This is a genomic window from Mesorhizobium sp. B2-4-14 (genome assembly GCF_006442155.1).
Classification (GTDB): Bacteria; Pseudomonadota; Alphaproteobacteria; order Rhizobiales; family Rhizobiaceae; genus Mesorhizobium.
Genome location: NZ_VFVA01000009.1, coordinates 1 through 56,495 on the forward strand (window position 1 = coordinate 1; position 56,495 = coordinate 56,495).

General features: G+C 62.4%; 50 protein-coding genes, 1 tRNA gene and 4 pseudogenes (1 of these 55 running past the window's edge). 32 read left to right on the forward strand and 23 right to left on the reverse strand.

Annotated elements, in window-relative coordinates; genetic code table 11:
- Together FJ938_RS10370 and FJ938_RS29870 are read left to right on the forward strand one after the other, a co-directional pair.
- Positions 1-1,253, forward strand: a pseudogene (locus FJ938_RS10370) (peptidase C14 caspase catalytic subunit p20); the annotation flags it as partial.
- A 364-nt stretch (positions 1,254-1,617) separates the two neighbouring features.
- A complete protein-coding gene (locus FJ938_RS29870) occupies positions 1,618-1,764 on the forward strand; it encodes a hypothetical protein (RefSeq protein WP_226890577.1) in 147 nt (48 codons plus the stop codon).
- Positions 1,765-1,921: 157 nt separating this feature from the next.
- Here the strand turns inward: FJ938_RS29870 and tldD are convergent, their stop codons facing one another.
- Entirely contained in the window at positions 1,922-3,334 is a 1,413-nt protein-coding gene (gene tldD, locus FJ938_RS10380; RefSeq protein ID WP_140693383.1) for a metalloprotease TldD, read from the reverse strand.
- Positions 3,335-3,500: 166 nt separating this feature from the next.
- Complete coding sequence (locus FJ938_RS10385) at positions 3,501-4,091, reverse strand: invasion associated locus B family protein (RefSeq protein ID WP_140610082.1); 591 nt, start codon at positions 4,089-4,091, stop codon at positions 3,501-3,503.
- Positions 4,092-4,467: 376 nt separating this feature from the next.
- Here FJ938_RS10385 and coxB point away from each other — a divergent pair, with 376 nt between their 5' ends.
- The 12 genes and pseudogenes from coxB to rnhA all read left to right on the forward strand — a co-directional run bounded on the left by coxB (position 4,468) and on the right by rnhA (position 13,658).
- Positions 4,468-5,334, forward strand: a complete 867-nt coding sequence (gene coxB, locus FJ938_RS10390) for a cytochrome c oxidase subunit II (RefSeq protein WP_140693385.1) — start codon at positions 4,468-4,470, stop codon at positions 5,332-5,334.
- Positions 5,335-5,371: 37 nt separating this feature from the next.
- Positions 5,372-7,024 carry a cytochrome c oxidase subunit I gene (gene ctaD / locus FJ938_RS10395; protein WP_140610080.1) on the forward strand — a complete coding sequence of 551 codons (1,653 nt, stop codon included), beginning with the start codon at positions 5,372-5,374 and terminating at the stop codon, positions 7,022-7,024.
- A gap of 70 nt (positions 7,025-7,094) precedes the next feature.
- On the forward strand, positions 7,095-8,039 hold the full coding sequence (locus tag FJ938_RS10400; RefSeq protein ID WP_140693387.1) for a heme o synthase: 945 nt from the start codon (positions 7,095-7,097) through the stop codon (positions 8,037-8,039).
- A 2-nt stretch (positions 8,040-8,041) separates the two neighbouring features.
- On the forward strand, positions 8,042-8,203 hold the full coding sequence (locus FJ938_RS10405; RefSeq protein ID WP_140610078.1) for a hypothetical protein: 162 nt from the start codon (positions 8,042-8,044) through the stop codon (positions 8,201-8,203).
- Positions 8,203-8,835, forward strand: coding sequence for a cytochrome c oxidase assembly protein (locus FJ938_RS10410; protein WP_140693389.1), 633 nt, complete (start codon positions 8,203-8,205; stop codon positions 8,833-8,835). The genes FJ938_RS10405 and FJ938_RS10410 overlap by 1 nt, the downstream gene beginning before the upstream one ends.
- Position 8,836: 1 nt before the next feature.
- Complete coding sequence (locus FJ938_RS10415) at positions 8,837-9,718, forward strand: cytochrome c oxidase subunit 3 (RefSeq protein ID WP_140693391.1); 882 nt, start codon at positions 8,837-8,839, stop codon at positions 9,716-9,718.
- 74 nt (positions 9,719-9,792) lie between these two features.
- Positions 9,793-9,921 (forward strand): annotated as a pseudogene (locus FJ938_RS29400) (L,D-transpeptidase family protein); the annotation flags it as partial.
- 2 nt (positions 9,922-9,923) lie between these two features.
- The gene (locus FJ938_RS10420; RefSeq protein ID WP_140610075.1) at positions 9,924-10,310 is read left to right on the forward strand and encodes a DUF983 domain-containing protein; all 387 of its coding nucleotides are present in this window, start codon (positions 9,924-9,926) and stop codon (positions 10,308-10,310) included.
- On the forward strand, positions 10,307-11,062 hold the full coding sequence (locus FJ938_RS10425) for an SURF1 family protein (RefSeq protein WP_181169055.1): 756 nt from the start codon (positions 10,307-10,309) through the stop codon (positions 11,060-11,062). Before FJ938_RS10420 ends, FJ938_RS10425 begins: the two co-directional genes overlap by 4 nt.
- An 87-nt stretch (positions 11,063-11,149) precedes the next feature.
- Entirely contained in the window at positions 11,150-12,160 is a 1,011-nt protein-coding gene (gene ispH / locus FJ938_RS10430; protein WP_140693393.1) for a 4-hydroxy-3-methylbut-2-enyl diphosphate reductase, read from the forward strand.
- Positions 12,161-12,165: 5 nt separating this feature from the next.
- Positions 12,166-13,128 carry a homoserine kinase gene (locus FJ938_RS10435; RefSeq protein WP_140693396.1) on the forward strand — a complete coding sequence of 321 codons (963 nt, stop codon included), beginning with the start codon at positions 12,166-12,168 and terminating at the stop codon, positions 13,126-13,128.
- Positions 13,125-13,658, forward strand: a complete 534-nt coding sequence (gene rnhA / locus FJ938_RS10440; protein WP_140693398.1) for a ribonuclease HI — start codon at positions 13,125-13,127, stop codon at positions 13,656-13,658. Before FJ938_RS10435 ends, rnhA begins: the two co-directional genes overlap by 4 nt.
- 197 nt (positions 13,659-13,855) lie before the next feature.
- Here rnhA and FJ938_RS10445 read toward each other — a convergent pair whose 3' ends face one another.
- The 3 genes from FJ938_RS10445 to FJ938_RS10455 form a co-directional block, all read right to left on the reverse strand.
- Positions 13,856-14,332: a DUF2938 domain-containing protein gene (locus FJ938_RS10445; RefSeq protein WP_140693400.1), complete on the reverse strand. Its 477-nt coding sequence runs from the start codon at positions 14,330-14,332 to the stop codon at positions 13,856-13,858.
- Between the two features lie 93 nt (positions 14,333-14,425).
- Positions 14,426-14,908, reverse strand: a complete 483-nt coding sequence (locus tag FJ938_RS10450) for a peroxiredoxin (RefSeq protein ID WP_140693402.1) — start codon at positions 14,906-14,908, stop codon at positions 14,426-14,428.
- 73 nt (positions 14,909-14,981) lie between these two features.
- Positions 14,982-15,788: a protein-disulfide reductase DsbD domain-containing protein gene (locus FJ938_RS10455; protein WP_140693404.1), complete on the reverse strand. Its 807-nt coding sequence runs from the start codon at positions 15,786-15,788 to the stop codon at positions 14,982-14,984.
- A gap of 171 nt (positions 15,789-15,959) precedes the next feature.
- Here FJ938_RS10455 and FJ938_RS10460 point away from each other — a divergent pair, with 171 nt between their 5' ends.
- Positions 15,960-16,568 (forward strand): YqgE/AlgH family protein, encoded by a 609-nt coding sequence (locus tag FJ938_RS10460; RefSeq protein WP_140693406.1) that lies wholly within the window; start codon positions 15,960-15,962, stop codon positions 16,566-16,568.
- An 8-nt stretch (positions 16,569-16,576) separates the two neighbouring features.
- Here the strand turns inward: FJ938_RS10460 and FJ938_RS10465 are convergent, their stop codons facing one another.
- Genes FJ938_RS10465 through thrC form a run of 4 tightly spaced genes read right to left on the reverse strand, consistent with a single transcriptional unit; the run spans position 16,577 to position 22,785 of the window.
- Entirely contained in the window at positions 16,577-19,465 is a 2,889-nt protein-coding gene (locus FJ938_RS10465) for an EAL domain-containing protein (RefSeq protein ID WP_140610067.1), read from the reverse strand.
- A 3-nt stretch (positions 19,466-19,468) separates the two neighbouring features.
- On the reverse strand, positions 19,469-20,065 hold the full coding sequence (locus FJ938_RS10470) for a GNAT family protein (protein WP_140610066.1): 597 nt from the start codon (positions 20,063-20,065) through the stop codon (positions 19,469-19,471).
- A gap of 15 nt (positions 20,066-20,080) precedes the next feature.
- The gene (locus FJ938_RS10475; protein ID WP_140693409.1) at positions 20,081-21,373 is read right to left on the reverse strand and encodes a pitrilysin family protein; all 1,293 of its coding nucleotides are present in this window, start codon (positions 21,371-21,373) and stop codon (positions 20,081-20,083) included.
- A 14-nt stretch (positions 21,374-21,387) separates the two neighbouring features.
- Positions 21,388-22,785 carry a threonine synthase gene (gene thrC / locus FJ938_RS10480; protein WP_140693412.1) on the reverse strand — a complete coding sequence of 466 codons (1,398 nt, stop codon included), beginning with the start codon at positions 22,783-22,785 and terminating at the stop codon, positions 21,388-21,390.
- A gap of 128 nt (positions 22,786-22,913) precedes the next feature.
- Here thrC and FJ938_RS10485 point away from each other — a divergent pair, with 128 nt between their 5' ends.
- Positions 22,914-23,645, forward strand: coding sequence for a hypothetical protein (locus FJ938_RS10485; protein WP_140693415.1), 732 nt, complete (start codon positions 22,914-22,916; stop codon positions 23,643-23,645).
- A 7-nt stretch (positions 23,646-23,652) separates the two neighbouring features.
- On the opposite strand, the gene FJ938_RS10490 is transcribed toward FJ938_RS10485, so the two are convergent.
- Positions 23,653-24,342: an HAD family phosphatase gene (locus FJ938_RS10490; RefSeq protein WP_140693418.1), complete on the reverse strand. Its 690-nt coding sequence runs from the start codon at positions 24,340-24,342 to the stop codon at positions 23,653-23,655.
- Between the two features lie 177 nt (positions 24,343-24,519).
- Between FJ938_RS10490 and FJ938_RS10495 the strand changes: the two genes are divergently transcribed.
- Entirely contained in the window at positions 24,520-25,653 is a 1,134-nt protein-coding gene (locus tag FJ938_RS10495) for a site-specific DNA-methyltransferase (protein WP_140610061.1), read from the forward strand.
- Positions 25,654-25,712: 59 nt separating this feature from the next.
- On the opposite strand, the gene FJ938_RS10500 is transcribed toward FJ938_RS10495, so the two are convergent.
- Together FJ938_RS10500 and mutY are read right to left on the reverse strand one after the other, a co-directional pair.
- The gene (locus FJ938_RS10500) at positions 25,713-26,324 is read right to left on the reverse strand and encodes an HAD family phosphatase (RefSeq protein WP_140610060.1); all 612 of its coding nucleotides are present in this window, start codon (positions 26,322-26,324) and stop codon (positions 25,713-25,715) included.
- Positions 26,317-27,456, reverse strand: a complete 1,140-nt coding sequence (mutY, locus tag FJ938_RS10505; RefSeq protein ID WP_140693421.1) for an A/G-specific adenine glycosylase — start codon at positions 27,454-27,456, stop codon at positions 26,317-26,319. Before mutY ends, FJ938_RS10500 begins: the two co-directional genes overlap by 8 nt.
- A gap of 54 nt (positions 27,457-27,510) precedes the next feature.
- Between mutY and FJ938_RS10510 the strand changes: the two genes are divergently transcribed.
- From FJ938_RS10510 to smc, 3 genes are all read left to right on the forward strand, one after another.
- Complete coding sequence (locus FJ938_RS10510; protein ID WP_140693424.1) at positions 27,511-28,011, forward strand: DUF721 domain-containing protein; 501 nt, start codon at positions 27,511-27,513, stop codon at positions 28,009-28,011.
- A gap of 164 nt (positions 28,012-28,175) precedes the next feature.
- Positions 28,176-28,919: a DsbA family protein gene (locus tag FJ938_RS10515; protein ID WP_140693427.1), complete on the forward strand. Its 744-nt coding sequence runs from the start codon at positions 28,176-28,178 to the stop codon at positions 28,917-28,919.
- Between the two features lie 60 nt (positions 28,920-28,979).
- Positions 28,980-32,438, forward strand: coding sequence for a chromosome segregation protein SMC (smc, locus tag FJ938_RS10520; protein WP_140693430.1), 3,459 nt, complete (start codon positions 28,980-28,982; stop codon positions 32,436-32,438).
- 59 nt (positions 32,439-32,497) lie between these two features.
- Here smc and FJ938_RS10525 read toward each other — a convergent pair whose 3' ends face one another.
- From FJ938_RS10525 to FJ938_RS10535, 3 genes are all read right to left on the reverse strand, one after another.
- Complete coding sequence (locus FJ938_RS10525; RefSeq protein WP_140693433.1) at positions 32,498-34,588, reverse strand: O-antigen ligase family protein; 2,091 nt, start codon at positions 34,586-34,588, stop codon at positions 32,498-32,500.
- A 205-nt stretch (positions 34,589-34,793) separates the two neighbouring features.
- Positions 34,794-34,868 (reverse strand) — tRNA-Gln (locus tag FJ938_RS10530).
- Between the two features lie 130 nt (positions 34,869-34,998).
- A complete protein-coding gene (locus FJ938_RS10535) occupies positions 34,999-35,343 on the reverse strand; it encodes a VOC family protein (RefSeq protein WP_140693436.1) in 345 nt (114 codons plus the stop codon).
- A 223-nt stretch (positions 35,344-35,566) separates the two neighbouring features.
- On the opposite strand from FJ938_RS10535, the gene ppdK reads away from it, so the two are divergent.
- The 3 genes from ppdK to FJ938_RS10550 all read left to right on the forward strand — a co-directional run bounded on the left by ppdK (position 35,567) and on the right by FJ938_RS10550 (position 40,363).
- Positions 35,567-38,245, forward strand: coding sequence for a pyruvate, phosphate dikinase (gene ppdK / locus FJ938_RS10540; protein WP_140693439.1), 2,679 nt, complete (start codon positions 35,567-35,569; stop codon positions 38,243-38,245).
- A gap of 129 nt (positions 38,246-38,374) precedes the next feature.
- Positions 38,375-39,478 carry a glycosyltransferase family 9 protein gene (locus tag FJ938_RS10545; protein ID WP_140610052.1) on the forward strand — a complete coding sequence of 368 codons (1,104 nt, stop codon included), beginning with the start codon at positions 38,375-38,377 and terminating at the stop codon, positions 39,476-39,478.
- 144 nt (positions 39,479-39,622) lie between these two features.
- Positions 39,623-40,363 (forward strand): polysaccharide deacetylase family protein, encoded by a 741-nt coding sequence (locus FJ938_RS10550; protein WP_140693442.1) that lies wholly within the window; start codon positions 39,623-39,625, stop codon positions 40,361-40,363.
- A gap of 48 nt (positions 40,364-40,411) precedes the next feature.
- On the opposite strand, the gene FJ938_RS10555 is transcribed toward FJ938_RS10550, so the two are convergent.
- The gene (locus FJ938_RS10555; RefSeq protein ID WP_140610050.1) at positions 40,412-40,801 is read right to left on the reverse strand and encodes a DUF427 domain-containing protein; all 390 of its coding nucleotides are present in this window, start codon (positions 40,799-40,801) and stop codon (positions 40,412-40,414) included.
- Positions 40,802-40,927: 126 nt separating this feature from the next.
- Positions 40,928-41,284 (reverse strand): hypothetical protein, encoded by a 357-nt coding sequence (locus FJ938_RS10560; RefSeq protein ID WP_140693445.1) that lies wholly within the window; start codon positions 41,282-41,284, stop codon positions 40,928-40,930.
- 320 nt (positions 41,285-41,604) lie between these two features.
- On the opposite strand from FJ938_RS10560, the gene FJ938_RS10565 reads away from it, so the two are divergent.
- Both FJ938_RS10565 and FJ938_RS10570 read left to right on the forward strand, forming a co-directional pair.
- Positions 41,605-43,233, forward strand: a complete 1,629-nt coding sequence (locus tag FJ938_RS10565; protein WP_140693448.1) for a fatty-acid--CoA ligase — start codon at positions 41,605-41,607, stop codon at positions 43,231-43,233.
- Positions 43,234-43,313: 80 nt separating this feature from the next.
- Positions 43,314-44,099, forward strand: a complete 786-nt coding sequence (locus FJ938_RS10570) for a DUF1499 domain-containing protein (protein WP_140693451.1) — start codon at positions 43,314-43,316, stop codon at positions 44,097-44,099.
- A 60-nt stretch (positions 44,100-44,159) separates the two neighbouring features.
- Here the strand turns inward: FJ938_RS10570 and FJ938_RS10575 are convergent, their stop codons facing one another.
- Entirely contained in the window at positions 44,160-45,068 is a 909-nt protein-coding gene (locus FJ938_RS10575) for an MBL fold metallo-hydrolase (protein ID WP_140693454.1), read from the reverse strand.
- A gap of 116 nt (positions 45,069-45,184) precedes the next feature.
- On the opposite strand from FJ938_RS10575, the gene FJ938_RS10580 reads away from it, so the two are divergent.
- The 5 genes from FJ938_RS10580 to rfbD all read left to right on the forward strand — a co-directional run bounded on the left by FJ938_RS10580 (position 45,185) and on the right by rfbD (position 49,627).
- The gene (locus tag FJ938_RS10580) at positions 45,185-45,775 is read left to right on the forward strand and encodes a biotin transporter BioY (protein ID WP_140693457.1); all 591 of its coding nucleotides are present in this window, start codon (positions 45,185-45,187) and stop codon (positions 45,773-45,775) included.
- A 345-nt stretch (positions 45,776-46,120) separates the two neighbouring features.
- Entirely contained in the window at positions 46,121-47,002 is an 882-nt protein-coding gene (gene rfbA, locus FJ938_RS10585) for a glucose-1-phosphate thymidylyltransferase RfbA (RefSeq protein ID WP_140610091.1), read from the forward strand.
- Between the two features lie 3 nt (positions 47,003-47,005).
- Positions 47,006-47,557 (forward strand): dTDP-4-dehydrorhamnose 3,5-epimerase, encoded by a 552-nt coding sequence (gene rfbC / locus FJ938_RS10590; protein ID WP_140693460.1) that lies wholly within the window; start codon positions 47,006-47,008, stop codon positions 47,555-47,557.
- Between the two features lie 70 nt (positions 47,558-47,627).
- Positions 47,628-48,698 (forward strand): dTDP-glucose 4,6-dehydratase, encoded by a 1,071-nt coding sequence (rfbB, locus tag FJ938_RS10595; RefSeq protein ID WP_140693463.1) that lies wholly within the window; start codon positions 47,628-47,630, stop codon positions 48,696-48,698.
- The gene (gene rfbD, locus FJ938_RS10600) at positions 48,695-49,627 is read left to right on the forward strand and encodes a dTDP-4-dehydrorhamnose reductase (RefSeq protein ID WP_140693466.1); all 933 of its coding nucleotides are present in this window, start codon (positions 48,695-48,697) and stop codon (positions 49,625-49,627) included. The genes rfbB and rfbD overlap by 4 nt, the downstream gene beginning before the upstream one ends.
- A 34-nt stretch (positions 49,628-49,661) precedes the next feature.
- On the opposite strand, the pseudogene FJ938_RS10605 reads toward rfbD, so the two are convergent.
- The 3 genes and pseudogenes from FJ938_RS10605 to FJ938_RS10615 all read right to left on the reverse strand — a co-directional run.
- Positions 49,662-49,984, reverse strand: a pseudogene (locus FJ938_RS10605) (glycosyltransferase); the annotation flags it as partial.
- Positions 49,985-50,061: 77 nt separating this feature from the next.
- Positions 50,062-51,477, reverse strand: a complete 1,416-nt coding sequence (locus FJ938_RS10610) for a mannose-1-phosphate guanylyltransferase/mannose-6-phosphate isomerase (RefSeq protein ID WP_140693469.1) — start codon at positions 51,475-51,477, stop codon at positions 50,062-50,064.
- Positions 51,474-52,943: a phosphomannomutase gene (locus FJ938_RS10615; protein WP_246673260.1), complete on the reverse strand. Its 1,470-nt coding sequence runs from the start codon at positions 52,941-52,943 to the stop codon at positions 51,474-51,476. The genes FJ938_RS10610 and FJ938_RS10615 overlap by 4 nt, the downstream gene beginning before the upstream one ends.
- A 725-nt stretch (positions 52,944-53,668) precedes the next feature.
- Between FJ938_RS10615 and FJ938_RS10625 the strand changes: the two genes are divergently transcribed.
- Entirely contained in the window at positions 53,669-54,208 is a 540-nt protein-coding gene (locus FJ938_RS10625; protein ID WP_140610038.1) for a sugar transferase, read from the forward strand.
- Between the two features lie 166 nt (positions 54,209-54,374).
- Here FJ938_RS10625 and FJ938_RS10630 read toward each other — a convergent pair whose 3' ends face one another.
- Both FJ938_RS10630 and FJ938_RS10635 read right to left on the reverse strand, forming a co-directional pair.
- Positions 54,375-55,319 carry an NAD-dependent epimerase/dehydratase family protein gene (locus FJ938_RS10630; protein ID WP_140693472.1) on the reverse strand — a complete coding sequence of 315 codons (945 nt, stop codon included), beginning with the start codon at positions 55,317-55,319 and terminating at the stop codon, positions 54,375-54,377.
- A gap of 161 nt (positions 55,320-55,480) precedes the next feature.
- Positions 55,481-55,678: pseudogene (locus tag FJ938_RS10635) on the reverse strand (O-antigen ligase family protein); the annotation flags it as partial.
- 490 nt (positions 55,679-56,168) lie between these two features.
- On the opposite strand from FJ938_RS10635, the gene cysD reads away from it, so the two are divergent.
- Positions 56,169-56,495: the start of a sulfate adenylyltransferase subunit CysD gene (cysD, locus tag FJ938_RS10640; protein ID WP_140610036.1), read on the forward strand. The gene runs 579 nt beyond the window's last position; only the first 327 of its 906 coding nucleotides appear in the window; the start codon lies at positions 56,169-56,171; the stop codon falls past the right edge of the window.

Below are 56,495 nucleotides of genomic sequence, written 5' to 3' on the forward strand. Positions count from 1 at the left end.
TCGTCGTGCTTCCGCCTCCGCCGCCCCCCATCGGCATCTTCGTCCTGCCGACGCCGGCCTTAGTGACCTTGCAGGCCTGGGTGAACCCACCGAGGGACATCTACCCGCCGCCGAACGACGTCATCTTCAACAACATCCACAACACCACGATCATCAACAACACGACGATCAACGAGAACAACAATCAAGGCGGCGGCCTCACCACCGGCCAGAAGCTGACCGCCGGCGCCGTGGGCTTGGGTGCGGCCGCGCTGGCGACCAAGGTGGCGCTGCCGGCTGTCCTGCAGAAGAAGGAAGCCACGCTCGCCAAGCAGAACCCCGGCGGCCTGCCAGTGAAGCCAGGGCGGGGCAGCCGGCAGCCAGGCGGTTCCACGCCGCTGTCGAAGACATTGCCTGCCGACAGGCTGACAGGTCATGCCTTGCCCGGCGCCGACGGCAAGACGCTCCCGCTCGTCAATGGCAGGCCGGTGCTGAATGGACAGAATCTGCCCAACCCGAACCTGCCAAACAACAAATCCAGGAAGCTCTTGAACAAGCAGGGCACGGCAGGTGGAAACGCCGTGACCGGCAACGCTGTGGTGAATGGACAGAACCTGCCCAACAACCCGAACCTGCCCAACAGCAAGTCCAGGAAGCTCTTGAACAAGCCGGGCACGGCGGGTGGAAACGCCGTAGCCGGCAACCCTGCGGTTAATGGGCAAAACCGGGCCAATGGGCAGGGCCAGAACAGTACTGGCCAGAACGAAACAGGCAAGAATGGCAAGTTCCGCAGGGCCCCGGGTGCCAATGGCACGCCTGTGGCGAATGGGACGAACAACCCCTCGGCACTCAAGGGCCAGAATTCAGGCCAGACCTCGCCCAACGGCAAGTTCAGGAAGCTTCACAATCAGGGCGGTGGCCAGACGAATGGCCAGGCCAATGGGGCCCAGGTCGATGGCAGCGGTCCCAAATTCCACAGGCTGCCCGCCAATGGAAGCGGTGGTGGCGACGTCCAGCAGAAATTCAAGGTTAACAATGGCAATCCGCAGCTGAAGGTGCAGGGTCAGCCCAAGCCGCAGAGGCCGGAGTTCCACGCCCAGCCGAAGCAGCAGATGCAAGAGATGCGCCGGCAGCCGCAAGCGCAGCCAAGGCCGCCGAAGCAGCAGATGCAAGAGGTGCACCGGCAGCCGCAAGCGCAGCCAAGGCCGCAGCAGCCGCCAGCTGTCAAGAAGCCGTCTTGCGGGCACCCTAATGAGCCTGCTTGCAAGCAATAGTGCATATCGTCCAGAGGGGGCCCGGCTTGGATCGCGACAGGCATAAGACAAGGCTCGAAACGCCTCGCTGGTCGCGTTGTGTGAGATGACACGGGCTGTGCCGGGCTGGCAGCAAACATGGCGAGGCCACGGCGGCAACCCGCGAACAGATCACATCTGCGTGGTAGGCCGCTGCCAAGATTGCGCAGTGCCCCGGCTCGCTGTTACCCAATCAGTGCAGGGGGTCAAAAAAGGAGTGAGCATAATGAGGATTGCAAGCGTTCTGACGTCTGTCGCCCTGGCAGGGTTCATTGCGACGGGAGCCGCCGCGGCGGCGACGAAAGCGGCGACCACGACGGCGCCGGCCACCACTACGACGGCGCCCATGAAGAAGGCTGCGCCTGCCATGACGCCGCAGCAAACGGCGATTTCGAAGCAATGTTCCGCGCTTGCGGATACCAAGAAGCTGCACGGAAAGGTGCGCGCGAAGTTCCGGGCCGACTGCAAGAAGAACGGCGGCAAAGCCAGCTGATCTTCGGCTGTCCGCGGCGTGTTATGCTGCCAGCTGCCCTGCTTGGAGAGGCTGGCAGCAATTCTGGAGGTGAAGCGGTTCTCTGTCCTGGACCACTTCAAACCTGAACCACTTCAAAAGCCGCAGAAGAGGCGATAGTACCGGAACAAGCCGGGCCTCAAACCCGGGTGCCGCCCACCGTCATCTGGTTCATGCGCAGATGCGGCTGACCGACGCCGACCGGAACCCCCTGGCCAGCCTTGCCGCACATGCCGATGCCATTGTCGAGCTGCATGTCGTTGCCGACCATCGAAACGCGATGCATGGCATCGGGCCCGTTGCCGATCAGCATCGCGCCCTTGATCGGCTGCGTCACCTTGCCGTTCTCGATCATGTAGGCCTCGGTGCAGCCGAACACGAACTTGCCTGAAGTGATGTCGACCTGACCGCCGCCGAAGGAGACCGCGTAGATGCCGTTCTTGACCGATGCGATGATCTCGTCCGGCTCCATGTCGCCTGCCGTCATGTAGGTGTTGGTCATGCGCGGCATCGGCTGGTGCGCATAGCCTTCGCGCCGGCCGTTGCCGGTGGCCTTCATGCCCATCAGCCGTGCGTTCTGCCGGTCCTGCATGTAGCCGACCAGCTTGCCGTCCTCGATCAGCACGTTGCGGGCCGACGGCGTGCCTTCGTCGTCGACGGTGAGCGAACCGCGCCGCTCGGGGATGGTGCCGTCGTCGACCACGGTGACGCCCTTGGCGGCGACCTGCTGTCCCATCAGGCCGGCGAAGGCCGAGGTTTTCTTGCGATTGAAATCGCCTTCCAGCCCGTGCCCGACAGCCTCATGCAGCATGACGCCCGGCCAGCCGCTGGACAGCACGATGTCGAACGTGCCGGCCGGGGCAGGAACCGCCGCGAGATTGACCAGAGCCTGCCGGAGCGCCTCCCTGGCGGCATGCTTCCAACTGTCCTCGATCAGGAAATCGCCAAAGGCCTTGCGCCCACCCATGCCGTAGGAGCCGCTTTCCTGGCGGTCGCCATCTCCGACCACGACGGAGACGTTGATACGGACCAGAGGCCTGATATCGCGAACCATCTGGCCGTCGGCGCGCACGATCTCGACATGCTGCCAGGACGCGGCGAGCGAGGCGGTCACCTGGCGCACGCGCGGATCCTCCGCGCGCAGCCAGGCGTCGATTTCCTGCAGCAGCTTTGCCTTGGCCTCGAAGGAGGGTGAGGGGATCGGGTTCTCGTCGCCGTAGAGATGGCGATTGGTGCGGGCGGGCGCGGCGGCAAGTGTCCCGGAGTAGCCACCCTTGACGGTCGAGACGGCATCGGCCGCGCGCAGCAGCGAGGCCTCGGACAGATCGCTCGAATGGGCATAGCCGCTGGCTTCGCTGGCGACGGCGCGAAGACCAAACCCCTGATCCGTATTGAAGTTGGCGGTCTTGAGCCGGCCATTGTCGAACATCAGCGCTTCGCTTTCGCTGTATTCGAGGAAAAGCTCGCCGTCGTCGGCGCCATTGATGGTGTCGGCGACGATCTGCTTGATGCGATCATCTGAAATGTCAAATTGGCCGATCAGGCTGTTCATGGCGTCCATCCGTGGAAAGAATTGTTTCCACGATGTAGGCGCGAAGATGCGCCTGCACAATCTGCAATGAAGATCGGGCTCGACGAATGGCAGCGGCCAGCCGACACAAGTCCGGCTTCGTTGCGGCAAAATCGCGTCAGGATCGGGCTTTGCGCCAGGGGCGGAATCAGGGCAGCGCCGCGAAGCCTTCGGCAAAACCCTTCAGGTCGACGGGAATGCCGATGCCTTCTTCTGGCGTCTGGAAGACGATGAACGTTGCCGACGTGCCGGTCTTCAGCGTGTCGAGCAGCGGCTTTTCGAGGATGACCTCGGCATAGCATCCATCCTGGAAACAGCGCACGAAATAGGCGCGGCCAATGTCCTTGCCGTCGACATTGAGGCCGAGCCCGTTGGGCAACAGCACGCCGAGCGGCGCCAGCACGCGCAGAATCTCGGCCTTGTTGTCGGCGGTGCGCAGCACGACGACCGACAGCCCCATCTCCGGACGGTCCTCGGCAACGACGTTCTGCATCATCACGCATTGTTCCGAGGTGGCGCCGGCGGGCGTGTCGCAGATGATCGACCAGGCGCCATGCGTCGAGCGCACCGTGCCGCTCGGCTGGGCGGCATTGGCCTGACCGGCCACGAACAGACCGGCCGCGGACAGGGCGGCAACAAGCATGGCCTTGACCAAAGGGCTCGAAAGCCCCGGTCTCGTATGCCCCAGTCTTGTGTGCCCCAGTCTTGGGTGCCCAAGTCTTGAAAGCCAAGAGTTCATGACGGCTCCATTGCGAATCACGGCACTTTAAGCCGCGCCAATGCCAAGTAAAGGACGAGACCGCGGCCGAACTGTCCCGATACAGGCAATAGAGCGCTTTTTCCTGCCAAATTCGCCTGAATTACGACGCTTCGCGCGCCCGGCCGGCATGAGGCAGCGGCCTGCCGGACATACGCGATTCGCCGCCATTGCCGCCGCCCCGGAAGAGCCGTGCCGGCTTGCGCGCAAAAATGCCGCACAGTTTCCTCCGCTCCTTTCTTGCGGAGGGAAAAAGAGTATGGTTTGAACCACCTTGAGACTGTCCGGGATTCCCGTCCCGGCATTGTTCGTTATTCTTGCGGGCACAGCCGTGAGAGACTGGGAGACGAAGAGGGCGATGAGAAAATTCCTAGCAAGCACCGGTGCTGCTGCCACGTTCCTCGCCTGCGGATCCGCTCATGCGGACCAGCCCAAGGCGTGGGAGACGGGCTTCCAGGCGCCTGCGACCGACATGATGCGGCAGATCGAGTGGTTTGGAAACTACACGATGTGGTTCATCATCCCGATCACCGTCCTGGTGCTGTTCCTCCTTATCTATTGCATCGTGAAATTCCGCGCGAGCGTGAACCCGATTCCGTCCAAGACCAGCCATAACACGCTGATCGAGGTCATCTGGACCGTCGGCCCCGTCGTGGTCCTGCTTTGTCTCGCCATTCCCTCGTTTCAGCTTCTGACCGCGCAGTATACGCCGCCGGAGGAGGCCAAGCTGACCGTGAAGGCGACCGGCAACCAGTGGAACTGGGACTACGAATATCAGACCGACAACACGCTCGCCTTCAATTCGGCCATCCTCCAGGACGGCGACCGCGCCAAAGCCGGCAAGGAAGACCGCACGGTTTATCCGCGTCTGCTCGCCGTCGACAATGAACTGGTGGTGCCGGTCAACACGATGACCCGCGTGCTCGTCACCGCGACCGACGTGATCCATTCCTTTGCCATGCCTTCCTTCGGCATCAAGATCGACGCCATTCCCGGTCGCACCAACGAGACCTGGTTCAAGGCGGAGAAGGAAGGCCTCTATTATGGCCAGTGCTCGCAGCTCTGCGGCAAGGATCACGCCTTCATGCCGATCGCCATTCGTGTCGTCTCGGACGCGCAGTTCAAGACCTGGCTGGCTGCGGCCAAGACCGATCTGCCCGGCGCCAACAAGACGCTGATGGCCGAGGTCGATGGCCACAACAAGGTAGCGGCCGCCGGCAATTGATGCCGCGGCCAGGAAAGATCAGGGAACGGAGCGGAACATGGCAGACGCTGCAGCTCACGACGGGCACGACCACAAGCCTTATCACGGTTGGGTGCGCTGGGTTTATTCGACCAACCACAAGGACATCGGTACGCTCTACCTGATCTTCGCGATCATAGCCGGCATCATCGGTGGCGCACTGTCGGTTGCCATCCGCATGGAACTGCAGGAGCCGGGCATCCAGATCTTCAGCGGTCTTGCGCAGATGGTCTACGGCATGAACGGTGACGCGGCGATCGATGGCGGCAAGAGCATGTACAACGCCTTTGCCACCGCGCATGCGCTGATCATGATCTTCTTCATGGTCATGCCGGCGCTGATCGGCGGTTTCGCCAACTGGATGGTGCCGATCATGATCGGTGCTCCCGACATGGCGTTCCCGCGCATGAACAACATCTCTTTCTGGCTGCTGCCGCCTGCCTTCATCCTGCTGCTCACCTCGATGTTCATGCCGAGCGCGCCGGGCGCCTACGGCGTCGGCGGCGGCTGGACGCTCTATCCGCCGCTTTCGACCTCGGGCCAGCCTGGACCGGCGATGGATCTGGCGATCCTGTCGATCCACATCGCCGGCGCGTCCTCGATTCTCGGTGCCATCAACTTCATCACCACCATCTTCAATATGCGCGCTCCCGGCATGACGCTGCACAAGATGCCGCTGTTTGCATGGTCGGTGCTGGTCACTGCCTTCCTGCTCCTGCTGTCCCTGCCGGTTCTGGCCGGCGGCATCACCATGCTGCTCACCGACCGCAATTTCGGCACCACCTTCTTCGCTCCCGATGGTGGCGGCGATCCGATCCTGTTCCAGCACCTGTTCTGGTTCTTCGGCCATCCGGAAGTGTACATCCTGATCCTGCCGGGTTTCGGCATCATCAGCCATATCGTGTCGACCTTCTCGAGGAAGCCGGTGTTCGGTTATCTCGGCATGGCTTACGCCATGGTCGCGATCGGCGCCGTCGGCTTCATCGTCTGGGCGCACCACATGTACACGACCGGCCTGTCGCTCGACACGCAGCGCTACTTCGTCTTTGCCACCATGGTTATCGCGGTGCCCACAGGCGTGAAGATCTTTTCCTGGATCGCGACGATGTGGGGTGGGTCGATCTCGTTCAAGCCGCCGATGCTGTGGGCGCTGGGCTTCATCTTCCTGTTCACCATTGGTGGCGTCACCGGCGTGCAACTGGCCAATGCAGGCCTCGACCGCTCGCTGCATGACACCTATTTCGTCATCGCCCACTTCCACTACGTGCTGTCGCTGGGCGCGGTGTTCGCCATCTTCGCCGGCTGGTACTACTGGTTCCCGAAGATGACCGGCTACATGTACTCGCCGGTCATCGCCAACACCCATTTCTGGGTGATGTTCGTCGGCGTGAACCTGATCTTCTTCCCGCAGCACTTCCTCGGCCTCGCCGGCATGCCGCGCCGCACCATCGACTATCCGGACGCGTTTGCGGGCTGGAATATGGTGTCGTCCTACGGTTCGTACATTTCGGCCGTCGGTGTCGCGATCTTCCTCTATGGCGTGTTCGAAGCCTTCCAGAAGAAGCGGATCGCCGGTGCCAACCCATGGGGTGAGGGTGCCACCACGCTCGAATGGCAGCTGCCTTCGCCGCCGCCGTTCCACCAGTGGGAGCAGCTGCCGAAGATCAAGTAAGGCGGCAGTCTCGGAATCGAAACCGCCGGTTAACCGGCGGTTTCGGCCAAACGGATGGAATTGAGTACGCATGGCCCTAGTCGACGAAACCAGCATTGACGAAGCGGGCTTCCGCATGTCGGAAGCCACGGCGGGCGATTTCTTCGCCCTGCTGAAGCCGCGCGTCATGTCGCTGGTGGTGTTCACCGCCTTTGTCGGGTTGGTCGCGGCGCCCGTGACCATCAACCCGCTGCTTGCGGTGATCGCCATCCTGTCGATCGCCATCGGTGCCGGCGCCTCGGGCGCGCTCAACATGTGGTACGACGCCGACATCGACGCGGTGATGACCAGGACGGCCAGCCGTCCGGTGCCGTCCGGCCGCATCCAGCCACACGAGGCGCTGAGCTTCGGTCTGGTGCTGTCGGTGCTGTCGGTGATGACGCTCGGCGTGCTGGTCAACTGGCTCTCGGCGGCGCTGCTGGCCTTCACCATCTTCTTCTATGCTGTCGTCTACACGATGTGGCTGAAGCGCTGGACACCGCAGAATATCGTCATCGGCGGCGCGGCCGGTGCGATCCCGCCGGTCATCGGCTGGGCCGCCGTGACCGGGTCGGTCAGCCTCGAAAGCATCATCCTGTTCCTGATCATCTTCCTGTGGACGCCGCCGCATTTCTGGGCGCTCGCCCTGTTCAAGTCCGAGGACTATGGGCGCGCCGGCATCCCGATGATGCCGAACGTCGCCGGCCATGCATCGACCCGCCGTCAGATTTTCGCCTACGCATTGGTGCTGGCCCCGGTCGGTGTGCTGCCGTGGCTGCTCGGCTATACGACAGCGATCTATGGCGTGGCCGCGCTGCTGCTGGGCGCAGGCTTTGTCTGGTATGCCTGGAAAGTGCTTGGCATGCCCGACAGCGATCGCGCGATGAAGCCGGCCAAGGCGTTGTTCGCCTATTCGCTGCTCTATCTCTTCGCCATTTTCGCCGTCTATCTCGCCGACAGCGTCATCGGGCGTGTACTCGCGGCTGGTGGAGCATGAGCATGGCCGAAGACAAGCTCGAAACGGTCACCTTGACCGAGCGTCAGAAAAAGGCTCAGCGCAGCCGTTCCATCGCCATCGGCGTGGCGCTCGCGGTGCTGGTCGTCATTTTCTACATCGCGACGATCGTGAAGTTCGGCCACAATCTGTCGGGCACGATGTGATGAGCATCGAGTTGCCCAAAAAGACGGCCGGGAAAAACAGCAACCGCATTGTCGCGGCTGTCTGCCTAGCCTTCTTCATCGGCATGATCGGCATGGCCTATGCGGCCGTGCCGCTCTACAAGATGTTCTGCCAGGCGACTGGTTATGGCGGCACGACGCAACGGGTCGAGAAACAGTATGCCGGCCGCGTGCTCGACCGCGAGATCACAGTCCGCTTCGACGCCAATATCGCCGGCGTGCCCTGGGAGTTCCAGCCGGTCCAGCGCTCGATGACCATGAAGATCGGCGAGACGGTACAGGCGCATTATCGGGCGACCAACAAGTTCGACCGCCCCGTCACCGGCCGCGCCACCTTCAACGTGCAGCCGGAACTGGCAGGGCCCTATTTCAACAAGGTCGAGTGCTTCTGCTTCACTGATACGTCACTGAAGCCAGGCGAGACGCTTGACATGCCGGTCCTGTTCTACGTGGACCCCGATATCGTGAATGTGCCGGAACTGAAGGACGTGAAGACGATCACTCTGTCCTATACGATGTTCCCGGTCGAGAAGAACAAGCCGGTCGCCTCCTCGGGGCCGGCCCAGGGCAATAGCAACACAATTTCAAATACCGAAGGAAATCTCGGGGGTTGATATGGCAGACGCACACGCAAAACCACACCACGACTACCATCTCGTCGACCCGAGCCCGTGGCCTTTCCTGGGATCGGTCGGCGCGCTGGTCACCGCTTTCGGTGGTGTCTGCCTTATGGAGTACCTGAAGGGCGGCTCCTTCCCGATCTTCGGCTTCAACATCGCAAATCCGTGGCTGTTCTTCATCGGCATCGTGATCGTGCTCTACACCATGTTCGCCTGGTGGTCGGACACGATCAAGGAAGCGCATGAGGGCCATCACACGCGCGTCGTGTCGCTGCACCTGCGCTACGGCATGATCATGTTCATCGCTTCGGAGGTGATGTTCTTCGTCGCCTGGTTCTGGGCCTATTTCGATGCCAGCCTTTTTGCCGGTGAGGCACAGAACTACGCGCGCCACACGTTTACCGGTGGTGTCTGGCCGCCGAAGGGCATGGAGGTTCTCGATCCCTTCCATCTGCCGCTCTACAACACCGTCATCCTGCTGCTGTCGGGCACCACGGTCACCTGGGCGCACCATTCGCTGCTTCACGGCGACCGCAAGGGGTTGATCAACGGTCTGGTGCTGACCGTCGGCCTCGGCATGCTCTTCACCATGGTGCAGGCCTACGAGTACATGCACGCTCCGTTCGGCTTCAAGGATTCCATCTACGGCGCCACCTTCTTCATGGCGACCGGCTTCCATGGGTTCCATGTCATCATCGGCACCATTTTCCTGCTGGTCTGCCTGATCCGGGCAATGAGGGGCGACTTCACCCCCAAGCAGCATTTCGGCTTCGAAGCGGCCGCCTGGTACTGGCACTTCGTCGACGTGGTCTGGCTGTTCCTGTTCGCCTCGATCTACGTCTGGGGATCGGTCGGCGCGGTGATCGAAGGCCACTGATCCAGGCCTGAGGATTTAGATTTCGGGAAGGCGGCCGCGGCGACGTGGCCGCCTTCTCTTTTTCGGCGCAATGTTTCGGCTGGTGGGGGTGGCTGCTTCAATTGGTCGACTGGACCGACGGCTGCATTGCCGTTAGGGATTCCGACATGGACGAAATCTGGGCGATGGTGGCCGATGGGACACCAATCGAGATCGAGAAGTAACCATGGGTGACGATAAGGCGATCTGGCCTCCGATCGATCCGATTTCGGCCGGCCTGCACGGCCGCTGTCCCCGCTGCGGCGAAGGGCGGCTGTTTTCGGGCTTCCTCACCGTCGGAAAACGCTGCGCCAATTGCGGCCTCGACTATTCCTATGCTGACGCCGGCGACGGGCCCGCGGTCTTCGTCATCCTGATCATCGGCTTCATCATCGTCGGCTTGGCGCTTTGGGTCGAAGTGACGCTGAGCCCGCCGCTCTGGCTACATCTGCTTATCTGGATCCCACTAGCCCTGGTGCTGTGCCTGACTGCGCTCCGATTGATCAAGGGCGTCCTGCTCACCCTGCAATATGCCAACAAGGCGGCCGAAGGCCGGCTGGACCGCGGCGAATGAGCGAGGCATCCGTCAAAGTCGGTAGCCGTTCGCGGCCGCGATCGGCATTGCTGCTCGGCCTTGGCCTTGCGCTGCTGCTCATCCTGCTGGCGCTCGGCACCTGGCAGGTGCAGCGCCTGCACTGGAAGGAAGGCCTTCTGCAGACCATCGACCAGCGCACCCACTCCGCGCCGCTGCCGCTGGCCGATGTCGAGAAGGAATTCGCCTCGACCGGCGACGTCGACTACACGCCGGTGACGGTTTCCGGCACTTTCCTGCATTCCGGCGAACGGCATTTCTACACGACCTGGGAAGGCGACGCCGGCTTCAACGTCTACACCCCGCTCGCCCTCGACGATGGCCGCTTCGTCCTGGTCAATCGCGGCTTCGTACCCTACGACCTCAAGGACGCCGCCAAGCGCGCCCAGGGACAGGTGACGGGCAGGGTCACCATCACCGGGCTCGCCCGCAATCCGCTGCCGGGAAAGCCCTCGATGATGCTTCCCGACAATGACGTGGCGAAGAACATTTTTTACTGGAAGGATCGGGACGTGATGGCGGCGAGCGCCGGTCTGCTGGCCGGGTTCAAGCTGGTGCCGATCTTCATCGATGCCGACAAGACGCCGAATCCCGGCGGCCTGCCGATCGGCGGCGTTACCATCATCGATCTGCCGAACAGCCATCTGCAATATGCTGTCACCTGGTATGGGCTTGCTGCCGCGCTCGCCGTCGTGCTCGTCCTGCGGCTTCGCCGACCCGCGAAAGAGGACTGAACGCGAGCGACGCCCCTTTCTGCCGATGCTCTTGACAGGGCAGGGGTAGGCACCTCATTTCGGCGCTGACGAACCGGTCAGGATTTTATGCTTCAGACAATCGCCAAACCTCCTCTGACGATCCGGCTCTGCCAGCCGCGCGGTTTCTGCGCCGGCGTTGACCGCGCCATCCAGATTGTCGTGCTGGCGCTGAAGAAATATGGCGCGCCGGTCTATGTCCGCCACGAGATCGTGCACAACCGCTATGTCGTCGAGGGGCTGCAGAGCCTTGGCGCCGTCTTCATCGAGGAGCTTTCCGAGATCCCGGCCGAACACCGGCAGTCGCCGGTCGTCTTCTCCGCGCATGGCGTGCCGAAATCGGTGCCGGCGGATGCCCAGGCGCGCAATCTGTTCTATCTCGACGCCACCTGTCCGCTGGTCTCGAAAGTGCACAAGCAGGCGATGCGCCATCAGCGGCTTGGCCGCCACGTGCTGTTGATCGGCCATGCCGGACATCCCGAGGTGATCGGCACCATGGGACAGTTGCCGGAGGGCGCGGTAACGCTGATCGAGACCGAGGCCGATGCCGCCGGGCTTGAGCCCGCCGATCCGCACGCGCTCGGCTTCGTCACCCAGACCACCCTGTCGGTCGAGGACACCGCCGGCATCATCCGCGCCCTGCAGGACCGTTTTCCAGACCTGCAGGCGCCGGCGGCGGAATCGATCTGCTATGCCACCACCAACCGCCAGGAGGCGGTGAAGGAAACAGCGGCCGGCGCCGATCTCTATCTGATCGTCGGCGCCCCCAATTCCTCCAATTCGCGTCGCCTTGTCGAAGTGGCGGAGCGTGCCGGCGCTTCGATGTCGCTTCTCGTGCAGCGCGCCGCCGAAATTCCGTGGAATGACATCGGCAACATTTCGACGCTCGGCCTGTCGGCAGGGGCATCGGCGCCGGAGATCATCGTCGACGAGATCATCGACGCGTTCCGCCAGCGTTTCGATGTCACGATCGACTTGGCCATCACGGCCACAGAAACAGAGGATTTTCCGGTCATGCGGGTATTGCGCGATGTCGAACTGACGCCGGCCGACATGGCCTTCGTCAACGGGGCCGCGTAAGGCACATGGCGGTCTATACCGACGTTGCGGAGGGCGAACTCGGCGCTTTCCTGAAGCGCTACCCGGTCGGCTATCTCCTGTCCTACAAGGGCATCGCCGAAGGTACGGAAAACTCCAACTTCCTGCTGCACACCTCCAGCGGTTCCTACATCCTGACGCTCTACGAGAAACGCGTCGAGAAGGCGGATCTGCCGTTCTTCCTTGGGCTGATGGGTCACCTCGCCAACAAGGGGGTGTCCTGTCCGCTGCCGGTGACCGCGCATGACGGCAGCGTCATCGGCACGCTGGCCGCCCGTCCGGCCGTCATCATCACGTTCCTGGAAGGGCTTTCGCTGCGCCGGCCGATGGCAACGCACTGCGCCGAAGTCGGCAAGGCGCTGGCCGCCCTGCACCTTGCCGGTGCTGATTTTCCGATGACCCGCCCCAACGCTCTCGCCATAGACGGCTGGCGCAAGCTGTGGGACGCGTCCCGCGACCGGGCCGACGAAGTCGAGCCGGGACTGGCGGCCGAGGTCGATGCCGACTTCGCCGATTTCGAGCGCAACTGGCCGAGAGACCTCCCTAAAGGCATCATCCATGCCGATCTTTTCCCCGATAATGTCTTTTTCCTGGGCGAAAAGCTCTCCGGCCTCATCGACTTCTATTTCGCCTGCGACGACCTTTACGCCTATGACGTCGCCACCTGCCTCAACGCCTGGTGCTTCGAGAAGGACTTTTCCTTCAATCTCACCAAGGGCAAGGCACTGCTCGAGAGCTACCAGAGCGTGCGGCCCCTGAGCGCCGAGGAGAAGGCGGCGCTGCCGATGCTGGCACGCGGTTCGGCGCTGCGCTTCATGCTGACCCGCCTCTATGACTGGCTGACCGTTCCAGACGGCGGGCTGGTGATGAAGCGCGATCCGACGGAATATATCCGCAGGATGCGGTTCCATCGGGCGATCAAATCTCCTTCGGAATATGGATTGGCATGAGCAAACAGGTTGAGATCTTCACCGACGGCGCCTGCTCGGGCAATCCTGGCCCCGGCGGCTGGGGCGCCATCCTGCGCTTCAACGGCACCACCAAGGAGCTCTCCGGCGGCGAGGCCGAGACGACCAACAACCGCATGGAATTGCTGGCGGCCATCTCTGCCCTGAACGCGCTCAAGGAGCCTTGCACCGTCGAGCTTCATACCGACAGCAAATATGTCATGGACGGCATTTCCAAGTGGATCCATGGCTGGAAGAAGAACGGCTGGAGGACCGCCGACAAGAAACCGGTCAAGAACGGTGAGCTGTGGCAGGCGCTGGACGAAGCCAACAGACGCCACAAGGTCACCTGGAACTGGGTCAGGGGCCATGCCGGCCACGCCGAGAACGAGCGCGCCGACGAATTGGCAAGGGAAGGCATGGCGCCGTTCAAGAAGGGCTCCTTCAAGCCAGCGGTTTCAGCGCCAAAGCCGGATGTCCAGGCAAAACAGCCGCCGACGACGAAGGCACGTCGCTCGACGCAGAGTTACTGAGTTCCAGCCTTGGGGCTTCCGATCGACGGGAAGCCCTCTGCCACGCCGACCCTTGCTGCTTGCGCTGAGCGGCAAGCAGATAAGCCGCGACAGGGATCAGCCGCCTGGCGGCGGCAACCACTTCGCCTTCGATATCGCCACGCCTCGCGTTCTCCACGGGTGGTGGCCGATCGACAGGTTGGAGCAGTTCTAAGTCCTCAGCGGATCAGCAGCGCGGTGCCCCAAAGTCCAAGAGCGAACACCGTGTGCGAGACCAGGTTGAGCGCCCGGATCTGCATCGGGTTGGGCCGCTTCGATGCTGCCCATCCGGCGCCCATGCCGGGCGCCAGCAGGAACCAGCCGGCGCCGACGGTGACGACGCCAAGAATGAAGGCTGGCAGAAAAGTCGGCGCGGTAAGCCAGCCTGCTCCAGCCACGACGACCAGGATGATGCCGTAGACAATGCCGACGAAGTAGTGAAAGGCCCAGCCCAGTGCCACTTCATGTGCATAGGGCGCCGCATCGCCGATATCGTCGTGAAAGACCTTGTCGCCGAGGTGCCGGACCCAGCGGCCGACCGGTCCCCAGTTCGGCCGTGGCTGGCCGAACGCCTTGTGGAGGAAGAGCGCCCAGAGATCCATCAGCACGGTGGCGCCGATGCCGATCGCGACAGCGCGCCAGAAGATGTCAAACATCGTTGGATCCCTGAAAACCGGCAGTTCTGGAGCGCAAGCGGTTGTCGGGCGAGGAGCGGCCATTGCGGCCTCGCCCGATGCGACCCTTGAAGCTCAGAGCTGTCCGAGAATATGAGCCGCTCCGGATTCGTCGACGCCCGGCTTGGTCTCGACATTGAGCGCGGTGACCTTGCCGTCGTCGATGATCATCGAAAACCGCTTCGAGCGCAGCCCCATGCCGCCGGCCGAAAGGTCGTTGTCGAGGCCGACCGCCTTGGCGAAATCGCCATTGCCGTCGGCGAGGAACAGGATCTTGCCTTCACCGCCGGTGAAGCGCGCCCAGGCGCCCATGACATGGACGTCGTTGACCGAAACGACGGCGATCGTGTCGACGCCACGCGCCAGGATGGCGTCATGGTTTTCGAGATAGCCGGGCAAATGGTTGTTGCTGCAGGTCGGCGTGAAGGCTCCGGGAACGCCGAACAAGACCACCTTTTTTCCCGGAAAAATCTCGGCCGAGGTGATCGCCCTGGCGCCGTCGGCGGTCATCGTCTTGAAGGTCGCTTCGGGCAGCTTGTCGCCGACGGAAATGGTCATGAGTTCCTCGCTTGGGGATGGGAAGGGATGCGTGCTTGCGTAGCGAACTCAGCGGCTTCCTGCAACCGCAGCATCAAGGGAAAGGTAGCAGTCCTTCGACGGCCCCCGCGGAACTCGTCAGCGTATAGTGCAGGCCGCCATCCGTCGGCGTCGTCGACGGGCGGTCGAGGATCGGAACGGTGAAGATCAGCTTGCCGTCCTTTTCCCGGCGGGAAGGAGCGCCGAACATGTAATTCCGCTCGCCGGCGACGAAGAAATCCGCCGCCGCGGGGTCACCGGGAAAGCTCGCCTCGACAACCAGCGTCTCGTGATCGCCCGGCAGCACATTGATGCCGAACTCAGGCTTTGCCGGCGCCGGCAAAGCCGCGAAACTCGCCTTCACCAATGCCGCGTCGTCCGCATTGTCCGGATCGGAAGCCGGGTCGACGGTCAGCTTTGTCTGCACCGGGATACAGATCGTTTCACAAATGCCGAGAAAGATGTCGGCGTCGATGACGGCCGGTTGGCTCGGCGTCGCCAGCGTGAATGTGACAGGCAGTGAGACCGGATAGTTGTAGCCGGCCCATTTGCCATAACCGTCGTCGTGGCGTTGGGGTGCCGGAAACGCAAGTGTGGCATCGGCAATGTTGGTGCTGGCCGAGATATCGAGCTGCGGTGGCACGCCGGCGTCGCCCGGGTCGCGCCAGTATGTCTTCCAGCCGGGCTTGAGCGCTATGTCGAGAACACCCTGGATACGGCCGGCATCGTCCGGCTTGCCGCTCGTCACCAGCCGCACCTTGCCGCCCTCGCTGTTGTACCAGGCGGACGAGGAGGCGGAGGCGGGGACGACGGTCGCCGAACCGATGGCGGCGCCGAGCAGCAGGATTTTCATGCTTTGCATGGCAGTGATTTGATCGTCCGTTCGTGGCCGTGCAATGATTTCATGGCTCTGCCGATATCATATTTGCGTGACCTTCAGGGACAAGCCATTGCCGGCCTCGCAACATGGGCTTTGGTCGAATCCGGCGCTGCGCATCTTTTCGGCGCCCGGGAAACACGTTACCCTCCCGTCATGGATTTGTTGCGCCACAAGAAGACAACCGCTGGCCGCGGCTTTCTCGACGATCAGTTCCTGATTGCCATGCCCGGCATGAAAGACGACCGTTTTACGCGGTCGGTCATTTATATCTGCGCGCACAGCGATGAAGGCGCGATGGGCCTGATCATCAACCAGACCCAGCAGATGCTGTTTCCGGATCTGTTGGTGCAACTCGGCATTATGAACGAGCAGGAGGCGATCCGCTTGCCGGCGCAAGCGCGCGATTTCGTCGTCCGCAATGGCGGCCCTGTCGATCGCAGCCGGGGCTTCGTGCTGCATTCGGGCGACTACCGCGTGGAATCGTCGCTGACCGTTTCCGACGACGTCTGCCTGACCGCGACCGTCGATATATTGCGCGCCATCTCGTCCGGCCGCGGGCCCCGTCACGCGCTGATGGCGCTGGGTTATTCGGGCTGGGGCGCCGGCCAGCTGGAAACCGAGATCGCCGAGAATGGCTGGCTGACCTGCCCGGCCAGTCCCGAGCTTCTGTTTGATGCCGACATCGAGCGCAAATACGATCGGATACTTGCCTCGATCGGCATCGATCTCGCCCATCTCAGCCTCGCTGCCGGACACGCCTGAGCCTCTTCTCACGCCTGCGTCAGCGGGTACTGCTCTTTCAGTGTCCTCAGCACCTGGTCGCCGGGCATCGGCGCGCCGAACATGAAGCTCTGCACATATTCGCAGCCCATCTGGCGCAGTTCCAGCGCATCGCGCTCGTCGGCGATGCCCTCGGCGACCACCGACAGGCCGAGCTCATGCGCCATGTTGACCATGGACTTGAGCAGCACGGCGCGCTTGGGCGTGTTGTCGTCGACAAAACTCTTGTCGATCTTGATGGTGTCGAAGGGGAAACGCGTGAGGTAAGCGAGCGAGGAATAGCCGGTGCCGAAATCGTCCAGCGACAGGCCGATGCCGAGCTGCTTCAGCTTGGTCAGCACATGGGCGGTCTGCTCGGGGTTGTCCATCACCAGGGACTCGGTGAGTTCGAGCCGAAAACAGCGCGGCTTCAGATTGGCCCGCGCGATGACGGAGCGGACATCGCTGACCAGGTCGCGGCGAATGAGCTGGCGGCTGGACAGGTTGACCGAAACCGACAGCGGCGCATCGCCGATCTGCTTTTGCCATCCCGCCAGATCCTCGGCCGCCTGCTGCATGGCGAACAGCCCAAGCTGCACGATCAGCCCGCAGCTTTCGGCGACCGGAATAAAATCGGCAGGCGGGATCATGCCGCGGCGCGGATGATCCCAGCGCAGCAACGCCTCGAAACCGGCAACGCTGCCGTCTTCCAGGCGCACGATCGGCTGGTAGGCAAGCGTGAACTCGCGCCGTTCGATGGCGCGCCTTAAATCGGATTCAAACTGCAGCCGGTCGGTGCCGACGGTGCGGAAAGCCGGGCGGAACGGCTCGATCCTGTCGCCGCCGAAGCGCTTGGCCTGGTGCATGGCAAGCTCGGCGTCCTTGACCATGTCCTCGGCCGAGCTCTGGGCCGATGTCCAGGTGATCAGGCCGATCGAGGCAGTCAGCACGATCTCGCGCTTGGCAAAGGTGATCGGGTTGTTGATCGCATGCTTGATGGCATCCGCCACGCCGGCGATGCGGGCAGGGTCCTGTTCGGACAGCAGCATCAGCGCGAACTGGTCGCCGGCGAAGCGCGACAGCGAATCCTTCGGCTTCAGCAGCCGGTGCAACCGGCGTGCTATGGTGAGCAGGATGGTGTCGCCGGCCGAGATGCCGAGCCCGTCATTGACCTGCTTGAAGCGGTCGATATCGATGACGAACACGGTCGGACGCACCTTCTCTTCGGTGCGGGCGATCGAGATGATCGCCTCCAGCCGGTTCATGAACAATTCACGATTCGGCAGGCCGGTCAGATTGTCGTGCACGGCGTCGTGCAGCAGCCGCTCCTCGGACTTCTTCTGCTCGGTGACGTCGACCATGGTGCCGACGCAGCGGATGACCTCGCCGTCCGATCCGATCACCGGGCGCGCCCGTAAGGCGAACCAATGATAATGCCCGTCGGCGCCGCGCAGGCGGAAATTCTGTGCCACCCGGCCACGGCGGTGCTCCAGCACCACGTCGAGCGTCGTGCGGAACGTGTCGCGGTCATCGGCATGCAGCACCGGAAGCCAGTTGCGCGCCGCACCACCCAGGCTGTTGGGCGCCAGCCCGAGCTGGATGCTGACATCAGGCTTGGTGACGACGCGGTCGCGCAGCACGTCCCAATCCCACACTGTGTCGCCTGATCCCGCGACCGCCAGCGCCTGGCGTTCAAGATCGGAGAACAGGCCCTGGTGCAGGGCGCCGCCGGCAAAGGCGTGCTGCATGACGGTGAAGCCAATCAACAGGATGATGAGGATCAAGCCACCGCCGAGCGCCGGCTGGGCGATGTCGTTGTCCAGCATACCGGTGATCGCCATCCACGATCCACATAGCCACAACAGCACCATGACCCAACTGGGCACCAGCATGATGGCGCGGTCATAGCCGCGTATGCCGAGGAAGATGATCAGGCCCAGCCCTGTCAGCGCGGTGGCCGCGAAGGACAATCTGGCGATGCCGGCGGCGACCGCCGGGTCGACAATGGCGACGCCGGCGATCAGCAGCAGCCCCAGTATCCAGACCAGCGCGCCATAGCTGAAGTGGCCGTGCCATCGGTTGAGGTTGAGATAGGCGAACAGGAACACCACGAAGGTGCCCGCCAGCGCCACCTCCGTTCCCGCTCGCCACATCTGCTCATTGCCGGGCGAGATTTCGATGATCTTGTTGAGGAAACCGAAATCGACGCAGATATAGGCAAGCACCGCCCAGGCGAGCGCCGCCGTCGCTGGGAACATCGAGGTGCCCTTGACCACGAACAGGATGGTCAGGAACAGCGCCAGAAGGCCGGCAATGCCGATGACAATGCCGCGAAACAGCGTGTAGGAATTGACTGAGTCCTTGTAGGACTCCGGGTCCCACAGATAGACTTGGGGCAGCTTCGGCGAGGCGAGTTCGGCGATAAAGGTGATCACCGTGCCGGGATTCAGCGTTACCCGGAACACGTCGGCGTCGGGGCTGGTCTGGCGGTCTAGCGCGAAGCCTTCGCTGGGCGTGATGGCGGCGATGCGTGTCGAGCCGAGATCAGGCCAGAAGATGCCGGAATTCACCAGCCGGAAATGCGGCGCGACGATCAGCCGGTCAAGCTGCTGGTCGGTGGTGTTGGCGAGCGCGAAGACCGCCCAGTCGCCGGTCGAACGGGCATCGTTGGCCTCGACCTCGATGCGCCGCACGATGCCGTCCGGCCCGGGCGCGGTCGACACCTGGAAGTTCTCACCCTGGTTGCGGTAGATCTCGACAGCGCCTGAGAGGTCGAGCGCGACATCGTCGCGGGCAATCTTGATCGGTTCGACGGCAAAGGCCGACGAAGCCGCGCACAGCGTCAGGATTGCCGCGAGGACAAAGGCGAAGAGCGGCCCGTTTCGCAGGAAATTCGTCAAAAATCAGTCCTTCGTTCCAGCGCCCGGCGGATCGTCAGCGATCCGGGCGTAGAGGTAGTGGTCCTGCCAGGTGCCGTTGATCCTGAGATAGGATCGCAGAAGTCCTTCGCGCCGGAATCCGGCTTTTTCAAGCACGCGGATCGACCTGATATTGTCGGGAATACAGGCGGCTTCGATCCGGTGCAACCTCAGCGTATCGAAGGAGAAGCGGGCCACCACCTTGACCGCGTCGGTCATCAGGCCGCGGCCGCCGAAACGCTCGCCGATCCAGTAGCCGACATGGCCGCTTTGCGAGACACCGTGGCGTATGTTGCCGAGCGTGATGCCGCCCGCCAGCTTGCCGCTCGATTTCTCGAAGATGAAGAAGGCGATCGCGGTGCCCTGCGCATAGTCTTCGCGGTAGCGGCTGATGCGCAGGCGCCACGCCGTGCGGTCGAGCTCGTCAGGCGTCCAGCGTGGCTCCCACGGCTCCAGGAAGGTACGGCTTTCGCCGCGCAGCATCGACCATTCACGGTAGTCATTGGTGAATGGCACGCGCAATGTGACGAGATTGCCCTTTAGTGCCGGCAGGTCACGGCGAAAGAAAGGGAGCGCGAACACGGCGCTTGTGCGGACTTAGACGGCGAGCCTGCGGGCCGTGGTCTGCGTACCTGGAAGCGAATCGAGGATCGCCTCGTATGGTGCCAGCGTACCCACGGGCCCGACAGCGGTAAGCGTCGGCTTGGTCGAGAACATCCGCGCCGACAGGTCGGTCAACCTTTCGACCGTCAGTGCCGACAGCCGCTCCATCAGTTCTTCCTTGGCGATCGGGCGGCCGAACAAAAGCAGTTGGCGCGCGATCTGCGAGGCGCGGCTGGCCGGGCTTTCGGCGGACATGATCAGTCCGGCGCGATATTGCGCGCGCGCCCGGTCGAGTTCTTCCTGCAGGATGCTTTCGCCGGCCTTCTGCAGTTCGTCGATGACGACAGGCACGAGTTCGGCGATGTCGCTCTGGCCTGTCGCGGCATGGACGCCGAAAATGCCTGTGTCGGAAAAGCCCCAGTGGAAGGCATAGACGGAGTAGCACAGGCCGCGCTTCTCGCGAACTTCCTGGAACAGGCGCGATGACATGCCGCCGCCGAGGATCATCGACAGCACCTGCGAGGCGTAGAAGTCGCGCACATGATAGGCGCGGCCCTCGAAGCCCAGCACGATCTGCGCGTCCATCAGGTCGCGGTCCTCGCGGAAGTCGCCGCCGACATACTGCGCGTATTGCGGGATGGTACTGTCGGCCTTGCTGCGGAAGCCGCTGAGCTGCTTTTCGACCTCGCGCACGAATTTGTCGTGCTTGATGTCGCCGGCAGCCACGATCACCATCCGCTCGGCGCCATATTGGCGCTCGATGAAATCGTGCAACTGCTTTGAGGTGAAGGATTTCACCGTTTCCGGCGTGCCCAGGATCGACCGGCCGATGGTCTGGTGGCGAAAGGCTGTCTCGGTGAAACGGTCGAAGACGATATCGTCGGGCGTATCGTGTGCGGCGCCGATCTCCTGCAGGATGACATGCTGCTCGCGTTCGAGCTCCTGCGGGTCGAATTCGGATTCCTGCAGGATGTCGGCAAGAATGTCGACGGCCAGCGGCACATCGTCGGACAGCACCCTTGCGTAGTAGGAGGTGGTCTCGACGCTGGTGGCGGCGTTGATCTCACCGCCGACATCCTCGATTTCCGAGGCGATTTCGAAGGCGCTTCGCCGCTTCGTGCCCTTGAACGCCATGTGCTCGAGCAGATGGGCCATGCCATGCTCTTCATCACGCTCATTGCGGGCGCCGGACTTGACCCAGGCACCAAGGGCAACCGATTCGATACTTGGAAGGGTTTCGGTGGCGACTGTCAGGCCGTTCGACAGACGGCTTACCTCAACACCCATATGGCTCTTACTCCCTAACGCGCCGCTCGCGCACGGCGGCCGACGTAATCTTCCACCATTTTCAAGTCGGATGGAAGTACCGTGTATTTTTCCTCAAATGTCATCAATCCGCCAAGCCAAGCGGGCAGGGCGGGCGAGACCCCGCTGGCGGCCTCGACGGCAGCCGGGAACTTTGCCGGGTGAGCGGTGCCCAGCACCACCATCGGCGTGGCACCTGCAACCTTGCCCGACGCCACATGCACCGCTGCCGCCGTGTGTGGATCAAGCAGATAGTCGCTGCCCGCCAGCGTCGAGCGGATAGTGGCGGCGACCTCGTCCATATCAGCGCGGCCGGCGTCGAATTCGGACCGCATCCTGGCGATTTCCGCCGCTTCGATGGTGAAGGCGCCCGATTGCTTGAGGCCTGCCATATAGCGCCGCACGGTCGCCGCGTCGCGGTTGGAGGCCTCGAACAACAGGCGTTCGAAATTCGACGATACCTGGATGTCCATCGACGGCGAGGTGGTGGCGAAGACGCCTTTGGTGCGGTATTCGCCGGTCGCGAAGGTGCGGGCGAGTATGTCGTTGTCGTTGGTGGCGATGACCAGCCGTTCGATCGGCAGGCCCATCTTCTTGGCGGCGTAGCCGGCGAAGATGTCGCCGAAATTGCCGGTCGGTACCGTGAACGATATCGGCCTATCCGGTGCGCCGAGAGACAGCGCCGAGGAGAAATAATAGACGATCTGGGCCATGATGCGCGCCCAGTTGATCGAATTGACCCCCGAAAGCGCCACCCGATCTCGGAAGGCGTGATCGTTGAACATGTCCTTGAGCAGGCCCTGGCAATCGTCGAAATTGCCCTCGATCGCCAGCGCATGGACGTTTTCAGCCTTGGACGTTGTCATCTGCCGCTGCTGCACGGGCGAAACCCGGCCATGCGGGAAAAGGATGAAGATGTCGGTGCGGCTGCGCCCGGCAAAGGCGTCGATTGCCGCGCCGCCGGTATCGCCCGAAGTGGCGCCGACGATGGTGGCATGCTGGCCGCGTTCGGCAAGCACGTGATCCATCAGCCGGGCGAGCAGCTGCATCGCCACGTCCTTGAACGCCAGCGTCGGTCCATGGAAGAGTTCGAGGACAAACGTGTTGGGCCCGGTCTGGACCAACGGACAGACAGCCTCGTGGCGGAAGGTGGCGTAGGCTTCGCGGACCAGGCGTTCGAAGACCGGCGCCGGGATGTCGCCGCCAAGGAAGGGCGACAGCACGCGGATGGCGAGGTCTGGATAGGCAAGGCCGCGCATGGCGCGGATCTCGGATGGCGAAAACTGGGGCCACTCGCGCGGTACGTAAAGCCCGCCATCGCGCGCCAGTCCCGCCAGCACCGCGTCAGAAAATCCAAGCGCGGGCGCTTCCCCGCGGGTACTCACATATTGCATGTCACAGATCCGTTGCCGCTTGGCTTTTCCGTTCACCACAAGGTGGTTAATTTCTGTGCTGGCTCAGTCGCATTTTTGCCGCGCGGTTGATATACGTCACCAGCTTTGCGAGAGGGAAGAGCAGTTTCATGGCGTTTCATACATTCGGCGGTCGCTTTGTGGCGGGTCTTGCGTTCACCGGCTTTATGCTCGCCGCCGCCGGTTGCCAATCAAGCGACAACGGCATCCTGAACCTTGGCTTCGGCAAGAAGGATCCGACAGCGCCACCGCCGCCGCAGGATCCCAAAATCCTGACCAGCCAATTGAACGCCTATTGCCCGAAGGTCACGCTGCGTGACGGAACGGCCTTCTTCAACACCTACGTCAAGGATGTGCAGAAGCCCAAGCCGAGGCTCAAGAAGACCGGTGATGCCGCGCAGGATGCCGCGGCCCAAGCCGCGGCTGACGCAGCAGCCGCCACACCGCCCGACGATTCGGCGAGGATCATTTACCAGGCGTCGATCAGCGACGTGACCCGCGATTGCAGCCGTGCCGACGGGCAACTGACTATGAAGATCGCGGTCGCCGGCAAGGTCGTTCCAGGACCGAAATTCGCGCCCGGCACCATCACCATGCCGATCCGCACCGCCGTGATGCACGGCACCGACGTGCTTTATTCGCAGATTCATCAGTATCAGGTCCAGGTGACCGATCCCTCGGTCGCCACCCAGTTCGTCTTCACCGATTCCAACATCGTCGTGCCCGCACCGACGGCGCCGGACTATCAGGCCTATGCCGGCTATGACGAAACCGCGCCGAAGGCGACGGCGGACAAGCCGAAGAAGACCCACAGGCAGAAAAAGGCCGCAACGACAAACTAGACGTTGCTCAGGCGTCGGCCGACCATTCCGACAGCGCCGCGATCACGCTTTTCAGTTCCGCCCAGCGACGGATCACCGTCTCGGCGCCGGCCTCCGTCAGCGCGTCGGCATGGCCGGGATAGCTGTGGCTGGCGCCGGTGAAGCCGATCACTCGCATGCCGGCCGTCCTGGCACCGGTGACGCCGTGGACGGAATCCTCGATGACGAAGGTGTTGGCCGGCTTGGCGTTGAGTTTTTCAGCGGCGAACAGGAACACGTCCGGAGCCGGCTTGGTTTTGCCGGTAGGCGTTTCCAGCGCCGAGAAGATACGGCCGGCGAAAAACGGCAGCAGATGCACTTTCTCCAGCATGAAATCGATCCGCTCCGAGCGGGAGTTGGAGCAGATGCAGCGTTGCGCCGTGACGGAGGCGACCGCTTCGCGCACGCCTTCAATGGCACGCACGTCGCTGCGCAGTTTCCTGTCGACCAGGTCCTCTGCACGATCGATCAGCGACACCTGGAACGGGATCTTGGACTTCTCCTCTATCCGGATAAGGATGTCCTTGAACGTCAGGCCCGCATAGGTCTCGGCAATCTCTTCCGCCGAGATTTCGTATCCGGCCAGGGTTATCAGCTCAGCCTCGACCCGTGCGGCGATGATTTCGGAATCGACGAGAACGCCGTCGCAATCGAAGATGACAAGGTCTGGCTGGGGCATGGTGATCCGGAACAAGGAGGAGGAGGAATGGCCGCTCAGGGCTCAAGCGGCGCGGCATACACCAATGGGCCGGCCTTCGCAAACCTGACCGGCCATCCGGCGGGCCTTCACCGAATATTTACGCTGATCGGTAACCATAACGGGGAGTAAACAGTAACACGTGCCTTGGGTGTAAGAATGTCTGCCGTGCGTCTTCTCGACGAGCTTTCCCATGCTCCCCAGCAGTCCGAATGGCTGGACACGATCCTCAAGGGCGACTGCGTCGCAGCCCTCGACCGGCTGCCCGAAAAATCCGTTGACGTCATCTTCGCCGATCCGCCCTACAATCTGCAGCTCGACGGCGACCTGCACCGGCCCGACCAATCCAAAGTCGATGCGGTCGACGACGCCTGGGACCAGTTCGAGAGCTTCGAGGCCTACGACGCCTTCACCCGCGCCTGGCTGCTGGCGGCGCGCCGCGTGCTAAAGCCGAACGGCACCATCTGGGTCATCGGCTCCTATCACAACATCTTCCGCGTCGGCGCCAAGATGCAGGATCTGGGCTTCTGGATCCTCAACGACGTGGTCTGGCGCAAGACCAACCCGATGCCGAATTTCCGTGGCCGCCGCTTCCAGAACGCGCATGAGACCATGATCTGGGCCTCGCGCGACCAGAAGGGCAAGGGCTATACCTTCAACTACGAGGCGCTGAAGGCGTCCAACGACGATGTCCAGATGCGCTCCGACTGGTTGTTCCCGATCTGCACCGGCGCCGAGCGCTTGAAGAACGACAATGGCGACAAGCTGCACCCGACGCAGAAGCCGGAGGCCCTGCTCGCCCGCATCATGATGGCCTCGACCAAGCCCGGTGACATCGTGCTCGATCCCTTCTTCGGCTCCGGCACGACAGGTGCCGTGGCCAAGCGCCTCGGCCGTCATTTCGTCGGCATCGAGCGCGAACAGGCCTATATCGACGCCGCCAATGAACGCATCGACGCGGTGCGACCGCTGGAAGGAGCCGATCTCACGCTTCTCACCGGCAAGCGCGCCGAGCCGCGCGTGGCCTTCGTCAGCCTGATCGACACCGGGCTGATGGCGCCAGGCGTAACACTCTACGACGCCAAGAAGCGCTGGGCGGCCAAGGTGCGCGCCGACGGCACGGTGGCGATCGGCGACAGCGCCGGCTCGATCCACAAGATCGGCGCCGAGGTGCAGGGCCTGGACGCCTGCAACGGCTGGACCTTCTGGCACTACGAGCGCAGCGGCGGTCTCACCCCGATCGACGAACTGCGCCGCATCGCCCGTCTTGGCATGGAGCGGGCAGGGGGCTGACCCCCGCCGCGCTTCCGCGATGATTCAAAATCGGAACGGATCGCTGGAAGCGATTCAGATCACGCCTTTATTCCGTGGCGTTCAAGATCTGCTTGAAGCGTCTTGGCATCGGTGAACAGCACGGCTTGCCAGCCGGCCGCCCTGGCGCCGTCGACATTCTTCTGGCTGTCGTCGATGAACAGCGTCGCGGACGGTTCGAGGCCGAACGCAGCAACGTGATGGTCGTAAATATCACGATCCGGCTTGATCTTGCCGATCTCGCCGGAGATCGTCACACCACGTGGACGATCGAGGAAATCGAAGCGTTTGCGGGCTTCGGCCAAGGTGTCGGCGGCGAAGTTGGTCAGCATGGTCACGTCATGGCCGCTCTCGATCAGGCCGAGCATGATGGCGACGCTGTCGTCATAGGCATGCGGCACCATGTCGTGCCAATGCCTTCGGAAATTGCGGATGTTTTCCGCGTGATCGGGATGCTCGGCGATCAGCAGCGCCTCGGCCTCTTCCCAGGTCCGGCCGCGATCCTGCTCGACGTTCCAGTCATGCGTGCAGACATTGTCGAAGAACCATTTCCGCTCCGTCTCGTCGGGGATCAGCCGGCTGAACGGAATGCTGGGATCGTAGTGGAGCAACACTTTGCCGATGTCGAAAACGATGTGGCGGACTTCAGTCATGGGGCCTCGTTGCACTCAATGGTGACGGCTTTTTCGTCGCGCCGGGTATCGCAGCCTCGATTGCCTTTTTCATGACAGTCGGCAGGGCCTCGCCGGAAATCTCTCGGCCAGGCGACCAGAAATGCCCTTCCGGGGCATCACCTTTGATGTGGGCATGAAAGACGTCGAGTTCGAGAGCGAAATGGGTGAAGACATGTGTAATTGTTCCGGCCCGCCGCCATTCGCCGGGAAAGGGCGCCGCCGCCGGCGTGGTGGCTCCATCCACCCGTGCCGTCCAGGCGGTGGTCGGCACCTCGGTCATGCCGCCGAGCAAACCTTTCTCCGGCCGTTTGCGCAGGAGAATGGCGCCGTCCTCGCGCACGGCGACGAAAGCGGCGCCGCGCCGCAACGGCTTGTCTGCCTTCGGCAGGCGAACCGGGAAATGTTCAGGGTCGCCCGACAGGATCGCGGTGCAATCCTCGCGCAGTGGGCACAGCATGCAGCGCGGCCGGCGCGGCGTGCAGATCGTGGCGCCGAGATCCATCATCGCCTGGGCGAAGTCGCCCGGCCTTGCTGGCGGCGCCATTCGCTCGACATGGGCGCGTATCTCGGCCTTGGCCTCGCTGAGCGGCATTGTGATCGAAAACAGCCGGGAGATGACACGCTCGATATTGCCGTCCACGACAGCCGCAGGGCGGTCGAAGGCGATTGCCGTGATGGCCGCCGAGGTGTAGGCGCCGATGCCGGGCAGGTCTCTCAAAGCGGCCTCGGTGTCGGGGAACCGGCCGCCACGAGCCGCCACCAGATCGGCGCAGGCCTTGAGGTTGCGCGCGCGGGAGTAGTAGCCGAGCCCCGCCCAGGCCTTCATCACGTCCTCGATCGGTGCCTCGGCCAGCGCCTCGACGTCAGGCCATTTCTCGACAAAGGCGCGGAAAAAGGATTTCACCGCCTCGACGGTGGTCTGCTGCAGCATGACTTCGGACAGCCAGATGCGGTAGGGGTCGGGCCGCACGCCTCGGGCATGGTCGCGCGGCGAAACCCGCCAAGGCAGTTCGCGATGATGCACGTCGTACCAGGCGAGCAGGCGCGACGCGGTATCGCCTGGCGTTGCCCCATCGGTCTGGGCCTTGCGGGTCTGATCTGCTGGTGCCATTGATCTTGTGTTGGCCTGGCCGATATCGGGTGAGGTCGTGGCTGGAGAACGCACATGGCAGGGAAAAGGCCCTTCGGCAATCCCGTTCCGGTGAGCGATCTTGCCACCGAGATCCTCGATCCGGTGCTGCGCAAGCGGGCAGGCATCTCGATTGGTCTCGTCCAGTCCTGGGAAGAGATCGCCGGCCCGCGCCTTGCCAGCCGCTCGCGGCCCGAGAAAATCCAGTGGCCGCGCCGCCTGCATGAAGATGATCCGTTCGAGCCGGCCGTGCTGGTCATCGCCTGCGAGGGCATGGCGGCGCTCCACCTGCAGCATGAGACGGGTGAGATCATCAACAGGGTCAACGCTTTTCTCGGCTTCAATGCCATTGGCCGCATCAGGATCGTACAGAAGCCTGTAATATCAGGCAAAGTCCGGTCAAAACCTGCCCTCAGGCCGCTGACCGAGGCCGAAAAAATGAAACTGTCCGATACTGTCGGGCTGATTGAAGATGACGGGCTGCGCGCCTCCCTGGAAAGGCTGGGTGTGACAATTCTTGGCGGGAGGAAAGTCTAGTTCCCACTGGAAAGAGCCACAGGTTTGTCGTTAATCTCGCGCATTCGTGATCACCCTTGTCAGGTTTCGCGATTGGATTGGGGACAGGGATGCCTTAATTCGCGCCAACTCTCGCTTTTTCGTGCCTTTGCATTGCAAAATCCAACCCTTGTCAGGTGATTCGTATGAGCCGTTCCTCGTTTGGCCCAAGCTTGTCTCGCAGAAACGTCCTGTCTTCGCTGGCCGCCATTCCGGCGGTCGCCCTGCTCGCCGCTTGCAGCGACTCCGGCGAACAAGCCAAGGCCGCGGATGTAAAGCCCGCCGATCCGGCCACGCCCGCGAAGCCTGCCACGCCGGCGGCGGTTCAGGTGCCGGAAGCACAGGGCACCGTCGACATGGCCGAATTGCTGAAGCCGGGCGCACTGCCCGACAAGCAGCTTGGCAAGGACGATGCGAAGGTCACCATCGTCGAATACGCTTCGATGACCTGCCCGCATTGCGCGCATTTCGCCGAAACGACCTTCCCGGAGCTGAAGACGAAGTATATCGACACCGGCAAGGCCCGCTATATCCTGCGCGAATTCCCCTTCGATCCGAGCGCGGAAGCCGGTTTCATGCTGGCGCGCTGCGCCAAGGACAACTATTTCCCGATGGTCGACGTGCTGTTCAAGCAGCAGGCCAACTGGGTTGGCGTGTCGAACACAAAGGATGCGCTGCTGCAAATCTCGAAGCTTGCCGGTTTTACACAGGAGTCCTTCGAGGCCTGCTTGACGGACCAGAAACTTCTGGACGATGTGAGATCGGTCCAGAAGCGTGGCGCCAATGAATTCAAGGTCGACTCGACACCGACCTTCTTCATCAACGGTAAGACCTACAAGGGGGCGATGTCGATTGAGGAAATGTCGGCCATCATCGACCCTCTGCTCTGACATCGGCTCAGCGCTGAGGCGGCGGCGTTTCGGCGCGGCCCGCCTTTATGAGGCGCGTGAATGAAGTTTTCGCGCCTTCGCCTGCTCGGTTTCAAGTCCTTCGTCGAACCCGGCGAGTTCGTGATCGAACGCGGCCTGACGGGTATTGTCGGGCCGAACGGTTGCGGCAAGTCGAACCTCGTCGAGGCGTTGCGCTGGGTGATGGGCGAAAGCTCCTACAAGAACATGCGCGCGTCCGGCATGGACGACGTGATCTTTTCCGGTTCGGGCACGCGGCCCGCACGCAACACCGCCGAAGTCACGCTGTTCCTCGACAACAGCGATCGCTCGGCGCCGGCCGCCTTCAACGATGCCGACGAGTTGCAGGTGTCACGCCGCATCGAACGCGAGGCAGGCTCCCTTTACCGGATCAACGGCAAGGAAGCGCGCGCCAAGGACGTGCAGCTTCTGTTTGCCGACCAGTCGACCGGCGCGCGCTCGCCGTCAATGGTCGGGCAGGGCCGTATCGGCGAATTGATCCAGGCCAAGCCGCAGGCGCGTCGCGCACTTCTCGAAGAGGCCGCCGGCATTTCCGGCCTGCATACCCGCCGTCACGAGGCGGAATTGCGGCTGAAGGCTGCGGAACAGAATCTCGAACGCCTGGACGATGTCGTCGGCGAACTGGAAAGCCAGATCGAGAGCCTGAAACGCCAGGCGCGCCAGGCTTCCCGCTTCAAGAACCTGTCGGCCGATATCCGCAAGGCCGAAGCGACGCTGCTGCATCTGCGCTGGACATTGGCCAAGACCCAGGAAGGCGAGGCGCGCTCGGCGCTGGCGAACGCCACGGCACTTGTCGGCGACCGCGCCGCCGCGCAGATGAACGCCGCCAAGGAACAAGGCATCAGCGCACATCGTCTGCCTGAGCTGCGCGACGCGGAGGCCGCCGCTGCCGCCGCCTTCCAGCGCTTGTCGATCGCCAGGTCGCAGATCGAGGAGGAAGCCGGCCGCATCCGCGCCCGCCAGACGGAGATCGAGCGCCGGTTGCAGCAGCTCGATGGCGACATCGCCCGCGAGGAGCGGATGGTGCGCGACAATGCCGATGTTCTCGAACGCCTGCGCACCGAAGAAGCCACGCTGAATTCCGAAAACGCCGGCGCCGCCGAGCGCGAGGCCACCACCCGCGCGGCATTCGAACAGGCGGCATCGACGCTTGCACGAAGCGAAGCCACGCTTGCCGCGCTGACCGCTGAACGGGCCGAGGCCGCCGCTTCGCGCCATCAGATCGAACGGACGCTGCGCGAAACCGCCGAGCGTCGCGACCGCTTTGCCCGCCAACTCGCCGAGGTGGACCGCGAATTGTCGGACATCCTCTCGAAGATAGCCGGCCTGCCGGATCCTGCCGAGAAGCGGATACTGGTCGAACAGGCCGTCGCGCTGCTTGAAGAATCCGAGGCCGCGGTGGCGCAGGCCGAGCAGTCGGTCATCGATGCCCGTGCCGCCGAAAGTGCCGCTCGCCCACCGTTGCAGGACGCAAGGGCGGAACTGGCGCGGATCGAGACCGAAGCCCGGACGCTGGCCAAGATTCTGAACGCGGCCAGCGGCGATCTCTTTCCTTCGGTGCTGGAGCAGATCAGCGTCGAGCGCGGCTTCGAGACGGCGCTGGGTGCGGCCCTTGGCGAAGACCTGGACGTGCCGCTCGACCGCAGCGCGCCCGCGCATTGGGGCGAAAGCCAGATTCAGCCCGGCGACGCAGCCCTGCCGGAAGGGACCAGAAGCCTTGCCAGCGTGGTTCGCGCCCCGGCGCAGCTTGCCCGCCGCCTGACGCAGATCGGCATTGTCGAGGCCGCCGATGGCCGCCGGCTCCAGGCGCTGCTCGCGCCTGGCCAGAGACTGGTCAGCCGCGAGGGCGCGCTCTGGCGCTGGGACGGCCTGACCGCCAGCGCCGATGCGCCGACGGCCGCGGCTCAGCGGCTGGCGCAGAAGAACCGGCTTGCCGAACTCGATGCCGAGGCGGTGCAGGCGACGCTCACCCTGCGCCAGGCCGAGGAGGCGCTGGCGCAGGCTGAACAGGCGCTTCGCCAGGCAAGCGAGGCCGAGCGGAACATGCGTCAGGCCGGGCGTGACGCCCAGCACCGGCTGGACGCCGCCCGCAATGCGCTGGCCGAAGCCGAGAAGGCCGGCGGCGAGCTGTCGAGCCGGCGCGCGGCTTTGGACGAGGCGCGTGCCCGCATCGTCGACAGCCATGAGGAGACCTCGGCGGCGTTCGTCGAGGCCGAAATGCTGCTGCAGGACGCACCCGATCTCGGCGACCTGCAATTGCAGCTCGAGCAGTCGTCGGCCAATGTCTCCCGCGACCGCGCCACGCTTGCCGACGCGCGTGCCGTCCATGAAGGCTTGCGGCGCGAAGCCGAGGCACGCACGCGCCGGCTGGACGCCATCGGCGCCGAACGCAGCAACTGGCTGGTGCGCGCCGAAAACGCTTCGACGCAGATCGCCTCACTCGGCGAACGCAAGGCCGAGGCCGAGGCCGAGCGCGAGCGGCTGGCCGATGCGCCAGACGAGATCGATGCCAAGCGGCGCGCCTTGCTGTCGCAACTCACCGAGGCCGAGACCTTGCGCAAGGCGGCCGCCGACCGGCTGCAGGAAGCCGAGAACAGGCAGGCCGAGCTGGACAAGGCGGCCACATCAGCCATCCAGTCGCTGGCCGAGGCGCGCGAGACCCGAGCCCGCGCCGAGGAAAGGCTGACGGCGGCCGACGAGCGCCGGCTGGAGGTCGAGGCGCGCATCCAGGAAACGCTGAACACGCCGCCGCATCTCGTCATTCGCCATACCGGGCTGGAAGTCGACGATCCGATGCCGGAAATGGCCGAGATTGAACGCCAGCTCGATCGGTTGAAGATCGAGCGCGAACGGCTCGGCGCCGTCAATTTGCGCGCCGAGGAAGAGCAGAAGGACCTTTCCGACCGGCTGGAGACCATAGTTTCGGAGCGCGAGGACATCATCGAGGCGATCCGCAAGCTCAGACAAGCGATCCAGAGCCTCAACCGCGAGGGCCGCGAGCGGCTTCTCGCCGCTTTCGATGTGGTCAACAGCCACTTCCAGCGGCTGTTCTCGCATTTGTTCGGCGGCGGCACGGCGGAATTGCAGCTGATCGAATCCGAGGATCCGCTAGAGGCGGGGCTGGAAATCCTTGCCCGCCCGCCCGGCAAGAAGCCGCAGACCATGACGCTGCTGTCGGGCGGCGAGCAGGCGCTGACGGCGATGTCGCTGATTTTCGCCGTGTTCCTGACCAACCCGGCGCCGATCTGCGTGCTCGATGAAGTCGACGCGCCGCTCGACGACCACAATGTCGAACGCTTCTGCAATCTCATGGATGAGATGGCCAAGACCACCGAGACTCGCTTCGTCATCATCACCCACAATCCGATCACCATGGCACGCATGGACCGGCTGTTTGGTGTGACCATGGCCGAGCAGGGTGTCAGCCAGCTCGTTTCGGTGGACCTGCAGGCCGCTGAAGCCATGCGCGAGGCGAGCTGAGCCGCCGGCCATAGGTCTTGCGCGACGTGCCGGCTGGCCGGTCGGGGGCGCGGCTTGGTTCAGACATAGGTCTTCGGCTCGACAAGATTCTTCATCTGGCGAAGGTAGAAACAATAGAAGCCGAATGCCGCGGCGAACCACATGAAGGCCTCGCCCATGGCCAGCCGATTGTTCGAATTGCTGAGGATGGTGATGGCGAAGAAGACCAGCGTCGAGATGTAGCACGACCATGCGGCAGGAGCGATGAGCTTGGCCCGCATGGCCAGCAGGACCTGCCTGGACGACCACATGTAGAGAAAGGCATAGAACGCCAGCCCGACCAACCCATAGCGCACCGCTATCTCCAGATAGCCGTTGTGGAAGACGTTGAAGATGTCGGGATGATAGGTCCTGTTTTGCCATTCGGTGAGCCAGCTGGAACTGGCTCCGAAGATCGGGTGGCGTTTCAAGATCTCGATCGCGTCGGCCCACAGCATCAGCCGTTCCTTGGCCGCGGCCGGCACCGTATCGCTCGCGATGGCGTGGTCGAAGGCCGATAGCATGCCATGGCTCAAAACATCAGATACCAGGGTCCTGATGAAGACCATGGTATCGCCGGCGGTGGACCAGAAGATGTCGTATGTGGCGACAACGCCGGCGGCCACGATCGCCAGCACTCCGCCCGCTATCATCAGCTCGCGGCGATGGCCTCGTGCCAGGGTCATAAGCGCCAGCAGGAGCAGGACGGGCGCGAGCGCAAGCCAGACGCCCTTCGACCGCAACGCAATGATGTTGGCCAGGGCAAATACCAGGACAGCCGCCGACAGCGCCCAGTGCAGGCTCCTGGCAGTGGTGGTCAGATCCGTTCTTTGCGCCGTGTATGCCATGAACTGCAGCGTGCAGAGGAAGAGGAAACCGGCCGCCACAGACGCGTGAATGGAATTGTTGAAAAGCCGCGGTTCCGGTCTGATGCCGTGAAGGATCTCCGAATAGCCGGTACCCGCCGCCAGGGAGACGAGACTGAGGATCATGAACCAGAGGACGAGCCGCGCTGGCTGCCTGACGAACAGCAAGAGAGAGAAGCCGGTCGTCGCATAAAACGCCGGAAACAGGTAGATGCCTTCGGCGCTGCCCAACTGGCCGGTGCCGAAATAGACGATCGCCATCCGGATGAAGACATAGGCCGACCAGCCCAGACATAGACAGCCGACCCATCCGATCAGCGGTTTGCCGTAGGTCCACAGGTCCATCCTGAGCCAACGGGCGGCTGCAACAGCGACGAGCGCCAGCCCCGCATAACGATAGGTATCGGCCTCGCGCCAGGCCGAGGAGACCAAGGCGAGAATGGCGAGTGCCGCAAGTACCAGAATGAGGTTGTTGCGCGGCCAGTCGTCCCTGGCGTAGTCCGGGGTCTCGCGCGGCAGGGGCGGTCGCAGCAGCGTGTGATGCAGGCGGCACAGCTGGTCCTTGGCCCGGAACACCGCAGCGCCCCAGCGGTGCGGCCAGGGAAACCGCGCGAATTTGTAGCTGCCGGAAGGGCCGGCTATGCCTGAGATAGCGCTGCTGGCGCCGAAGCCAAGCACGTTTTGGCGGACCGAATAGACTTTCAGGCCAGTATCCCAAAACCGTTCGAGTGCGACGTCCCACGGCACTTTCATCACCGCTAGCGCCGACAACAGGCCCTGGGCACCCTCCCGGGTCACCAGATAGGCGGCGGCCGAACCTTGCGGGCCATGCAGTGCCCGGCCGATCTCATCGCCTTCCGTCGTCACTACGGCGCGCATGAACAGGCTCATACGATGGTTAGTCAGCTTGATGACGTCGAAATCCGGCACCGCGGCGATGACGGCCTCGATGCGTCGTCTGGTGTCTTCGCCGAAGAGCACGTCGTCCTCGATGATCAGGCCGTAGGCACTGCCGCTTGCCAGGAGCGCTTCCAGCGCATGGATATGGCTGCGGTAACAGCCATACTCGCCGGGCAGGATGTCACGTCCGCTCAGTTTGCGCGCGGTTGGAAGATCGATCTCCGTCCAATCCTTTTCAGCCAAGACGCGGCCATCGACGGCGGCAATGCGCTGCAAGGTCAGGCCGGACGTTTCGGCGCTGGCGAGCAATTCGCGCCAGCGGCCGGTCTCGCGACCGAGGTTGATGGCGAAGATAGGAAGGTTCATTAAAATTTCGGCCGATCTTGTATGGAAAGAGGGAGATGTTCAAGGCGATACTGCTCAGACCATGTGCAAAGTAGCGCCCGATTTGCCGCGATTGCGTTGGTTCTACTGGATTTATGGCGTCGTGGAATTGTTAGCCAATCAGCTCAAGGGAAGATCGTGAAGATGCTCTGGGGTCCCCCTGCGTCCGGAACGGATCTTGATCGTCTGGCTGGGGCGCCAGGATTCGAACCTGGGAATGTCGGTACCAAAAACCGATGCCTTACCACTTGGCGACGCCCCAATAGCCATCAGAGTCGCTTGTGCGGCGCGTTATTAGCAGAGCAGCCGAAAAGCACAATGCTTATGAGCAATCGCGGGAACACTCAATCGACCAGCAGCGCGGTTGGCGCTAGGGTGATCCACAAAACGGACTATTCGGACCACACGGCCAACTCATTGCCGGCCGGATCGACGAAATGAAAACGTCGGCCACCCGGAAACGGGAAGATCGGCTTGACGATCGTGCCGCCAGCGCTTTCGACAGCGCCGAGGGTTTCCTCCAGATTCTCGCTGTAGAGCACGGGCAGCGGCTCTGCCGATGCTTCCGCGGCATCGGCCTGAAAACCGCCGTCGAGGCCTTCGGCAAAGGCTGAGTAGGTCGGCCCGGAGTCGGTGAACGACCAGGCAAAGGCGGCACTGTAGAAAGCCTTCACCCGGTCCAGCGTGCCGCTGGTCGCCGGCATTTCCAGATAGTCGAGTTTTCCATTCTGTTTCATGAGGTACCTCTCGTTCCCTTTATGTTCTAGACATCGAACCGTAAGGTGGCAAGTCTTTTTGCCGCATGCCTCGGAAGGGCTTTTCTTAATCGATTGTAGCGGCCAGCCGGCTTTTCCGGCGCTTGCCTTTCGCACTGCAGCATCATATCGCTCCAAAGTCGGACACGGGCGGAACTTTCCGTTTCGCCAATCTTTCCAATCTCCTGCAACCGGAGAGCAAAGCATGACCAAATGGGTTTTCACCTTTGGCGATGGTGCGGCGGAAGGCCGTGCCGGCGACAAGAATTTGCTGGGCGGCAAGGGCGCCAATCTGGCCGAGATGTGCAGCCTGGGCCTGCCGGTGCCGCCGGGCTTCACCATCACCACCGAGGTCTGCAACGCTTATTATGCGAACGGCCGCACCTATCCCGCGGGACTGGAAGCCAATGTCGCGGTCGCGCTCGATCATATCGGCCGGCTGACCGGCCGCCGCTTCGGCGATCCGTCAAAGCTGTTGCTGGTGTCGGTGCGCTCCGGGGCCCGCGCCTCGATGCCAGGCATGATGGACACCGTTCTCAATCTCGGCCTGAACGACGAGACGGTCGAGGCGCTGGCCACCGATTCCGGCGATGCGCGCTTCGCCTATGACAGCTACCGCCGCTTCATCCAGATGTATTCCGATGTCGTCATGGGCCTCGATCACGAGGTGTTCGAGGAGATACTGGAAGACCAGAAGGCTAGCCTCGGCCACGAGCTCGACACCGAACTGACGGCCATCGAATGGCAAGGCGTGATCGCGCTCTACAAGGCTAAGGTCGAGGAAGAACTCGGCAGGCCGTTCCCGCAGGACCCGCACGAACAGCTCTGGGGCGCCATTGGTGCGGTGTTTTCAAGCTGGATGAACAACCGCGCCATCACCTACCGGCGCCTGCACGACATCCCCGAAAGCTGGGGCACGGCGGTCAACGTCCAGGCCATGGTGTTTGGCAATATGGGCGAAACCTCCGCCACCGGTGTCGCCTTCACCCGCAACCCCTCGACCGGCGAGAAGCAGCTCTATGGCGAGTTCCTGGTGAACGCGCAGGGCGAGGATGTCGTCGCCGGCATCCGCACGCCGCAGAATATCACCGAGGCGGCCCGCATTGCCGCAGGCTCCGACAAGCCGTCGCTGCAGAAGCTGATGCCGGACGCCTTCCAGTCCTTCGTCACCATCTCCGACAGTCTGGAAAAGCACTACCGCGACATGCAGGACCTCGAATTCACCATCGAGCGCGGCAAGTTGTGGATGCTGCAGACCCGCTCCGGCAAGCGTACCGCCAAGGCGGCGCTCCGGATCGCTGTCGAGATGGCGAGGGACGGTCTGATCACGAAGGAGGAGGCCGTCGCGCGCATCGATCCTGCCTCGCTCGACCAGTTGCTGCACCCGACCATTGACCCGAAGGCCGCGCGCGATGTGATCGGCGTTGGCCTGCCGGCGTCGCCCGGAGCCGCCACCGGCGAGATCGTCTTTTCCTCCGGCGATGCCGAGGACCTCAAGACACAAGGGCGCAAGGCGATCCTGGTGCGCATCGAGACCAGTCCCGAAGATATCCACGGCATGCATGCCGCCGAGGGCATCCTGACCACGCGTGGCGGCATGACCAGCCATGCGGCGGTCGTGGCGCGCGGCATGGGCAAGCCCTGCGTCTCCGGAGCCGGCTCGCTCCGCGTCGACTACAAGGCCGGCACGCTGCTCTCGATGGGGCAGACCTTCCGCAAGGGCGATGTCATCACCATCGACGGCGGCAATGGGCAGGTGCTCAAGGGCGCGGTGGCGATGCTGCAGCCGGAATTGTCCGGTGATTTCGCCGCCATCATGGAATGGGCGGACGCGGCACGGCGCATGAAGGTGCGCACCAACGCCGAAACGCCGCTCGATGCCCGCATGGCGCGCTCCTTCGGCGCCGAGGGCATCGGGCTTTGCCGCACCGAACACATGTTCTTCGACGGCGCCCGCATCGTCGCCATGCGCGAGATGATCCTCGCCGACACGGAGAAGGACCGGCGCGCGGCCCTTGCCAAGCTTCTGCCCATGCAGCGCTCGGATTTCCTGGAGTTGTTCGAGATCATGGCCGGCCTGCCGGTGACGATCCGCTTGCTTGACCCGCCGCTGCATGAATTCCTGCCCAAGACCGAGGCCGAAATCGCCGAGGTCGCGTCCGTCATGAACGTATCGCCAGACAAGCTCCGGCAGCGCACCGAGGCCCTGCACGAATTCAACCCGATGCTCGGCCATCGCGGCTGCCGGCTGGCCGTCTCCTATCCCGAGATCGCCGAGATGCAGGCGCGCGCCATTTTCGAGGCGGCCGTCGAGGCCGGCAAGAAGGCCGGCGCGCTGGTGGTGCCTGAGATCATGGTGCCGCTGGTCGGCCTTGTGAAGGAACTCGATTACGTGAAGGCGCGCATCGATGCGGTCGCCAAAAGCGTCATGGACGAGAGCGGCGTCAAGATCGATTATCTCACGGGCACGATGATCGAACTGCCGCGCGCCGCGATCCGTGCCCATGTCATCGCCGAATCGGCCGAGTTCTTCTCCTTCGGCACCAACGACCTCACCCAGACCACCTTCGGCATCTCGCGCGACGATGCGGCTTCATTCCTGGAGACCTACCGCCAGAAGGGCATTATCGAGCAGGATCCGTTCGTCTCGCTCGATATCGACGGCGTCGGCGAACTGGTGCGCATGGCCGCGCAAAAGGGCAGGGCGACCCGGCCTCAGATCAAGCTCGGCATCTGCGGCGAACATGGCGGCGATCCAGCGTCGATCCGTTTCTGCGAGGAGGTTGGGCTCGACTACGTGTCGTGCTCGCCCTATCGCGTGCCGATCGCCAGGCTGGCGGCCGCGCAGGCTGCGGTGCAGGTGGCGAAGAAGGGGCGTGGCTAAGCCGGTCAGGCTCTATCAAAGCTTACGGTTTTGTATTAAAACTCACGCGAACGTGCTGACGGCATCGCGTAATCTCGACATTGTTCCTGCCCAATTTGCAGGCGGCCCGCCAATTGTCTTCGGAATCAGATGTTGCAGATCTCGCCCGTGCCGTTCCGCTCGATCCTGATCATTCAAACGAAGTTCATAGGTGACATCGTTCTTGCCTCGGCGCTGGCAAGGAACCTGCAACTCGAATTCCCGGATGCAAGGATCGTCTTCCTCTGTGAAGCGCAATTCGAGAACTTCGTGGTTGCGCATGGCATCGCCTCCGAGGTGGTCGCATTCAGGCGGTCCCGCATGCGCGGCACCACTCTGGAGCGCGTAAAGGAGCTTTACGCCACGGTGCGGGCGCTGCGTGGCTTCCGCTTCGACCTGACGATCGACCTGACCGATTCAAAAACCTCACGCATCATCAGTGGGCTCGTCACCGCAAAGACGCGCGTCGGCTATAATCCATCCGAAAGGCCGCTGCGGCTGCTGGAGAGGCAGCCTGCCAATGTGCTTGCCAAACCGTACGGGTTTGGCGGCCAGCATTTTGTCTATCGCTATCTTTCGCCGCTTGAAGCACTTGGGGTCGATCTGCGCGTGACCGTGCCAAGCATCCAGCCGCTGCCGTTCGAGACCGTGAAAGCCCTGACGCTTCTGGGCAAGCATCATCTTCACCCGAACGCCTTTGTCGCCGTCCATGCCGGCGCCAGTTTCAAGGGCCGGCAATGGCAGCCGGAACGGTTTGCCGAGGCGATCGACGAAATTGCAACCGACACCGGATTGGGCGTCGTCCTGGTGGGAGGGCCGGATGAACGCGAGACCGCCGCGCAGGTCCTGGCCAAGACAGCGACGCCGGTCGTCGATCTTGTCGGCACATTGTCGCTCGAGAGCCTGATGGCGGTCCTGAAACAGGCCCGGCTGTTTCTCGGCAATGAGAGCGGCCCGATGCATATGGCTGCTGCCGCGGGCACGCCGGTTGTCGGGCTGTTCGGCCTGACGCATCCTTCGCGCTGGGGACCTGTCGGTGTGCCCAGCATAGCGCTTCGGCCGCCGATGCCATGCGACTGCGTGGCCAAGGACTTGTGCCGCCGGACCGACCCCAGCAAAGCGTGTTGTGTCTGGCGCCTGGAGGTCAAGCCTGTCGTCGAAGCGGCCCGCGAGGTTCTCGCGCGCACCGAGATGAAGCGCGAAGGCGCTGTCTGAGCGGCTGTTTTCGGTGGGTTCGTTCACCAGGCTGGCGGTCAAATTGCCGCGCCAGGCATTTTTCTGCTACCCATCGTCCCGATTTCCGCCTTCATGCGGGTCTTGGGATACCGGCTTGAAATCGCCAGTCAGGAATTCGGTGTGATGCGTCAGCTGCAAGGACATCTCTGCACGATCGCCATGTCGTTGGCGGTCATATCCAGCGGCCATGCAACGCCGCTGGTCGAGCCCACGCTGCACATCAAGCCCGCGGTTAGCGGAGCGGGCCACGTCGCGCTCACGCTCGATGCCTGCGGCGGACAGACCGACACGCGGATTCTCTCGGCGCTGGTGGAAAACAAGATACCAGCCACCATTTTTGTCACCGGTATCTGGCTGAAGCGCAACGCTGCGGCCGTCGCCATCATGCGGGCACATCCGGACCTTTTCGAATTGGAAAATCACGGCGGGCGCCATATTCCGGCGGTCGACACGCCGCAGAAAATCTATGGCATACGCAGCGCCGGCAGCCCTGACGCGGTGCTCGCCGAGGTCGAATCGGGTGCCGCTGCTCTTGTCAGGACGGGTGAGCCGGCGCCGAAATGGTTCCGTGGCGCAACCGCCGAATACAGCCCCTCGGCCATCGCGATGATCCGCAAGCTCGGCTTCAAGATTGCCGGCTTCTCGATCAATGGCGATGGCGGCTCGCTGCTCGGCGCCAAGGAAGCCGCCAAGCGCATCGCCGCGGCCAAGGACGGCGACGTCATCATCGCCCACATCAACCAGCCGACCCACGCCGCCGGCGAGGGCGTGGTGCAGGGCCTCCTGGCCCTCAAGGACAGGGGCATGACCTTCGTGCGCCTCGACGATGCCGATGGCACAGGCAATCACGGCACCACCGACTGATTGCGCGTTGAAGGTGATGCCGGCCTGCAAATGGCTGACGCGAAGTACTCAGCCCGGCTTGGCTTCGATGCTGACCTTGCTGGCGTAGAACGCGCCGTGGTCGCGGATATCGGTCATTTCGTCGAAAGGTTTCCGATAGGCCCACATCGCGTCCTTGCCCGCCTCGCCAGCCGGCAGCACACTCCAATAGCTGGCATCGCCCTTGTAGGGGCAATGGGTCGAGTGTTCCGTGCCGCCCAATTTGTCGAAATCGATGTCGGCGAACGGAATGTAGAAGGCGGCCGGATAAGGCGCCTCGGTCAGCACCTTGGCCTTCGATGATGAAGCGATAACCGTATCGCCGACGCGCACCGTGACAGTGCCGACATAGGGCTCGATGGTGATGATCTTGTCGGGATTGCGCTGGAAGCCGGGTGCCGGGTTGGCGATCTTGTCCATGCTGGTTCCTTCTTGCCTGGCCTTAAGGTGTGGCGGACACAGCTGTTGCGCAAGGCCCCTTGGCATCGAACATGGCAGCCGCCAGCAGCCTAGGCGCGGCACCAGCGTTTTCGTGTCCGCTGAGGCTCAGGCGGCGGTTTTGAAGGCATCCAGCAGGCCGGCATAGGCGGCCGCGATGCCCGCCACCGGATTGCTGCTTCTCGAAACGGTCTCGACTTTCAGCGCGCCGCCGCCGGTCGGCAAGGTGAGCAGCAGGAACTGGCGATTGCCGCCGTCGCCGACGGATGCCGCCGCCACGTGCTGGCCTTCCCCTTCGTTCTGGACGCACATCTTGAACAGCAGCGTACCGCCGACCGCTTCGAGCGCGCCGCCGACAACTTCAACAAATTCTTCTTCGGAAACAGTCTTTTCGTCTGGCACCAAATCGGCCAGGCTTTCCGCAAGTGTGCTCTCCAGGGCCTTGTCGTCGAGCTGCGCGTCCATGCGAACCTCTTTCAGCCGCCAATCGCACCCCTTTGCCCGTTAACGAACCTTAACGCGGACGATGGCCGGATTGTGGCGGATTTACTCGTGATTTCGTCCAATACGACGCCGTTTCCAACCCGACGATTTTGACCCTTCCGCCATCTTGTCGGCATGAGCATTCAGGAGCCGAAGGCCAAAAACCCGTCAAAATTCAACCGGTTGCCGATTTTGCACGGGCTCAGAAAGTCGTTCGCCATGCAAGCGAGTGACTGGACAATCCTCCGGTTCGCTTCACAATGAACCAAAGCTACAACGCAAAAAACTAGGGGAGGAACGAGATGCTGGGGCTGATGCAGGAATGGCCACTGCTGTGCCACAAGCTGATCGATAATGCTGAACGGCAGCATGGCGTGCGCGAGATCGTGTCGCGTTCGATCGAGGGGCCGATCGTGCGCACCACCTATGCCGACATCCATCGTCGTTCTCTTAAGGTCGCCCAGCGGCTGGAACGCGACGGTTATCGGTTGGGCGACCGCATCGCCACGCTGGCCTGGAACACCGCTCGCCATATCGAGGCCTGGTACGGCATCATGGGCATCGGCGCGATCTATCACACGCTCAATCCGCGCCTGTTTCCCGAGCAGATCGTCTGGATCATGAACCATGCCGAGGACAAGGCTGTCTTCGTCGACCTCACCTTCATACCGTTGCTCGAGAAGATCGTCGGCGCCGTCAAATCGCTGAAAAAGGTGATCGTGCTCACCGATAATGCGCACATGCCGAAAACCGCGTTGCCCAATGTCGTCGCTTACGAGGAGTGGCTCAACGAGGTCGATGGCGATTTCGCCTGGAAAACTTTCGACGAAGGTACTGCCGCAGGCATGTGCTACACATCTGGCACGACAGGCGATCCCAAGGGCGTTGTCTATAGTCACCGTTCGAACGTGCTGCACGCCATGATCGCGGCCATGCCCGATGCGATGGGCCTGTCGGCACGCGATACGATTCTGCCGGTGGTGCCGATGTTCCACGCCAATGCCTGGGGTCTCGGCCAGAGCGGGCCGATGATCGGCGCCAAGCTGGTCATGCCTGGCTGCAAGATGGACGGCGCCTCGATCTACGAATTGCTCGACACCGAGAAAGTGACCTTCAGCGCTGCCGTGCCGACGGTCTGGATGATGCTGCTGCAATATCTGGAAGAAACCGGCAGGAAGCTGCCTCATCTGAACAAGATCGTCATCGGCGGCTCGTCCTGCCCGCGCGCGATCATGACGAAATTTCAGGACAATTTCGGTGTCCAGGTCATCCATGCCTGGGGCATGACCGAGATGTCGCCGCTCGGCACGCTGTGCACCTTGAAGCCCGAATATGTCGGCCTTGAGGGAGAAGCGCGGCTCGACATCCAGGGCAAGCAGGGCTATCCGCCCTTTGGCGTCGAAATGAAGGTGACCGACGACGAGAACAACCCGCAACCCTGGGATGGCAAGACCTTTGGCCGGCTGAAGGTGCGCGGTCCGGCTGTTGCCCGCGCCTATTATGGCGGCGCGGGCACGGAGCAATTCGACGAGGACGGCTGGTTCGATACGGGAGATGTCGCTCATATCGATGCCGGCGGCTATATGCAGATCACCGATCGCGCCAAGGACGTCATCAAATCCGGCGGCGAATGGATCTCGACCATCGAGCTCGAGAATCTGGCCGTCGGCCATCCGGACGTGGCGGAAGCGGCAGCCATCGGTGTTCATCATTCGAAATGGGGCGAGCGGCCCCTGCTGGTCGTCGTCGCCAAGCCGGGCAAGGAACCGACCAAGGCTGACATTCTCGGCTTCATGGATGGCAAGCTGGCCAAATGGTGGATGCCCGATGATGTCGCTTTCGTCGGCGAAATACCGCATACCGCCACCGGCAAGATCCAGAAGATCACCTTGCGCCAGCAGTTCAGGGATTACCGCTTGCCGACGGATTGAGGGGATGTTGCGTGTTTCGGCTTCAAGCCGTCGCAAAAAGGCACTAAACCTCCGTCCGGGTAGGGACAGCGCAGAGAACAATGGTTAGCATTCTGGAACGGCAAACGTCGAAGGCTGCCGGCTGGTCGCGGCGCACGGGCGCATTTTCAGCGGTGCTTTTGCTGACCGACTTCGTCGGCCATCGCTTCGGTCTCGTCGAGACGCCCGTATTCCTGTGGGTGCTGGGCATTGTCGCGCTGCTGGCGGCGCTGGCGCTGCTTTTTGCCGGGCTGGCCTTTTCCAGGCTATGGAATTTCGGCGACCGTGGCGGCCGCGATCTGACCGTTGGCGCCTTGCTGGCCCTGCTGGTGCTTACCCCGTATGGCGTCGCTGCCTACTGGGTGACGATCTATCCGCCGCTGAGGGACATCTCGACCGATTTCGACGATCCGCCCGCGCTCGATGTGAGTGACCGCACGAAGGACATGAATGTGCTGTCTCCGTCCACGCCGGGCGAGCAGACGTTGCAGACCGACAGCTATCCGCTGGTCAGCGCACGCAGCTATGACCTTCCGTTCGAGACCGTCGTCAATGCCGTCGAAACCGTGCTCGACCGGCGCGGCTGGGACCTTTCGCAACCCTATCCCGACCTCGCTGGGCAGAGAGAAGTGACCATTACCGCCGTCGCCTCGAGCTTCGCGCTCGGCCTCCCGGCTGATGTGGCGATCCGCGTGACCGATAACGGCGATATGATCATCGTCGACATGCGGTCGGCTTCGCGCTATGGCCGCCATGACCTTGGCGACAATGCCGCGCGCATCACCGAGTTCCTGGCGGAACTGGATCAGGAAGTCGCCGGACAGGTCGGGGCGGCGCCAGCCGAATAGTCATTTCCCAGCTGAACTGGCCAGCGAGAAACCGGTGAGGAGAGGCCGGGCTAGGTGCACCTATCGAGCTGGCGTGAAAATGCCGTCAATGGCGGGGGCGGCGTCTGTCGAGATCATGCCGCGCGCCACCAGATCCTCGAGATGGGCAAGCACGGACAGGCCGGCCGCACCGTGCAGCCGGGGATCGGTGTCCCGGTAGATCGCCTTGACCATGTCGGGAACCGTCCGGTCGCCGGCCCTGACCCGCTCCAGTATGGCCCGCTCGCGCATCTTGCGATGCGTCTTCAGTCCGCGCATGAAACTGCGCGGCGCCGTCACCGGCCCGCCATGGCCGGGCAGCAGCAGGTGGTCGTCGCGCCTGATCAGCTTGTCCAGCGATGCCATGTAGTCTGCCATTGCCCCGTCCGGTGGCGCGACGATGGACGTCGCCCATCCCATGACATGATCGGCCGAAAACAGGATTCCGGTTCCTTCCAGCGAGAACGCCGCGTGATTGGCGGTGTGGCCGGGGGTGAGAACCGTCCGGATCGCCCAGCCGTCGCCGGCGACGATCGCATCGTCCGGCAGCGCGATGTCGGGAAGAAAGGCCATGTCGGCGCTGGCATCGAGCGCATTGGTCTCGCCAATGTGCAATGGCCTTGCTGGCCGGTGCGGTCCCTCAGCGAGCACCGTGGCGCCGGTGCGCTCTTTCAGCCGGGCCGCCAGCGGAGAATGGTCGCGATGCGTGTGGCTGACGAAGATATGGCTGACCGGCCTACCGGCGATCACGTCGAGCAGGGTCTGAAGATGCGCATCGTCATCGGGACCAGGATCGATCACCGCCAGCGTCTCGCGCCCCACGATATAGCTGTTGGTGCCATAAAAGGTGAAGGGGCTCGGGTTTCGGGCCGTGACGCGCTGCACGTCAGGCGCCACGTTCGCGCCCTGGCCGTAGTTGGGATCGAAGCTGGTATCGAATTTGAGGGCCATGTCGCCACATTGTTCCTGGAATGGCAAAAGCGATTGCCGCATAGCACGCAAGCCAATATAGGAAAACGCAAGAGCGCGATTGTTGGATCGCGGCAAATCGGATTGGGGAAGTGACCATGGCAACTGCAACGACGATGCGCCCGCTTGTTTCTCTGGCCTTGCCGCAGGAAGGCGCGGCGCGGCTGGCAACGCAGTTTTTCCTGGCGATCGCCGGAACGCTGCTGCTGACCCTGTCGGCCAAGACCAAGGTCATGCTGGGGCCTGTCGATATGTCGATGCAGACACTCGCCGTCTTCCTGATCGCCGCCGCCTTCGGCATGCGCCTCGGCGTCGCCACTCTCCTGCTCTACATGGCGGAAGGCGCGATGGGCTTCCCGGTCTTCCAGAGCACGCCGGAGAAAGGCATCGGCATTGCCTACATGCTCGGCTCCACCGGCGGCTATCTCGCTGGCTTCGTGGTCATGGCGGCGATTGTCGGCTGGGCCGCCGGCCGCGGCTGGGACCGTCACCCGATCAAGCTTTTCAACGCGATGCTGGTTGCCGAGGTGGTGATGATGGCGATGGGCTTTGCCTGGCTGGCGCTGCTCATCGGTCCGGAAAAATCCTGGCAGTTCGGCGTCGTGCCGTTCATCGTCGGCGACCTGATCAAGGTTGCCCTTGCGGCAAGCCTGGTGCCGGCCGCCTGGTCGCTGCTCAAGCGCTCCTGAGTTTAGCAAGAAGCTCGGTGTGCATAGACGTCGGGAGTCAAGTCCCGGGGACGGGCGGTTCGGAAGAAGGTTCTGGTCATAGGGTTGCGGGCTTCATAGACTATCACATCGCCAGGCTGCTCCTGGAACTCGGCGACGAGGCTGTCGGATCCGGCTTCTTCACCGCGTATGGCCCTTGGGGCGTCCCGACATGGTGCCGTTCCTGTTCACGAGGAGCATCCAAGGAGTGATACCAGGCGTATTTTGGTAACGACTCTACGATATAAGCGAGCACTGGCAGCTGCTTTTCGGGGTTGTATGGCTACCGTCGCTGCCGGGGGATCTTGGCATGTCAAGGAGGGCTTCTTGAAAGGAATTATCCTTGCGGGAGGCAGTGGAACACGCCTTTATCCGCTGACGTTAGCTGTCTCGAAACAAATCCTTCCAGTATACGACAAGCCGATGATCTACTATCCGCTGAGCGTGCTGATGCTCGCGGAAATTCGTGAAATTCTGGTCATCTCGACGCCGCGGGATTTGCCCGTTTTCCGAGATTTACTCGGTGACGGATCGGAGTTTGGCCTGGATATCTCCTATGCTGAGCAGCCGCATCCCAATGGACTAGCGGAAGCGTTCATCATTGGCCGCGAGTTCATCGGCAAGGACAGTGTGTCGATGATCCTGGGCGACAACATCTATTTTGGCGACGGGCTGTCGCAGCTTTGCCGCGCCGCCGCTTCTCGCGACACGGGCGCTTCGGTGTTCGCCTACCGTGTGGATGATCCTGAACGGTATGGTGTCGTCTCCTTCGACAAGGCCACCGGAACGGCGCGCACGATCGAGGAAAAGCCGCAAAAGCCGAAATCCAACTGGGCCGTCACCGGGCTTTATTTTTACGACAACACTGTCGTCGACATCGCTTCGGCCATTCGGCCTTCGGCCCGCGGCGAGCTTGAGATCACGGCGGTCAACAACGCCTATCTCGATCGCGGCTTGCTGCATGTGCATCGACTGGGGCGCGGCTATGCCTGGCTCGACACCGGGACCCATGACAGTCTGAACGACGCTTCTTCCTTCGTACGCACGATCGAGCATCGCCAAGGCATCAAGGTCGCATGCCCGGAGGAGATCGCCTTCGAGCAGGGCTGGCTGACGGCCGAGCAGGTGCTGCAACGCGCCACCCGGTTGGGAAAGAATGAATATGCCGCCTATCTGCGCCGGCGTGTCGTCGAACTGTCGGAGGGCTGAGCGTTGGAGATCAGCTCCCTCGGCATCGAAGGCGTGCTGGAGATCATTCCAAAGCGGCATGGCGATGCGCGCGGTTTCTTTATGGAAACCTATAATGCCGACCGATTTGCGCAGGCTGGACTAAAACTGCATTTCGTGCAGGACAACCATTCCTACTCCGCCGCGGCGGGCGTCTTGCGCGGGCTCCATTATCAGCTCGCGCCCCGGACCCAGGACAAGTTGCTGCGTGTCATACGCGGTCGGATTCTGGACATTTGTGTCGACATTCGCCGAAGTTCGAAGACCTTTGGCGAATGGATCGCTCTGGAAGTGTCGGCCGAAAGGGGCAACCAGATCCTGGTGCCCAAGGGCTTCGCGCATGGCTTTGTGACGCTCGTGCCCGACACCGAGGTTCTGTATAAGGTGACCGACACCTACTCGCCGGAGCATGACCGGTCGATCCGTTTCGACGATCCCGCCATCGGCATCGAATGGCCCTCGTTACCTGGCGGTTTCCAGCTGTCGGACAAGGACCTCAAGGCGCCGCCGCTGGCCGCGGCGGAGGTGTTCGACTGATGAGCGTTGCCAAAGGGAATGCAGCCAGAAAGAGTGTGGCCCAAAGAGGGTGCTGCATGGGGATAGTTGTATGAACTTTCTGGTGACAGGCGGCGCCGGTTTCATCGGCTCGGCGGTATGCCGGCATCTGTGCGCCAATCCGGCCTACCGGGTGACCAATCTCGACAAGCTCACCTACGCCGGTAACCTGGCCTCGCTGCGGCCGATCGAGAATGCCCATAATTACAGCTTCGCTCATGCCGATATCTGCGACGAGAGGGCGGTGCTCGACATAATGCGCCGTGATGACGTCGATATCGTCATGAACCTGGCGGCCGAAAGCCATGTCGACCGCTCGATCGACGGGCCTGGCGCCTTCATCGAGACCAATATCGTCGGCACCTACAAGATGCTCAATGCCGCGCTCGAATATTGGCGCGGCCTTTCCGACGACAGGAAAAGCCGCTTCCGCTTCCATCATGTCTCGACCGACGAGGTGTTCGGCGACCTACCTTTCGATGGCGGCATGTTCGTCGAGGAGACGCCTTATGCGCCGTCCTCGCCCTATTCCGCCTCGAAGGCGGCCTCCGACCATCTGGTGCGGGCATGGCACGAGACCTACGGCCTGCCGGTCGTGCTCTCCAACTGTTCTAACAATTACGGCCCCTACCATTTTCCCGAGAAGCTTATTCCGCTCGTCATCCTCAACGGGCTCGACGAGAAGCCGCTGCCGGTCTATGGCGCCGGAGCCAATGTGCGCGACTGGCTGTTCGTCGAGGATCACGCGCGGGCCCTGGAACTCATCGCTACGAAAGGGCTTGCCGGCGAGAGCTACAATGTCGGCGGCAATTCGGAACGCACGAACCTCTCCGTCGTCCAGACGATCTGCGATCTGCTCGACATCAGGCGTCCCAGGGCCGGGGGCCGGCGCTATCGCGAGCTGATCTCCTTCGTCACCGACCGTCCTGGCCATGACCGCCGCTACGCCATCGATGCCTCCAAGATCGGCCGCGAGCTCGGCTGGGCGCCTAGGGAAAACTTCGACAGCGGCCTGGCTCGAACCGTGGACTGGTTCCTCGACAACAAATGGTGGTGGGGACCGATCCGCGAGCAGCGCTATGCCGGCGAAAGATTGGGCGAAGCCCGCAAGGTGGGCGCGTGAGGCTCGTTGTCACCGGACGCGACGGCCAGGTCGCGGCAAGCCTTCTGGAGGCCGGCCATGGAAATGCCGGCGTTGAGGTCGTCGCCATCGGCCGTCCCGAACTCGACCTGACAAGACCCCACACCGTCATCGACGCCATCGCGGTTGCGAAGCCGGATATCGTCGTGTCGGCCGCTGCGTACACGGCCGTGGATCAGGCCGAGGACGAGCCAGATCTGGCCTTTGCGGTCAACGCGACCGGTGCCGGTAAGGTGGCTGAAGCGGCAGCGCGGCTCGGCGTTCCCGTCATCCATCTTTCGACCGATTATGTCTTCGACGGCAGTGCTCCCGACGCCTATGTCGAGGCCGACGCGACGGCGCCGCTCGGTGTCTATGGTGCTTCCAAGCTCGCCGGCGAGCAGGCGGTGGCCGCCGCCGGTCCGCGCCATGTGATCCTGCGCACCGCCTGGGTCTACAGCCCGTTCGGCAGGAATTTCGTGAAAACCATGCTGCGGCTGGCCGCCGAGCGCGACGAGATTTCCGTGGTGGCCGATCAATGGGGAAATCCCACCTGCGCCCTCGATATCGCCGACGCGATCCTGCATGCGGCGGCCACGCTGCGGCGCGACAAGAGCTTCACCGCGTTCGGCATCTACCATCTGGCCGGCTCGGGCGAGACCAGCTGGAGCGGTTTTGCCCGTCATATCCTGGACACAAGCCGAATGCTTGGTGGACCCCATGCACGGGTGCGCGACATTGCCGCCAAGGACTATCCGACCAAGGCACGCCGCCCCGCCAATTCGCGGCTGTCGAGCGCGAAGTTCGCTTCCACCTTCGGGTGGAACGCACCTGACTGGCGACAGTCGACGGAAGCCGTGGTCGGTCAGCTCCTAAGCGGGAAGGCTCGGCCGGATGACCGGGCATCTTTGAGTACCGCCCACATCCGCTGAGCCCACAATTCGAAGCCGAGCTTTATCGTGACACTCAGCGTCGACGGCTGTCGAGTTGGTGATAGAGATCGGCATACGCCCTTCCCATCCTGTCCGCCGTAAAAAGGCTGATATAGCGATCTCGGGCGGCTCGCCCCCATTTCGCTGCTTCAGCCGGCGAATCGACGAACCGCTCCATCGCTTCGCCAGTCGTTCTGGATCGGAAGGCGGAACGACCAGCCCGGTCTCGCCAGCCTTGTTCACATAACTTGTTCCCGTCCCGACTTCGCACGAAATCATCGGCTTGCCGCACATGGCTGCCTCGGCCAGCGATAGGCCGTAGGCTTCCGACCTCTGGTTTGAACGAAAAATGAATCCAAGGCAGTTGTGGAGGAGCGCCATTCCTGCTGGTGGTCAGCCAGCGACACATTCGCGTTCTCGTGATGCAGGAAAAACTACATCCGTCCGTAAGCGTCGTCGAACCTGACGATATCGTCCTCGCCGAGATAGTCGCCGCTTTGCACCTCAATGATCACCAGGTCAATTCTGCCCGGATTTTCCAGCCGATGTTTGTGGCCGGAGGGAATGTAGGTCGACTCGTTGGTGGCCAGGAACAATTCCTGATCGCCGTTGACTATTTTCGCGGAGCCGCTGACCACCACCCAGTGCTCCGAGCGATGATAGTGCATCTGCAGGCTCAGACGCCGGCCAGGCTTCACCTCGATCCGCTTGATCTTGAAGCGCTCGCCTTCCTCCAGAACCGTATAGGTACCCCACGGGCGGTGAACCGTGCTGTGAAGCAAATGCGCTTGGTGACCAGAAGCCTTGAGGCCCTCGAACAGCTTCTTGACGTCCTGGACGCGGTCGCGGGACGCCACAAGCAGCGCGTCAGGGGAATCCACGATCACCAGATCGCTGACGCCGACCGTGCCGATGACGCGCTTGTCCGAACTCACATAGCTGCCGGTCGTGTCGACCATGTGGACGTCGCCGCGTATCCTGTTCCCGCTTTCGTCGGGAGCGATCAAATCGGCCATTGCGTTCCAGGATCCGATGTCGTTCCAATCCATGTCGCAGGGAATCACGGCAAGATTGCTCGTTTTCTCCATGACCGCGCGATCGATCGAGATCCGCGGGGCGGAGCCAAAATACTCCGGCGCGAGTTCGATTTTGGCAAAGCCTTCGCCTTCGCTGAAGCGGCCGTTCTCATAGCTGTCGGAAACAGCCTGGATCACGGCGGGGCAATGCAAAGTCATTTCGTCGAGCATGGTCTGCGCGCTGAAGCAGAAGATGCCGCCATTCCAGAAGAAGCGTTTGGATGCGACATAGGCCTTGGCCGTCTCGAGATCCGGTTTTTCAACGAAACGGACGACTTTCTCGCCATCCGCTTCGATGTAGCCGAATGCCGTGTCCGGCCTGGTTGGGTTGATGCCCAATGTGGCGATCCGCCCGAGCTTTGCATGCTCGATGGCCCGGCTCATGACGCTCAGAAAGGCAGGCAGGTTGCCAATCATATGATCCGCTGGGAAGACGCATAGAATAGCGTCAGGACCGTGCGTTGCCTTGGCATGGATGACAGCGGCCGCCACGGCGGCGGCCGTATCCCGGCCTTCGGGCTCAAGCAGAAATGTGCGTGGCAGTATCACCGCATCCAGTTCGTCGAAACCGTCCTTCGTCAGAAAGAGGTGTTCCCCGGACGTGACCACAACGAGTTCCACGACACCTTTCATCGAAGCGGCGCGCAACACGGTGTGCTGAATAAGAGAATGCCCGTCTGCCACTTTGAGGAAAGGCTTGGGGTGCGATTGCCTCGATGCGGGCCATAGCCGCGATCCGGCTCCACCACTGATGATGACGGGAACCACTTTCATGACACGGCCTCTGTTTCGTTTTTCGATGTGATTGCCCGCGCCCTCTCAAGCGTCAGCGCCACGATCGCTGTTGCCCTTTCATGATTTTCAGCCTCCGAATAGCAGCGGAACTCCGGCGCGTTGCCGGACGGCCGCAGATGGATGATCTCGCCGGTCTGCATTCGTGCTCTGAGGCCGTCAGTCTTGTCGACCTCGGCAACAGTCCCGAAGGGCGCGAGAAATTGCTGCAGTGCATCCCGATCGGCGAGCCGACGCATCAAGCCGCGCGAACTGTCCACGGGGAAGTTCTCGAGGCGTTCGCTGGCGCATGCCGGAAGCTTCCAGAACTCGCGCTGATGCGACAGCATATTTCCTGTCGATGCGACCAGGCCGAGGACGGCGAGGATAGGGAGCAACGAATCGCGTGTCGGCAACGCAGTCAAAGTTTTTCCATGCAGGATACAATCCGACCCCAGGAGAACGCCGCCATTGGCCTCGAAGCCGATGACGATACGGCCGGCACGGTGTGACGCTTCCATGGCTTCGATGACGAAGGGGGATCCGACCCTGGTTCTCACGACCTCGAAACCGAAGGCGTTCGAAATGCCCGAATTGGAGGTCACCGGCGTCACGACAATGTCTGCCCGCAAGAACAAAGCAGTGGCGAGGCCGATCAGGTCGCCGCGAAAGAGATCGCCGTTCTCGTCGGTGATGAGCGGACGATCGGCATCGGCATCCGTCGAAACGATGGCGTCGAGTTTGAATTCTCGAGCCCAGCCTTTGAATTTTGCCAGTGTGGCGGCGCTCACGGCTTCGGTGTCGACAGGAACGAACGTATCGGATTTCCCGACGGGCGTCACACTGGCGCCCAGGGATTGGAGAATCTCGACCAGCAGATCCGCCGCGACCGAACTGTGCTGATAAACACCAACCCTCATGCCTGAAAGGGAGCCAGCCTCCAATATGTCTTCGGCGCGCCTGCGATAGGCGGCGATCGCCTGATCGTGGTGTGCCGGAAAAGCCGTTCCCATTGGAGGCGGCGGGCAATAGGAATCCGACCGTTCAGCAGCATAATGTGCCATGGCGGCCTCGTCGGCCTTGCTGATCTCGCCATGCGGACTGTAGAATTTGATGCCGTTGCGATCCGCTGGAATGTGCGAACCCGTCACCATCAACGCCGCCAGCCCATGTTGCCGGCCACACAGTGCCAAAGCTGGTGTTGGAATGGCGCCGCAATCGATGGGTTGCAGTCCGCTTGCCGCCAGGGCCGCCATGCAGTTGGTGGCGATAGTGGGGCTGCTGTCGCGCAGGTCGCGACCTACCAGCACCCTGGCCTTCGGCTGTATTCCGCCGGCGGCCAGGCGCCATGCGAAAGCCTCGGTATAAAGTCCGCTCGGTTTGCCGACCAGTTCCGAAGCCAAGCCTCGAAGGCCACTCGATCCAAATTTCATCACTTCGCTTTGGCTGGTGAGAGGGAAGGCCGTCATATTGCAGTAGGCTCCTCTGTCAACCACAAATCGCTTGGCCAGCGCGTAGTGGATTCTGGGCACCTTCAAAATAGTGCATCCGCAACGGTTCGAATATTGGCTGGAGGCTGCATTAAGCCGAACGAATGTGCATAGACAAGCCACAATTGCCTATGGCGATGGTGGCCTCCAGTCTTGCGGCCAGTCTGCAGAATTACCTTGGATCGCCCGTCAAATGTTTACAAGCGAGAGCTACTTTTGCGAATGCTGTTGAACGACGTCTTGATCGGCGAACCGGGCCCAATCGAATGACCTATAAAAAAATCTCTGGCGATGACCTCAAGTCCACGCTATGCGATCGGGCGGCGGGGGGCCGAAGACTTGGCTAAGAACAGGTGGCTGATGACGGATGGTATTCGATCTGGCTCCGCTTTAGTGTCAAAGTCTTCGCGCAGGTTATTCCGAAAGCGGCTGGGCATGAGACTTAACCCATTGCGGATAGTGAGTGTTTGAAAATCTGGTCGGCGCCGACGCATCGTGGCAGGCCAGGGTCTCGCGGCTTGGCCGCCTGCTCAAGGGTGAGGTTGCCGGCTCTATTCCGCTTTCGTCCTGGGGCGCATCTGAACATCCAACAGTTCACGGCGCGCTTGGTCGAGAAGCGAGCCCGTGCTACGTCGGCCGAATTGACAGGCTTCGTCCGCGGTGTTGTCGGACGGAGCTTTGTCAGGGAGCATGATCGGTCGTTCATGAAGACAGCCAAGAAAATCTTCGATCTTGCCGGTGCGGCGTTGCTGCTGGTGGCCACATCTCCTGTTCTATTGCTTGCTGTCGTTGCCGTTCGGGCATCGTCACCGGGGCCGGTGATTTTTTCCCAAACGCGGGTAGGCCGCGACGGTGCGCCTTTTCGCTGTCACAAGTTGAGGACGATGTATCTCGGCACGCTGTCCTTGCCTTCGCATGAGGCGCCTGTGAGCGCCGTAACATCGGTCGGAAAGGTCCTTCGGAAGTTCAAGCTCGATGAGTTGCCGCAGTTCTGGAACGTTCTGAAGGGCGAGATGAGCCTGGTCGGGCCGCGTCCCTGCCTGCCGACCCAGACGGAATTGATCGAGTGCCGCCGGCGCTTGGGCGTTCTTGCGGCACGTCCAGGCATAACCGGTCTGGCACAGATCAGGGGCATCGACATGTCCACCCCGCAGCTCCTGGCCGAAACCGACGCAACCTATCTCCGGACGGCGTCGCTCTGGCTCGATCTGCGAATCCTGCTTGGAACGCTCTATCGCGGTTGAACAGACCACGATCCCAAAAAGTGGACGCCGGTTTTTGGAAAAGATCGTGGTCAGACAAAAGACCACGATCCCAAAAAAGTGGACGCCGGTTTTTGGAAAGATCGTGGTCAGGCAAAAAGACCACGATCCCAAAAAGTGGGCGCCGGTTTGGATCAGGGATTAAAGATTAAAGAAGTCGGGATTTTTCCAACCGCGCTATTGCGGCCAACCGCTCCAGCGTGTGGGTTTCCGGCAGCCAGCCTTCTGATACGAGCAGGGAAGGGTCGCATATCTGCGTCGCGGTCATGCTATCCCATAACGGGCGCTTGCGTGCGAGGATCGCGGCTGCCCGGAGCAGTCCGGCCGGCACGGCCATCAGGCGCGTCGGCCTTCCGAAGCCGCTGCGAAAGGCGCCGACGATGGCCGCGACCGAAACAGGCGGCACATCGCTGGCGATGTAGATCGGGCGAAGCGGCTCCGGACGGTTCAGCAGATGCCATACGGCTCCTGCCGCCGACAGCGATGACAGCAGTGAGCGTTTCCCGGTCAGCGCGCCTGTCGGCAGCGGCAGGGCCGTATCGGCCAGGCGCATCAGCGTCGCCAGATTTCCTCTCATGCCGGCTCCGTAGACCGGAGGCAGCCGCAACACGGCGGCATCGGAACGGCCGTGCGAGGTATAGGCGTCCAGAACGTTGATCTCCGCTTCGCGCTTCGAGCGCCCGTAGGCGCATTGCGGATCGGGCATCGTGTCCTCGTTGATCGTTGCGCCGACGCGTGCGCCAATCACGGCCCGGATCGAGGAGAGAAGGATGAAGCGTCCGCTTGCCTGCGTGGCGGCGGCATGCGCCAACCGTGCGCTCAATTCCGCATTGGCTGCCTTGAAATCGGCTTCGGTGGTATTGCCTTCATCATTGTTCAGGCCCGCGCAGTGGACGACATCCGTAACATCCCGGGTCAGCGCCAGGAAGGCCGCGGCCGGGGCATCGAAACCCGGCATCAGCATCGCGCCGGACCCTGGATCAAGTCCCTGCGGGTCGCGCGAGGCGAGGCGAAGCTCGACGCCGGCCTCACGAAGCCGATGGACCACCTGGCGGCCGATGAAGCCTGTCGCGCCCGTGACCAGGACTTTCATCGACTTGCCCGGAACGGCCATTGGGCGGCGGATGGAGGCGCCTGCTTTTCCATCGCCGGCGGAGGGATTTGGTTTTCAGTCAGGGGCGGGCGTGTCTGCTCTTCCGCCAATGGGGCCTGGCGTCCGCAAGCAAGGTAGGTTCCCGACAACAGGAAGACCATCAGCGCCATCATCGCTCGGTCGACATTGAAGCGTCTTTTCTTCAAGGCGATCAACAGGACGGACCATAGGCCGCCGCCATTGAACACAAAGCTCACTACCAATCCCAGAACCGGTGGAAAAAAGAAACAGAGGCTGGAAAAGTAAATATTGATCCGCGAAGGCGTGAGGTGCTGTCTCACAGACGAAAGCCGGTTCAAGTCTTGGGCTCGCTATTCTCGAGTAGATTCATGCGGTACATCCCGTTTAGTGAATCGAGCGTACTCCTCGAAATTGCCCGTGCATCGTGACGCATCTTGCCCGCTTGCGGAGGTTGTATAGCGGCTGAACCGTCTTTTCGATAGGGCGTTGCGGCTGGTTGTCATCGAAAATCGGCGGCCTTCGCTCCTCGATCGGGAAAGGCCTTCCAGGACCGTCGTTGCCACGCTCTCCCAAGTAATATTTTTCCTGCATTTCCCCGGATGGAGGCATTGCGAACGGAAATTTCCGGGTTCCGGCGAAAGCGTGGAAAATTCATTCTCGAACTGACCGTTGCCGGGCTCGTCTTGCATTGTTCTGCCGCGCGCCGATCTGCTAGAACGCCCGCACGAAACACTTTGTTCAGAAGCGAAGCTTGAACCGGGCGCAAAAAGGCTCGATGGTTCGGCGCAAGGTCTTCTGTCGCAAGGCATGAGAGAACGCTCACAGTCTATGACCATAGCGCTTACGCATCTGCAGCGGCTTGAAGCTGAGTCCATCCATATATTCCGCGAGGTTGCGGCCGCCTTCGCCAAGCCGGTCATGCTTTATTCGGTCGGCAAGGATTCATCCGTGCTGATGCATCTGGCGATGAAGGCGTTTTATCCCGCCAAGCCACCATTCCCCTTTCTTCACGTCGATACCACCTGGAAATTCCGCGAAATGATCGCCTTTCGCGATCAGATGGCGCAGAAGCTGGGCTTCGACCTGCTGGTCCATGTCAACGAAGACGGCGTGCGCGACAACATAAATCCGTTCGATCATGGTTCGAACACCCAT

What these genes read in the sequence shown, in the direction of transcription:
- FJ938_RS10625 (WP_140610038.1), top strand. Translation starts at nt 53,669, where the DNA reads ATGAAGACAGCCAAGAAAATCTTCGATCTTGCCGGTGCGGCGTTGCTG.
- FJ938_RS10425 (WP_181169055.1), top strand. Translation starts at nt 10,307, where the DNA reads ATGAGCGAGGCATCCGTCAAAGTCGGTAGCCGTTCGCGGCCGCGATCG.
- ppdK (WP_140693439.1), top strand. Translation starts at nt 35,567, where the DNA reads ATGACCAAATGGGTTTTCACCTTTGGCGATGGTGCGGCGGAAGGCCGT.
- FJ938_RS10615 (WP_246673260.1), bottom strand. Translation starts at nt 52,943, where the DNA reads ATGACGGCCTTCCCTCTCACCAGCCAAAGCGAAGTGATGAAATTTGGA.
- FJ938_RS10525 (WP_140693433.1), bottom strand. Translation starts at nt 34,588, where the DNA reads ATGAACCTTCCTATCTTCGCCATCAACCTCGGTCGCGAGACCGGCCGC.
- FJ938_RS10460 (WP_140693406.1), top strand. Translation starts at nt 15,960, where the DNA reads ATGGATTTGTTGCGCCACAAGAAGACAACCGCTGGCCGCGGCTTTCTC.
- FJ938_RS10535 (WP_140693436.1), bottom strand. Translation starts at nt 35,343, where the DNA reads ATGAAACAGAATGGAAAACTCGACTATCTGGAAATGCCGGCGACCAGC.
- rfbB (WP_140693463.1), top strand. Translation starts at nt 47,628, where the DNA reads ATGAACTTTCTGGTGACAGGCGGCGCCGGTTTCATCGGCTCGGCGGTA.
- rnhA (WP_140693398.1), top strand. Translation starts at nt 13,125, where the DNA reads ATGAGCAAACAGGTTGAGATCTTCACCGACGGCGCCTGCTCGGGCAAT.
- ctaD (WP_140610080.1), top strand. Translation starts at nt 5,372, where the DNA reads ATGGCAGACGCTGCAGCTCACGACGGGCACGACCACAAGCCTTATCAC.
- coxB (WP_140693385.1), top strand. Translation starts at nt 4,468, where the DNA reads ATGAGAAAATTCCTAGCAAGCACCGGTGCTGCTGCCACGTTCCTCGCC.
- tldD (WP_140693383.1), bottom strand. Translation starts at nt 3,334, where the DNA reads ATGAACAGCCTGATCGGCCAATTTGACATTTCAGATGATCGCATCAAG.
- FJ938_RS10580 (WP_140693457.1), top strand. Translation starts at nt 45,185, where the DNA reads ATGGCAACTGCAACGACGATGCGCCCGCTTGTTTCTCTGGCCTTGCCG.
- FJ938_RS10495 (WP_140610061.1), top strand. Translation starts at nt 24,520, where the DNA reads ATGTCTGCCGTGCGTCTTCTCGACGAGCTTTCCCATGCTCCCCAGCAG.
- FJ938_RS10575 (WP_140693454.1), bottom strand. Translation starts at nt 45,068, where the DNA reads ATGGCCCTCAAATTCGATACCAGCTTCGATCCCAACTACGGCCAGGGC.
- FJ938_RS10435 (WP_140693396.1), top strand. Translation starts at nt 12,166, where the DNA reads ATGGCGGTCTATACCGACGTTGCGGAGGGCGAACTCGGCGCTTTCCTG.
- FJ938_RS10500 (WP_140610060.1), bottom strand. Translation starts at nt 26,324, where the DNA reads ATGACTGAAGTCCGCCACATCGTTTTCGACATCGGCAAAGTGTTGCTC.
- FJ938_RS10490 (WP_140693418.1), bottom strand. Translation starts at nt 24,342, where the DNA reads ATGCCCCAGCCAGACCTTGTCATCTTCGATTGCGACGGCGTTCTCGTC.
- FJ938_RS10450 (WP_140693402.1), bottom strand. Translation starts at nt 14,908, where the DNA reads ATGACCATTTCCGTCGGCGACAAGCTGCCCGAAGCGACCTTCAAGACG.
- FJ938_RS10485 (WP_140693415.1), top strand. Translation starts at nt 22,914, where the DNA reads ATGGCGTTTCATACATTCGGCGGTCGCTTTGTGGCGGGTCTTGCGTTC.
- FJ938_RS10400 (WP_140693387.1), top strand. Translation starts at nt 7,095, where the DNA reads ATGGCCCTAGTCGACGAAACCAGCATTGACGAAGCGGGCTTCCGCATG.
- FJ938_RS10475 (WP_140693409.1), bottom strand. Translation starts at nt 21,373, where the DNA reads ATGGGTGTTGAGGTAAGCCGTCTGTCGAACGGCCTGACAGTCGCCACC.
- FJ938_RS10515 (WP_140693427.1), top strand. Translation starts at nt 28,176, where the DNA reads ATGAGCCGTTCCTCGTTTGGCCCAAGCTTGTCTCGCAGAAACGTCCTG.
- thrC (WP_140693412.1), bottom strand. Translation starts at nt 22,785, where the DNA reads ATGCAATATGTGAGTACCCGCGGGGAAGCGCCCGCGCTTGGATTTTCT.
- mutY (WP_140693421.1), bottom strand. Translation starts at nt 27,456, where the DNA reads ATGGCACCAGCAGATCAGACCCGCAAGGCCCAGACCGATGGGGCAACG.
- FJ938_RS10420 (WP_140610075.1), top strand. Translation starts at nt 9,924, where the DNA reads ATGGGTGACGATAAGGCGATCTGGCCTCCGATCGATCCGATTTCGGCC.
- FJ938_RS10385 (WP_140610082.1), bottom strand. Translation starts at nt 4,091, where the DNA reads ATGAACTCTTGGCTTTCAAGACTTGGGCACCCAAGACTGGGGCACACA.
- FJ938_RS10560 (WP_140693445.1), bottom strand. Translation starts at nt 41,284, where the DNA reads ATGGACGCGCAGCTCGACGACAAGGCCCTGGAGAGCACACTTGCGGAA.
- FJ938_RS10610 (WP_140693469.1), bottom strand. Translation starts at nt 51,477, where the DNA reads ATGAAAGTGGTTCCCGTCATCATCAGTGGTGGAGCCGGATCGCGGCTA.
- FJ938_RS29870 (WP_226890577.1), top strand. Translation starts at nt 1,618, where the DNA reads ATGAAGAAGGCTGCGCCTGCCATGACGCCGCAGCAAACGGCGATTTCG.
- FJ938_RS10565 (WP_140693448.1), top strand. Translation starts at nt 41,605, where the DNA reads ATGCTGGGGCTGATGCAGGAATGGCCACTGCTGTGCCACAAGCTGATC.
- FJ938_RS10510 (WP_140693424.1), top strand. Translation starts at nt 27,511, where the DNA reads ATGGCAGGGAAAAGGCCCTTCGGCAATCCCGTTCCGGTGAGCGATCTT.
- FJ938_RS10445 (WP_140693400.1), bottom strand. Translation starts at nt 14,332, where the DNA reads ATGTTTGACATCTTCTGGCGCGCTGTCGCGATCGGCATCGGCGCCACC.
- smc (WP_140693430.1), top strand. Translation starts at nt 28,980, where the DNA reads ATGAAGTTTTCGCGCCTTCGCCTGCTCGGTTTCAAGTCCTTCGTCGAA.
- FJ938_RS10455 (WP_140693404.1), bottom strand. Translation starts at nt 15,788, where the DNA reads ATGCAAAGCATGAAAATCCTGCTGCTCGGCGCCGCCATCGGTTCGGCG.
- ispH (WP_140693393.1), top strand. Translation starts at nt 11,150, where the DNA reads ATGCTTCAGACAATCGCCAAACCTCCTCTGACGATCCGGCTCTGCCAG.
- FJ938_RS10410 (WP_140693389.1), top strand. Translation starts at nt 8,203, where the DNA reads ATGAGCATCGAGTTGCCCAAAAAGACGGCCGGGAAAAACAGCAACCGC.
- FJ938_RS10570 (WP_140693451.1), top strand. Translation starts at nt 43,314, where the DNA reads ATGGTTAGCATTCTGGAACGGCAAACGTCGAAGGCTGCCGGCTGGTCG.
- FJ938_RS10415 (WP_140693391.1), top strand. Translation starts at nt 8,837, where the DNA reads ATGGCAGACGCACACGCAAAACCACACCACGACTACCATCTCGTCGAC.
- FJ938_RS10555 (WP_140610050.1), bottom strand. Translation starts at nt 40,801, where the DNA reads ATGGACAAGATCGCCAACCCGGCACCCGGCTTCCAGCGCAATCCCGAC.
- FJ938_RS10405 (WP_140610078.1), top strand. Translation starts at nt 8,042, where the DNA reads ATGGCCGAAGACAAGCTCGAAACGGTCACCTTGACCGAGCGTCAGAAA.
- FJ938_RS10630 (WP_140693472.1), bottom strand. Translation starts at nt 55,319, where the DNA reads ATGAAAGTCCTGGTCACGGGCGCGACAGGCTTCATCGGCCGCCAGGTG.
- FJ938_RS10550 (WP_140693442.1), top strand. Translation starts at nt 39,623, where the DNA reads ATGCGTCAGCTGCAAGGACATCTCTGCACGATCGCCATGTCGTTGGCG.
- FJ938_RS10545 (WP_140610052.1), top strand. Translation starts at nt 38,375, where the DNA reads ATGTTGCAGATCTCGCCCGTGCCGTTCCGCTCGATCCTGATCATTCAA.